The following is a 57,671-nucleotide window of genomic DNA, read 5'->3' as shown; positions in this document are numbered from 1 at the left end:
AAAGCAGGCGCCCGGTCTATCACCGCATGCGTATTACCAATCCCGATTCAACATTTGCCAACCAGATCGTAAACCCTGGTGAAAGTGAGCGCCGTGTAATCGATGATATCAGGGCACACCTGCAGGCCATAGCCAACGGCGGTGATTTTAACCGCCATTATTATTACCTCGTTAGGAGATATTTCTGCGGAGACGAGAAAGTTACCGTAAACCTTGAAGATAACGGCGAAAGCAAACGGACTGATTTTTACTCCTACTGTATGCGGTTAACTTTTGGAGGAGGCATCAGTGTTGACGAAGCACAGGTTACCCTAAAGCCAAAATCAAACTGTTCAAGCATGCTTTCGGTAAGGCAGCATGCAACCACTGCCGCTCCCGAAAGGAGGCCCAGATAATCCATTTTAAAACCTATTTGCATCAACCAACATGAAAAATATATTAAGCTTCGTTTTTTTAACCTGTATAGTAATTGCGGCCCGGGCGCAATCGCCGGTATCGCTTGGCAAAACAGTGGTAACACTGCCCAAAGCTTTTGAAAAACCTGATGAGCGTACCAGCATTTACAATACCGACGACCGTACTTCTCTGCCATGGATCGTATTTTCGGACAGGGCCGAAAATTATACATATACCTCGCCGGGCGGAACGCTGGTAATGAAAAAAATAAGTTTCATGGAACCTTTTTATGTAAGTGAACAAAAAAACGGGTTTATAAAACTGATTAAGTACCAGGCAGGCATGGTACAAGGTAAAAAGCTTACCAATAAAAAAGGCTCGCAAAGTTACGGATGGATCAGCATTTCAAAGGTGTTGCCCTGGCAGTCTGCTTTTACCAGCACAAATGGTTATCCCGAAAAATATATCACCATTATAAGTGGTGCCGGTCCGCTCACTATGCCCGATTATTATTATGACAAAACTGATTCGGCATACATTTTTGCCGGGCCCGATCAAAGCCAGAAAAAAACCAAAGTGGCACTGCACAACGTGGTTTATGTATACAAAAAATCTGACGACGGGAAAAAAGTATTGGTAGGGTCCGATCCGCAGTTAATTGCCGATAATGCAGCTGGCAGTGTTTATGGCTGGATAGCCGCCGACGCCGTTCATAGCTGGGGCGATAGGCTATATATCGGGTCGGCAAGGGAAAACCAGCCATTGATCAATGATTCTATTGCAAGATATATCAACAGTTCCCTCAAAACCAATAATAGCAAGGGAGGTACGGGCTATTTTGCTTTTGACCCCTTACTGGCCGATAATGCTCCCTTGTTATTGAGCATGCCGGTAAGCTCATCTGCTTCGGGTAATCTTAGCCTCGGCTTCGCAACCGATGTTTATGATAAAAGCCATAACAGTGTGCTCAATATCAAAGGCGGGCATTTAGCATATAAGGATTATCTCAAGATCCGCAACAATGTTCACCACGTTAACATTGTGTTTGTGGTTGATGGCGGTAGCCCTATGCGCAATTATTTTTCGGGTATTACCAGTACTATTCAATCATTTGAAGATATTTTTGATGCGCATGCCAGGAGTAACCAGGTTAGATACGGGGCTGTAGTTTACCGTAACGCGTCCGGCTGTCAAACAGGGGGCATCCAGTCAACCCCGCTTAGTGCCGATTATCGTAACCTGGTAAAATACCTCGAATCGCAGTCAACAGTAACAGGTAACTGTGCCCCGGTGATAAGTTCCCAACCAGTTTTTGACGGTATCCGCACGGGGTTAAGCCTGTTTGGCAATCATCCGGACGAAACCAACCTGGTCATCCTGATTGGTGCCACCGGCGCTTTAGATCGTAATTCGGTAGGGGTTAATACGGTGGCCAGTCAGATAGCGGCCGCCAACGCCCGCTTGTTGGCTATCCAGGTATTTAGCGATTACAACCCTATCTACAATGATTTTGTAATCCAGGCAAGACAAATTGTATCACAATCTGCGGTAAAGCTGGCCGATTATAAAAAACAGCGCATGGTGAATGGAGAAGGCCTTACCAACGTGCAGCAATTCAATACATCACTGTCCGATTCGGTTTCTTTTTACCTCGATTACCCCAAAAAGAGCCTGATCCAGGGCGCTGTGGTGTTTCCGCCCAAGAGAGTGGTAAAATCAAACCAGGCCATGAGTTTGGCAGTTGAACGCCTGATGCGCGAAACAGACTATGATATCCGTAACCAGATCCATACGCTCGACAGCGCATTCAGGCTTACCGGGCGCGAAAAACGTTATGTACAGCCGCTGGTTATGCAGCAGCAGGGCCAGCCGTCAACCGATTTGGGAAACAATATGCCACATAACGCTTTCAAATATTACCTCAGCGCCGAAGCGCCCAGAAACCTGGTAAATGAAAGCAAGGGGCAGCTGCAATACCTGCTGATATTGAACGAGCAGGATTATAAGCAGCTGACAGATCTGCTGTCGCTCATGATAGGCGAAAACCTGCAGCGGGACGCGTCCGATTACCGCTCAAAGCTGGTTGATAACTATGTTGACATCGCTGCCAAGCATTTAGGGCTTAACTTATCTGGCGGTGATATTAAAGACATGACCCTGGCCGATTATTTTCTGCGGGTTACCAGTTTACCCTTACCCGGCAAAAAAGATTTCTATAATAAAAAGGTGAATGATCTTAAACATAACGATGATATGCCGCAGGCACAATTTGAGGCATATATCCAATATTTGATCCATATCAGTGATGTTATTAAACAGGCTGCTATTACCAACCAACACTTTACGTCAAACGGCAAAACCTATTATTATATAACCCAGGCTAACCTGCAATAGCATATGAACATAGTTAATTTAAGCGAGTCGGTGAAAACGGCGGTGCGGGTAGCGCAGTCATTAGCCAAAGAATATCACCATAAGGAATTCGGTCCGGCGCACCTTTTAAAAGGCTTGATGCACCAGGAAGTGGGGTTGAAGAACCTGCTTCAATCCATCGGGAAGGACACGGCTTACATAAGCGATTGGGCCGAAGTGCGCATTGAAGATTATTCGGCCGCGTTAACCGTGCCCGACGAAATGTTAGGTAACGACCAGGTAAAGCAGGTATTTGAAGAAGCCGATAATGTGCGCATAAAATTAGGCCAGGATTTGATTACGCCCGTTTGTGTGTTGATTGCGTTAATAAAGCCCAATGTGGGTTTTGATGCTAACCAGCTAAAATCCTTCCCGGTAAAAGAACGCGAGTTACTGGATATTTATTTGAGTAATGAGGATGTTAACCATGCGGTAAATCCCTCTGCGCAGGCCACAAACGGCAGCGATGCACCCAAACAAACAACGGCATTACTCAAATACTGTGTAGACCGCACAAGCCTGGCCAAACAGGGTAAGGTAGATCCTATCATAGGCCGGGAGCGCGAAACACGGATGGTGATGGAGATCCTGAGCCGGCGCACCAAGCCCAATGTAATGATCACCGGCGATGCGGGCGTTGGCAAAACAGCCCTGGTTGACGGGTTCGCGCTTAGCATTGTAAACGGACAGGTACCGGCGTCGCTTAAAAATGTACAGCTTTTTGAACTTGATCTGGGTTCATTGATCGCAGGGGCATCTTACAAAGGAGAAATTGAAGACCGGTTAAAAAACATCCTGCGCGAGATAAAGCAGTTTGAAAAAGCTATACTGTTTATTGATGAGATCCATACACTGCTTGATAATAAAGGGCCGATAGGCGGCGGTGTTGGCAACCTGCTGAAACCGGAACTTGCCCGCGGCGAAATAACGGTGATTGGTGCCACTACCATCGACGAATACCGCAAAGTGATTGAGCCCGAACAGGCATTTAGCCGCCGGTTTGAGGTGCTGCAGGTAAATGAGCCCGATACGCCTACAGCTATTAAAATGCTTAAAAAACTGGTGCCCCAATATGAGGAGCACCACAACTTAAAGATAGATGATAATACTGCCGAAGAATGCGTAAGACTGGCACAACGCTACATGAAAGACCGTCGCCTGCCCGACTCTGCTTTTGATCTGCTCGACCGTACCATGGCTGCTATCCGTTTAATGAACGATACCACCGATACAGCCCTTTCCGAACTCCGCACCGAACTGAACGAATTAAAAGCTCAGGATGATGCAGGCGATTTGATCGGAGCATACAAATGGCTTTACACCCTGTATCGCAATAAAATAAGCGCGGTATTGTTAGGGCAGCTGGAAGATGAAACCCAGGTTGATACTTTTGAAACGCCCGATGAATACATCGCTTACTTTGAACGCAATTTGAGCCGGCTTGAGGAATTGGCTCAAAATAAAACCGAGGTGGTGAATAACCATGATATTGCTGCTATTATTTCCTACAAAACAGGCATCCCCTTAGGCAAGATCCAGGCGCAGGAGAAAGAAAGGCTTTTGGGCATGGAAAGTTTCCTAAAAAAACGGGTTGTTGGGCAGGACCAGGCGTTGAAAGCCGTATCTGATGCCATACTCGAATCGCGGAGCGGACTGAACAAAAAAGGGCAGCCCATCGGCTCATTCTTTTTGCTTGGCCCAACAGGCACCGGTAAAACGGAGCTGGCCAAATCAATAGCCGAGTTTTTATTTAATGACGAAAAAGCGATGATCCGCTTTGATATGTCGGAGTTTAAGGAGGAACATTCGGCCGCATTGCTGTATGGCGCGCCGCCGGGCTATGTAGGGTATGAAGAGGGCGGCTTGCTCGTAAACAAAATAAGGCAGCAACCTTACTCGGTTGTGCTGTTTGATGAAATTGAAAAGGCACACCCATCGGTATTTGATATCTTTTTACAGATCCTGGATGAAGGGCATATGCACGACAGGCTGGGCAAGCAAGGCGATTTTTCAAACGCGCTGGTGCTATTTACCTCAAACATTGGCAGCGAGTGGGTATCTGAGCAAATTAGCCGGGGGTATATGCCTGCATCAAACCAATTGATGGAGGTGATGGCTAATAAATTCAGGCCGGAGTTTTTGGCGCGGTTATCAGAAATTGTACCCTTTGCACCTATACATGAAGAAAATGTAGTACGCATCTTTGAGATCCAGCTCAAAAGCCTTACGCAGGCGCTCGATAAAATGGGCATAAACATGCAGTTAAGTGCCGAAGCAAAAAATATGCTGGCCTTAAGCGGTTTTACACCCAAATATGGTGCCCGGCAGCTATCGGCGGTGATCCGTAACCAATTGCGCAGGCCAATATCACGGTATATTATTTCGGGCGAACTGAAAAAAGGAAATACTATCGCCATAGATAAAAAAAGTGATGATACTGAATTATTATGGAGCATTAGTTAAGTAATTTAACTGAAATACATACTGTTAAAAACAATTTTATAGTTATTGCATTATAACATAAACACTTTCATACTTATCATTTATTAAATAAAGCTATGTTTAATTACGAAATAGGGGGAAACGAAACAAAAGTTGATTCCTCAGAAGCATTTGGTGAGATAGCTCCCAATAAAACTTTGTTTATTCAAAAATTAACTGATAATGAGCCGCTGAGACCGGAGAAGGTTGAAGGACTTAAAAATGTTGAAGAGGTTTTTGCTCATTACAAGCCAAAAGTAAGTGTTGAGCTTGAAAGAGAAAACGGGTCAAATGTTACCGAAACCCTGTACTTTAATAATCTTGGCGATTTTGCACCAAAAAACCTGGTACAACAAAGCAAATACCTGCATAAGCTTAATATTCAGCGCGAGATGTACCTCAATATCATGAAGCAGCTGAAAACCAACAAAACGCTGAAGTCAACCCTTGATAACGCCGAAACCAAACAGGCCTTTATTGAGGCGTTAAAAAATATAGTAACCGAGCTTGACCAATAATTAGCTAATCCTAAACATTTAACAACACGATCATGGCAACACCAAACGAGCAGATCCTGAATGAAAATTCAACAGACCAGGCTCTTAAAATAAAAGAAAGAAGCGGCGCGGCATCCTTATCAACCAGTTTAGATAAACTATCAAAAGTTGGTGGTTTTGATTTGCTGGAAGCTACTATTGATGGCCTTCAAAACCTGAACCCCGAACGCAAAGCCCGTAAACAGATCTTTTTAACTGATGATGAGAAGAAAGGGGAGCGCGAAGAGCTTAAGCTGAAGCTTAATCAATGGATAGAAGCTTTGGAAAGCGGCGAATCGGTTAGCGATACTATTCAGAAAAGCGCCGAAAAACTGCAAAGCGTTGAAGAAAACCTGAACAAAAATTTACTCAATGTATTGGAAAGCACCTGCGAGCTGGAACAGGCTTACCGCACAGTGCATTTGTTTTATAAAAACACCGAACAGGATAAGCTGAAGAATGTGGTATTAATGAATGCCACGATCGATCAGTTGAAAGAGCTTGATAACCCACGCTTTATTGAATATGCTGCAAATGAACTTAAGCAAAATTATGACAGGCTGGATCTTCGTCAAAATTATTCAATCCTGGTTGTACCCGGCTACCTTGGCTCAAACAAGGTAGTTGAACGCTGGTCAAAAATAGCTTATGATAATAAAGTAATGCTGGTGACCGATTTTGCGGATCTTGAACAACCGGATGATGTGATAGACCTGTTTACATCAGCCAATTTAACCGGCGGCGATGCCTTTAAATCGAACACCATCATGACCTGTAACTGGCTGGTAGGCCGCGGCAAAGTTGCCGAAGCGGGTGAAGAGGATGACCTGTATATCCCGGGCTCGGCAGCATTGGCCGGTAAAATGTATTACACGCTGATGTCGCAGGTTACCGCCGGTAAAAAACATGGCGCGGTTAACGAGGTGGATGGTGTACGCTTTGACCTTAAAAAGAGCGAGATCTCGCACCTGGAGCGCATTGGCCTGGTACCTATGGTGAATGAGTATGGCAAGGTAATGGCATTCTCGGCCAAAACTTTGTTTAACGGCGATAATATCGGTTTGCAAACCTATTCGGTAGTGAGGGTATTTGATTATATCACCAAAGTATTATTCGACTTTTTGAACCGCCGGGCTTTTGAAAACTGGACATCAAAAACAGAGCAGGATTTGCGCTCGCAAATTGTGAAGTTTTTGGATAACATCCAGGGGCCCGACAGGCTTATCGAACGCTTTAAAATAATCAGGTTTGAGCGCGATGAACAGCAAAAGGACCGCATTCACCTTGATATTAATATCACGCCATATTTCCCGGCTAAAAGCTTTGTGGTGAAGCTTGACGGACAAAAAGGTGAGGATGCAAGCCCAACCTGGAACAGCGAATATAAACAGCAGTAATATCGCGGTACACAACGTTGTGAAGTGGTAATGAATCCCTTTTAAAATAAGGAAGCACCTACAGGAGTGATATCGGATATGTGCAAAACAATATATTGGCTCCGTAGGTGCCTCCTGTTAGGACGCGGGTTTTAAAAGCGAGATTCAACCGTTAAACCAGCGCTGTGTGCATTTTAGGTTAATTTAACCGGAGGCCTAACTTTATTTATTGTTAAATATGGTTTATGTTTGCATTGATGAGGCAGCTATTGATCATTAATGCAGATATTGACAAAACACCAACCACAGCGGCATTGATCAACGCCTATAAAGACGGGGCCCAGGCCGCCGAAGCTGTAGTAAAGGAGATAGCCATCGCCGACCTTAAATTTAATCCCAATAAGCAGTTCACGCTAAGCAATAACGAGCCCGAACCCGACCTTGTGCAGGCCGTAAACGCAATAAAATGGGCATCGCACGTGGTGATATTTTGCCCGGTTTATAAAGATTCGATCAACTCGAAAATTAAAGGTTTTTTTGATCGCGTTTTCATGCCCGACCAGGTTTTTATCAGCTGCTCGTCGGTTAATTTCAATGGCCGGTCAGGACGTGTGGTTTCTATATTGGATGAAGCTGCCTGGCAGGACTGGCAGGTTGATATGAAGCCAACCTACCTGGCAGTAAAAAAACTAACCCTCGAAAAGCGCGGCATCAAGCCCGTACACACCAGTACCATCGGGCATCTCTACAACCTCGATAATGAGTACAGCAAAAAGTGGATCCAAAAATTATATTCTTTTGGGTTAAAACTTATTTAAATAAATATTTAATATTTTCTCCAAACAATAAATTAATTACATTGTAGTTATTAAAGTAATGCGCAAAGCATCTACTTTAAATTATTAACCTCTTAAAATTTATCATTATGGCTTTCAAAGCAAGATTAAATTTTTCGGGCAAGGACTACGATGTGCTCACTTGCTCCTATGCATTAAACCGCGATGTAGACTCAAAAGGACGCCCGTCCTCAGGTATTTACGGCGGTACTATCGATATCGAGATCGAGTCGACTGAAGACACCTCCATTATCGAATCAATGGTTAACAACCAGTACAAACCGATTGCCGGCACTTTGCTGATCAAAAAATCTGAGGAAGACGCTAAAATGAAAGAGCTGTCTTTTGAAGATGGCTACATCGTAAAGTATTCTGAAGGTATCGACATTACAGGCGCAACTCCCATGAGTTTGAAGTTTGTGATCTCGGCCCGCAAGTTGAAACTGGGAAGCGCCGAGCACGTGAACGATTGGCCAGGTAGAAACTAAGCCCGGCCGATTTTGTTATCAGTTTGTGCCGAAGGGGCACTTAATTTATTTATCTACTTAAAACTTTATTGATCATGGCTTTCAAAGCAAGAATTAGTTTAGGATCGAAAGAATTCGACGTGCTGCAATGCAGCTATTCATTAAACAGGGACGTTGACTCAAAAGGCCGTCCGTCATCAGGTGTATATGGTGGTACTATCCAGGTTGAGGTTGAATCAACCGAAGATACTTCGGTTATCGAATCGATGGTGAACAGCCAGTACAAACCAATTCACGGCACTATCACCTTCAAAAAATCTGAAGAAGATGCCAAAATGAAGGAGCTTAATTTTGAGGATGGTTATATAATTCAATATAACGAGGGGATATCGATTATCGGTAACAACCCAATGTCGTTAAGCTTTGTGATATCGGCGCGTAAGCTGAAAATAGGCAACGCCGAGCACGAAAACGACTGGCCTAAATAATATCTCAGTACAATTGATTTGTACTGTCTTTTTAAAAAGATACGGAGGAGATAGTAACATATTTTCCTCCGTATCTTTTTACAGCTTTTGTTTAGGTTCAGTTATAAACCTTATGAAAAGAAAGAAGAGAATAATAAACCCAGCCTTACCCACTACAAAGAAAAAGGTGAAAAAATCGTCGGTTCCAACCCCCATGGAATACGTGCAGCTTTTTAATAACTGTGTTATTAAAAAGGAAAAAATCGCTGCTGTCGATAAGATCATCGATGAAAAGGTAACCGTAAACCGCCCCCGTTACGAAAGTATTTCAAACCTGGTACGCCTTGGTACTAATGCGCCGTCGGCTGCCGGAAATAAAAATCTTTTCGCATCGGTGTATACCCCTTTTTTTGATCGTTATAACACCACACCGCTATCATTAAACCCAACCGCGGCCAATGCCAAACCCGAAAGCGTTTTGGATATCATGACCAAACCGCAGATGACAACCGGCCTTTTGGGAGCTAATTTTTTTGACACCGGGAGGTTTACCCCAAATGATCCGTTTTCGTTTATGAACCTTTTTGGCGGCGGCGGAGCTATCCCCTGGTATTTTATAGCTTGTGTACATTATATGGAGTGCTCGTTCAGTTTCAAAAAACACCTGCACAACGGCGATCCGCTTACCGGTTACACGGTACAGGTGCCGGCCAATCGCCCAAAGGTAGGTCACGGCCCTCCGTTTACTTTTGAGGAGAGTGCTGTTGATGCTATTAAACTGATGAAGTATGATAAGGTAACCAATTGGAGCCTGCCGTTTATTTTGCAAAAGCTGGAGGGATATAACGGTTTCGGTTATAATAAAAAGGGCATTCACACACCTTACCTCTGGAGTTTTTCGAACCAGTATGTTAAGGGCAAATATGTCAAAGACGGTGTTTTTGATGCCGAGGCGGTATCCCAGCAAATGGGCGCGGCAGTTATCCTTAAACGGATGGAAGACAGGGCACTGATCAGTATTCCCAGAAATTAACCAATGAACAGGATTAATAAACATATGGTATTATTACTGCTTGCTACCGGGTTGGCAGGTTCGGCTGTTGGCTGCAGCGGTAGCCCTAAAGCTCCGGTTGCTGATACTGTCAAGACCATAGCTAAGTCGGCCTCCCGAACTGTGCATAAGTCGGCCCTTACGGATGAGCAGTTGTTCAGGGCCTGCCTGAAACAGTTTAAAGCTGCTGCCCTGCAAAAAAATAAAAAGCAGCTGGCCGCCATGTTTTACTTTCCGTTGCAAACAACACCCCAATGGTCGAACGAAGATTTACGATCTGCTACGATTAACCCTGCTGAGGGACTGGTGAGCGGGGCAGAATATCCACAGTATGAGCCTGCTATATTGAGTGCTGACGTGCTTCGTCTTATACCCAAAAGTACCGAAGACGATCTGTCGGAAATTGACGCCGCTACCGACGAAAATTATTATAAAGTTATTGCAAAAGTTACAGATAAAGGCAGTAAGCTTTACGAGTTGCAGCAACAATATGAGCAAAAAAATGGCAGGGAAACATCGTACGGGTTTGTTTTTGGAAAAGTTAACGGGCAATATAAAATTATAAGTTACTACAGCCCATGGCCTGTTAAAGGTTAATGGATTTTATAGCCGAATTATGGAAAAGAAACTAAAAGTAGATATCAATATTGAAGGTACCCAGATCACCCATTTCTCTACCTTTAACCTTGACCAGCGTTTTAATGAGCATCATACTTTTCAGCTCAGGTTTAACCATGATATGGTTGAAGAGTACAACGCTGTTACGCTCGAAAACTCAAAGGACTTTATTGGCAAAAACATTACCGTGCAATTTGGCACAGCCGATAGCGGCGAAAATAAATTTAGCGGTATTGTTACCAAGGTAGAGCTTTCGCAAAGCCATGGGTTTCATGGCGATATCCTGGTGAGCGGCTTTAGTCCGACCATCCTGATTGACCGGGGTCCCGACCTCGGCTCGTATCTTAACAAAAGCCTGAGCAGCATTATTCAGTTAGCTACCCAGGATGCACCAGCAAACGATCTGAACCTCAATATCAAGCCAACCAATACTTCGCCTATTGATTATATCATTCAATATCGTGAAAGCGATTTTGAGTTTATCAACCGTCTTTCGGCCGAGTATTATGAATGGTTTTATTACGATGGTGCTAAACTGAATTTTGGCAAGCCCGATAAACTGGAGGAGGTTGCTCTAATTTACGGTCGTGATCTGCACAGCCTGCAATATGCAATGCAGATAGCGCCTTTAAAGCATAATAAATTTGCTTACAACCCCAGGCAGGATGAACTGCTTTCGTCAGAGCCGCAAGGCTCTTCGGGCAGCACGCCGGACCTTTCGCATGCCATCAGCGCGTCAAACAAAGTTTTCAGCAAAGTTTATAATGAACCATTGGCTGTTAGGGTAAATAACAAAAAAGAAATAGATGATTTTGTTAATAACCAGCAAAAAGCGCTGATATCCGAATTGGTTACCATAGTAGGCAATTGCGACAACCCCATGGTGGGCCTGGGCAAAATACTTAATGTAAGCATGAGTGTAAGGGGTACAGGGGCTTTTGAATTGCAGGATTTTGGCAAGTTCCTGGTTACGGCGGTTTATCACCAGATCGACGGTATTGGCCATTACCAAAATACGTTTGAAGGCGTTACTGCCGATACGGAGCGTATCCCGGTTGCTGAAGCCGAAAAGCCAAACCCGGATATGCAGCTGGCCGATGTTACCGACAATGCCGACCCGGATGGGCATGGCCGCGTTAAAGTAAAATTTAAATGGCAATGTACCGCGAATGATGTTACCGAGTGGCTCAGGGTAGTTTCTCCTGATGCCGGCAGCTCGGATAAAGTAAGCAAGAACCGAGGCTTTGTTTTTATCCCCGAAGTTGGCGACCAGGTGCTGGTGGCATTTGAGGAGGGTAATATTGCCCGCCCGGTTATTATTGGCAGCATGTTTAGTGGTAAAACAGGCACAGGCGGCAGTCAAACCAATAAAACCAAAGCGCTTACTACCCGAAGCGGCAACACCGTGATACTGGACGATAGCAATGGCAGCATTAACGTTAAAGATCCCAGCGGTAACGTGGTAACCCTTAATGGCGACGGTACGGTAACCATTTATGCGCCAAACACCTTAACGCTGGTATCAAAAGATATAAACATTAATGCGGGCAATAGCATTAATATAACATCATCACCGGCTAAAGAAGGCGGGGGGGATGGTGTTATCAATGTTACAGCCAAAAAATCGATAGCGGTAGCGGCACAGGATGAAGGTATCACTACAAATGCGAAAAAAGATATCGCCTTTACCAGCGAAACCGAAAGCATCAAACTCTCTGCATCAGCCAAAGACATCACTTTTGATGCTGCGGCCGGCAAACTTTCATCAAGTAGCAAATCGGCCGAGATCAGCTCGACCGACAAAATGCATCTCAACGGCGGCAGTCTGGCGCATATTATAGCAGGCGATGTTGAAATTAACCAATCATGATCATGAATATATTACCGGTAAATACAGCTCAAAGTTCATGGTACCAGCTTAGCTCATCCAACCGTACCATAATTGGCACAAAAGTACTTGAGTTTGTGCAGGACAGGTGGATTGAAATAAAACTCATTAGCCATGACGATAAGCAACGGGTTTATGAATATACCCTGCTTGATCAAAATATGGATGGTTCGGCGCTGATCCATGAATGGGCAGCAGATATGGAATGGTTCCAGTCGCCGGTACAGATCATAACAGATCTGGAAGGGAAATTTATCGGCATCAATAATTTTAATAGTATCGCTAATTGCTGGCAGCAGGGCTTCCGGTCAAAAATTGCCAAAAAATATCGTCAGCAGGATGGTATCGATGTAATGCTGTCCGAAACAGATAAATTGCTGCAGGATCCTAAACGCTTTCTGCAATCATTTATGGGATACAGCCATTACCGGTGCTTTTTTCAACCTTTTTACAGGGAATGGCAAGCCAATGAAAGCTCTTCCCTGATACTGAAAGGTTTTTTCGGCACAATTGACCTGCCGCTCGTCATCTACAGTTTTACCGAACAACATGGCAACACCGTAACCATAACTAACGAAGCCGAGGTTGACGAAGAAAGGTTTGAAAGACCTGTTTTAGTGAGGATGCTAAAGGACCTTACAAATACCTATAACCTGAAGGTTGACCTGCAGACCGAGATGGAAGAGATTTACAAATTTGAAAACAACATACTACAGGAGGCCGATTTGTTTTTGCAATTACATGTGCCCTCATTTTATACTGTTGTAACGGCACATCAATGCAGGCGGATTGAACAGCATGAGCTTCCGAAGGAACGCGTTGATAAGAACGAGTTGAGCAACAGTGTACTGCATGTATAAGGCTGAAGGTTTAGTACTCACAAAAAGTAATATCCGATGTCAAAAAAATATATTCCAAACAATAGCTGCCTTAAGTGCGATAAAGGGTCGGCTCCTGTGCGGTTAAAGGTAACGCATCATAACAACACGAAAATTTATGGTGAGTTCCTGGCCAGTGAGGCCGACATGGTGCCGGGTGAAAATATTTTGCCCATGGGCAGGTGTTCGGTAACGGGTGGCAGCTGCAAATTTGATCCTATTTACTGGGACAAGACCAATAAAGGTGTTAAGGTTAACGGCTACAAATTATTATTTGAAGATGCGAACCTGTTATGCAAACAAGGCGGCAAAATAAGTGTTGACTTTAATGCGCCAGGCGGTATGAGCACAGCCGGGGCGCTTGTTACGGGTGCTGGCGCCGGAACGTTCAACTATGGTTCGTACACCAACACCCTTGATATATTACAGCGCGGTACCATTTATGATGTTGAAAACGGCAAGATAAGCCTGGTACGGAGCAACAGCGAAAGTGATTACCGCAGGCATGGTAATTACGGGGAGATGAAGGACAACGTTTATCATCGGCAGGAAGGTTTTCGAGATGTAAGAAGTGAGCACCCTGTAATTGACATTGATAAACCTACGGCTTCGGGTATTGATGGGGCTTACGCCAAAGATAATGGGTATAAAATTACAGACGGTAAATACAATACAGCATCGATACAAAATACGACAACCGGCCGCGAGTTAAGTGAGCGATGGACGCGAAATCACATCGACAATAACGGGGCGATAAACCCGGCAGACGAAGCAGGGGTTAGACTGGCAAATACAGATGGCAGCCTGAACCGCGAGGTGATCAGAGTTAAGCCCGACGGATCCATGCAGTCAGAAACTATAAACTCCAACGGCTTTAAAGCTACCCGCGGGCAAAGTGAGGCCCTGGAGATAAAAACCAGCAGGGCCGGCAATTTTATGAATGGTGTAAGGTCGTCCATGCTCAATTCAAAACCTCTTACAGCCTTGTCCGAATCTAATTTTTCGCAGGCGGTACGTAATAGCAGAATTGCCACTGGCGCAAATGACGGCCTGTTTAAGGCAAGCCAGGCAATTGCACGTTCTCCTGCTTTAAGTGTGGCTGGCAAAGTTGCCGGCCGGGGGCTTATAGTTGTTGGTATCGCCCTTGATGCAGTAAGTATCTATTCGGCGTATGAAGAAGAGGGCGGTTTTGGCAAAAAAACAAAAGAAGCGGTAGGCGGTGCTGCCGGTGGCCTTGCCGGAGGTATAGCAGGTGCCGAAATAGGTGCAATGATAGGTACTGCTATATGCCCCGGGGTTGGTACGGTAGTTGGTGGTATTGTTGGCGGGGTTATAGGAGGCCTGGCCGGAAGCGGCATTGGTAAATCAATTGCAGGATGGTTCTCATAAATTTAAACAGCTTATAAAATGGGTTTTTTTGATAAATTATTTGGCGGAGGTGGAACCACGGCAACACCCGAAACGCAGTTAAGAGCAGAATATAAAGACGTTGCTTTCTTTAAAAAAATGTTTGATAAGAAGCAGTCGATAATAAAAATGTACCAGGAACAAAATGTCACCTTAAAACAACAGGAAAAGTTTCGCCCGATAAACAACTGGGTGCTTGCTATGGAACATCTTGACCTGGTTTATTTAAACTATTCTTTCGGGAATGATATCAGCCTGTGTTATAATGAATATATAGCAGCTGCCGGATACTATGGCGAAGGCTGGGATGCCGACGCGTTTTATGCCGATATGATTGATATGGTAGCCTTAGGCAGCTTACTGAATGTACCTGATGAGGTATACGAGCCGGTTATTAATTATATCCGCCAGTCGGATAGTGGTTCCAGTTACCCAACCTGGACACCGGATGCCTTATTATGGTATATCATTAACACCAAAAAGCCGGGGAGCGGCCCGCAGCCGGATACGCTTATCACCGAAGCTTACAGGGATATTTATGATTTAACAAAAATGCCTAAAGCCGATGCGGAGCGCGAAATGAAACTTTACCTCGACAAATGGTACAGGTTGCATAAAGACGATTCATGGTATGAAAACCACAAAAAAGAAAGCTCATATAAAGGTTACTGGAGCTGGGAGGCGGGAGCGGTAACTAAGATAATGGGACTTGATGATAGCGGTTACGCTAACCATCCGAATTATCCTTATGATATGGTGCACTGGTCGGCTTCGTAATTGCGCGGTATCAAATAAAATCACCATAAACCGGCGTTGCTTTGAGTTTAACTGACGAAATCCGGTCTCTCTTTTTAGCCGCTAAAACTTACGCAAACGTTTCTGGGAACGTTTGCGCGGTTTTTGTTGGGCAAATCCTTTTTTTTATTGCCGTCAGCCTTTAATCTTGTTTAGGATTTAATGTTCCCTCACCAATTATAGGGCGATAAATAGCTGTTTTAAAATAAAAACATGTCGGTAGTAAAAACAAGGATAGGGATAGCGGTTTTGCTTTTGGCGGGTTGCTTCACATCGCGGGTACAGTGTCAGCAGTATTCCTGGCAACATTTGCCGCAGGTAAATAAACCTGTATTTAAAAAGGATACCATCAACATTTTAAAATATGGCGCCAAAGCTGATGGCATTACGTTAAATACAACAAGTATCAATAAAGCAATAAGCGCCTGCAGCGCCAAAGGGGGCGGGGTAGTGCTTATTCCACAAGGCTTGTGGCTAACCGGGCCGCTGGTGATGAAGAGTAATGTAAACCTCCATGTAAGCCGGGCGGCGCTGCTCCAGTTTACTGATGATAAAACGCAATATAAACTGGTTGAAGGTAATTATGAAGGCCATGCCGCTGTGCGTAATGAATCGCCGATATCCGGCACCAACCTTACCAATATCGCCATCACCGGCGAAGGGATCATTGATGGGCACGGCGAGGTTTGGCGGGCCATCAGCAAAGACAGGCTTACTGAAGCTGAATGGAAAAAACTGGTAGCATCGGGAGGCGTAGTGAGCGAAAATGGCAGGTCATGGTACCCTTCTGAAAGTTATGTTAACGGACTTAAAGCAGCTGGGGCAGGTGTTGTTGGCAATGGAAAAACCATAAAGGATAACGAACCTTTTAAGGACTTTTTCAGGCCAAATATGCTGGTACTTACCAATTGTAAAAAAGTATTGCTACAGGGCGTTACCCTTCAAAATTCGCCCGCATGGAATATTCATACTTTACTATGCGAAGACCTTACCGTACAGAACGCAAGGGTCAGGAATCCCTGGAATGCCCAGAACGGTGACGGAATCGACGTAGAATCATGCCGGAATGTGTTAATTGAAGGCAGCACTTTTGACGCCGGCGATGATGGCATCTGTATTAAATCGGGCCGGGATGAAGAAGGCCGCAAACGCGGTAAGCCCACTGAAAATGTAATTGTACGGAATAACGTGGTTTACCGTGCCCATGGCGGTTTTGTGATAGGAAGTGAAATGTCGGGAGGGGCGCGTAATATTTTCGTATCAAACTGTACATTCATCGGTACGGATATTGGTTTGCGTTTTAAAACTACACGCGGCAGGGGCGGCGTAGTTGAAAATATCTTTATTAAGGATATTGCCATGAAAGATATCCTTCATGAGGCTATTCTTTTTGATATGTACTACGGAGGCAAATCGCCCGGCGAAGCGGATGATATAAATGACCGGGCTGTTGTGCCGGTAACCGAAGCCACACCTTCATTTCGCAAGTTTTATGTAAACAATGTAGTGTGTAACGGCGCCGAAAAAGCGCTCATGATCCGGGGGCTACCCGAGATGGGGATTAAGGACATCCATATAGAAAACAGTACTTTCAAAACTGTTAAAGGAGCAGATGTAATAGAAGCACAGAACATCTTCCTGAAAAATATCCATCTCGAAAGTAAAGAAACCAACCCACTTATCAATGTTCAAAACAGCAGCAGCCTTACGTTTGATCATATTACCTATGGCAATACAGAGTTGTTGTTTAAGGTCAGCGGTAAAAAGTCGCAGCAAATAAAATTACTGAATACCGATGCCGCCAAGGCTAAGAACAAAGCTGAGTTTGCTTCAGGAGCAACCAAAAATGCAATAACCGGTTCAAATTAATGAAGAGAGCGGCGCTATTGATATGGATTGTTTTTGCTCCGGCACTATTGCTGGCGCAGGCGGTTGTATATCCAAAGCGTTTTACCGTAGCACTGGATGGTAGTGGCGATTTCAAAACCATTCAGCAGGCCGTAAACGCTGTTCGTGACCTGTCGCAGCAAAGGGTTAGCATTTACATAAAAGCCGGAGTATACCACGAAAAACTGGTAATCCCCTCCTGGAAATGTAATATAGAACTGATAGGTGACGATCAAAATAAAACCATCATCACCAACAGCGATTTCTCGGGCAAAGCAAACCCGCAGGGTAAGGATGCCTTCGGAAAAGCCGAGTTTACAACCTATACTTCGTACACGGTTTTGGTGCAGGGTAACGATTTTATCTCCCGGAATTTAACCATAGCAAATGCCGCAGGCCCCGTAGGACAGGCCGTGGCTTTACATGTTGAGGGCGACAGGTGTGCCATAATCAATTGCCGGCTGCTTGGCAACCAGGATACGCTTTATGCCGGTACCGAAAACAGCCGCCAGTTTTATAAAGACTGTTATATGGAAGGTACAACCGATTTTATTTTCGGCGAAGCCACTGCGGTTTTCCAAAACTGTGTGATCAAAAGTCTCCGAAACTCTTTTATTACAGCTCCCGCAACTACACCGCGACAGCGATTTGGTTTTGTGTTTTTAAACTGCCGGCTTGAAGCAGCTGATACCTCTGTAACAAAGGTTTACCTGGGCAGGCCCTGGCGGCCATACGCCAGATCTGTTTTTATCAATACAACAATGGGAAGCTACATCTGCGCCCAGGGCTGGGATAACTGGCGTAACCCGGAAAATGAAAAGACCGCCTTTTTTGCCGAATATAAAAGCAGCGGCACCAATATCAGCAAACGTGCGCCATGGTCGCACCAATTAACTGAGGCCGAAATGAAAAAATATACATTGAATAATGTTCTTGCCGGGAGTGATAACTGGGATGTAATGTCAATAAAATGAGCTGTATAATGAAGAAAATATTATTGTTATGTGCTTCCCTGTTCGCGGGCCTGGGGCTCAGGGCGCAAACGCTGCCATGGTCACAGCGGATGGCTAACACGGTTATGCATATCTGGGCAGATTCGCTGCCGGGCACTAACTGGTCGTACGACCAGGGGATTGTGTTACAAGGGCTGCAAAGCGTTTGGCAGCAATCGGCCCGGAGTGAATATTTTACTTACATCCAGAAATCGATGGACAGGTATGTGGGGGCAGATGGATCCATCCGTACCTATAAAGCCAAAGATTATACGTTGGATAATATTTTATCAGGCCGGAGCCTGTTATTTCTACACCAGGTATTAGGTACTGAAAAATACTACAAAGCTGCTTCATTACTTCGCAGACAGCTGGACGAACAGCCAAAAACTCCTGAAGGCGGTTTCTGGCATAAAAAAAGATACACTAACCAAATGTGGCTCGATGGCTTATACATGGCCGAGCCTTTTTATGCCGAATATGCTTCCCTTTACCATGAGGATGCGGATTTTGACCAGATAGCCGATCAGTTTATTTGGATGGAGCAGCATGCGCGCGATGCTAAAACAGGTTTGTTGTATCATGCCTGGGATCAGAGCAAAAAAGAACGCTGGGCTAACCCGCAAACCGGTCTTTCGGCCAGTTTATGGGCCCGTGCCGATGGTTGGTATGCTATGGCACTGGTTGATGTGTTACCCTATTTCCCGGCCAATCATCCTAAACGTGCAGCGCTCGTTGCCATTTTAAAACGCCGTGCTGTAGCTATACAAGGCAGTCAGGATGAAGGCTCTGGTTTGTGGTACCAGGTGCTTGATAAAGGCAGCAAGAAGGGTAATTACCTGGAAGCATCGGCTTCGTGCATGTTTGTGTATACGTTGGCTAAAGGTGTAAGGGAAGGCTATCTGCCTCAAAAATATTTGCCTGCTGCCCGAAAAGCTTATGATGGCATCATCAAAAACTTTATTGAAACCGATGCCGATGGACATGTAAACCTGAAAGGCACGGCAGGTGCTGTAGGCGTAGGCGGCGAACCTTATCGCGATGGCAGTTACGAATACTATACCGGTGTAAAGACTGTCTCCAACGAAACCAAAGGTGTTGGTTCATTTATGCTGGCCAGTGTAGAGATGGAACGTTTAGCCAATCTGAATGCAGGTAAAGGCAAAACCGTACTTTTAGATAGTTATTTTAATAACGAATACCATAAGGATATTACCGGTAAAAGTATCCCGTTCCACTACAAGTGGGAGGAACAGGATAATAACGGATTTTCGCTTTTTGGACGGATCTTTAATAATTACGGATTACATACCAAAACTTTAAGTGAGGCGCCTGATGATGTCAATCTGAAAAAAGCGGCAGCTTATATTATTGTTGATCCTGATATTCCTAAAGAAAACCTGGACGCTAAATATATCGAAGAACCACATATTAAAGCCATCAGTAATTGGGTGAAAAATGGCGGCGTACTGGTGGTTTTAAATAACGATACCGGTAATGCCGAATTTGTACATCTGAACAAGCTAATGGCCAAGTTTGGTATCAGCTTTAACCTAAATAGTGTTAACAGGGTGGTCGGCCGCAATTTTGAGCAGGGAGCTATAAACATCCCTTCGGATAATTCCATCTTTAAAACAGCGCGTAAGATTTATATCAAAGAGTTGAGTACCCTGCAGCTAATCAAGCCCGCTGTACCGCGGTTAACTAACGGCAAAGACATCATCGTAGCTACCGCCAAATATGGTAAAGGCACTGTGTTTGCCGTTGGCGACCCCTGGTTTTATAACGAATATACAGATGGCCGAAAGCTGCCGGCCGACTATGACAACTTTAAAGCAGCCAACGATTTGGTAGGCTGGTTGGTGAAGCAAATTCCTCAAACAAAAAAATAGTAACTTATTACAATTCAAAAGAACATGATATTATCAAGATATAACCTGAACAAAACAACAGTGCCGGCAGCAGAATTACCTCCTGTCAATGTATTTGACCTGCCCGAAAAGGTGCTGCAATTTGGTACCGGCGTACTGTTGCGTGGCTTGCCCGATTACTTTATCGACAAGGCTAACCGTGCCGGAATCTTCAACGGCAGGGTTGCGGTTGTTAAATCCACCGACAAAGGTTCGACAACGGATTTCGATATGCAGGATGGTTTGTACACCATTTATTCAAAAGGCATTGAAAACGGCGAAGAAGTTAATGAGCAGGTAATCTGTTCGGCGATCAGCCGGGTGCTTTCGGCCTCAAGCGAGTGGGAAGAGATCCTGGAGATAGCACGAAGCAAAAATTTACAGGTGGTGATTTCAAACACCACAGAAGTTGGGATCCAGTTGGTAAAGGAAGATGTACGTAAACATCCGCCGGCATCATTCCCAGGCAAACTGCTGGCTATTTTATATGAGCGTTACAGGGCTTTCAACGGCAGAGCGGATACCGGTTTGGTGATTATCCCAACGGAACTGATTATTGATAACGGTAAAAAACTGGAAGCCATTGTTTTAGAGCTTGCCCATTTAAATAAACTGGAGCCAGCTTTTATGGACTGGCTGGAGAGCAGCAATAGTTTCTGCAATTCGCTGGTGGACAGGATTGTGCCCGGCAGGCCGGATCAGCAATTAAGTGACGCCATGGAAACCGAGCGCGGTTATACCGATAACCTCAGCATCATGTCCGAAACCTATAGTCTTTGGGCTATCCAGTGCGATGAGAAAATAGCCGAAGTGCTATCTTTTGCCCAGGCTGATAACGGTGTTGTAATTACGCCTGATATTGAACTGTTCAGGGAATTGAAACTCCGCCTGCTTAATGGTACGCACACCTTGAGTTGCGCCGTAGCTTATCTTTCAGGCTTTAAAACAGTTAAGGAAGCCATGGACGATGCGCATTTCACAAAATTCATCACCCAACTGATGTTTACTGAAATCATGCCATCTATCCCATACCAGATTGATGAAGATGTAGCCCGTGATTTTGGTAACAAGGTGCTCGACAGGTTCCGCAACCCCAACATCAGGCACGAGTGGCTGAGCATTTCGGTGCAGTACGCTACTAAAATTAAAATGCGGGTTATTCCGTTATTATTGAACTATTACAAACAAAATAATAAGGCGCCTCAAATGATGGCTCTTGGTTTTGCAGCTTTTATCCGCTTTATGCAGATTACCGAGACGGCTGATGGTAAATATACCGGAACAGCACATTCGGATAATTACGCGGTAACCGACGACCAGGCACCTAATTTAAGCAAAGCATGGAACGGCGCTGATGCAGAAACAGCGATTGCAGCTATCCTTAAAAATAAAAGCCTTTGGGATACCGATCTGACAACGTTACCAGGCTTTACAGAAGCAGTGACAGCACAGTTTAAGCTTATTAACGAACAGGGAAAACTGGAAATAAGCGATATTTAAATAGGAGGACAGATGAAACAGAATATATTAAAAGTGCACCCTGCCGATAATGTGCTTGTAGCACTAACCGATTTGCAGGCTAACGAGCAGGTTACTTACAAAGGTGAAACTTATATAGTAAAAGAGTTGATCCCGGCAAAGCATAAATTCGCTATGGTCGAGATTCCCGAAGGTGGCGAAATCATCATGTATGGCGTATTGGTAGGCAAAGCGCAAAGCCTGATCCCGGTAGGCGGGCTGCTTAGTACCGCCAATGCAAAACATGCGGCAAACAGCTTTTTAACAGGCCAAAGCCATACTGATTGGCACAGGCCTGATATCAGTAAATGGGAAGGCAAAACATTCAACGGCTATCACCGCGGAGATGGCAGCGTGGGCACAGCGAATTATTGGCTGGTTGTACCGATGGTTTTTTGCGAAAACCGTAACATTGAAGTATTGCAGGAGGCCCTGGTAAAACCTTTGGGTTATGGCCGCAAAAAAACATATGAGATCAAAGCGCAGGAGTTGATCGGTAAGATCAAAGCAGGCGCCGAGATAGATGAGGTTTTATACACCGAAATAGGTAGCGACACCGCTCAAAACGCCGGTAATAAAGTTTTCCCTAATGTTGATGGGATTAAATTTCTAACGCATACAGGCGGTTGCGGGGGTACCCGACAGGATTCAACTGCGCTTTGCGGTTTGCTGGCCGGGTATATTACGCACCCTAACGTTGCAGGTGCAACAGTGTTAAGTCTTGGCTGTCAGAATGCCGAAGTAAAAACACTACAGGAGGAGATCAATAAACGCTCGCCGGAGTTTAACAAACCACTTTACATTTTAGATCAGCAGAAAACAGGTAAAGAAGCCGATTTAATGGAGCTGGCTATCAGGCAAACACTTGCCGGTTTGATGCAGGCTAACCAATATACCCGTAAACCGGCTCCTTTAAGTAAACTGACCATCGGTTTGGAGTGCGGGGGGTCGGATGGCTTCTCCGGTATTTCGGCAAACCCGGCTATTGGTTATACTTCTGATTTGTTGGTGGCCATGGGCGGTTCGGTTATTTTAGCCGAGTTCCCTGAGCTTTGCGGGGTTGAACAAAACCTGATTGATCGTTGTTTGGAGAAAACTAAAGCCGAGCGCTTTGCCGATCTGGTACGTACCTACAGCCAACGGGCCGAAGAGGCCGGTTCTGGTTTTTACATGAACCCGTCGCCGGGTAATATTAAGGATGGCCTGATCACTGACGCCATCAAATCTGCCGGGGCAGCCAAAAAAGGAGGTACATCACCGGTAGCTGATGTATTGGATTATCCCGAAAAAGTAACACAGCCGGGGCTAAACCTGTTGTGTACCCCGGGTAACGACGTGGAATCGACCACGGCCGAGGTTGGGTCGGGCGCTAATATCGTATTGTTTACTACCGGTTTGGGTACGCCAACCGGCAATCCAATAGCTCCGGTTGTAAAAATCGCCACTAATACTGCATTATTTAACCGAATGAGCGATATTATTGATATCAATACCGGTACTATTGTAGAAGGTGACGAAACCATTGAGCAGGCGGGCGAACGCATCCTGGATTATGTGGTAAAAGTAGCCAGCGGCGAAATTGAAGTTCACGCTGTACGCCACGGTCAGGATGATTTTATCCCATGGAAAAGAGGAGTTTCACTTTAATTTGATATTTATTTCTCCGTGTTCGTGGAGACACGAACACCCGGTAGATGAGCATAAATAAAACTTCATTGCCGTTGGTTTTAACCAACGGAATAATGAGCCGCGAAAAGAGGGCTTCAGCCCAAATTCGCTTATAGAGTTGGGCTAAAGCAAGAATATTTTAGTTTTTTTTACTGTTGGTTAAAACCAACGGCAATGAATATTTTGCATTTTAAACAGATTCTAAGCATAAAAAAGAGAAAAGCCTGAATTTGAGTTCAGACTTAGTACTACTAACTTAACACTAATGAAAATACTAACCTGTACAACACCCGGTCAATTGGATTATGGCACTGCTGATGTACCCCAATTAAAACCGGGTAATGCACTGCTTAAAATAAAACGAATAGGGATTTGCGGTACCGATCTGCATGCCTTTGAAGGTACTCAACCCTTTTTTAGCTATCCACGAATTTTAGGCCACGAACTTGCGGCCGAACTGATTGAAGCCGGCGATGCCAAAGGTTTTGAAAAAGGTGAGGCTGTTACTTTTATCCCATATTTCAATTGCGGGCATTGTATCGCTTGTCGCTCGGGCAAACCAAACTGTTGTGTAAATATCCAGGTTTGCGGTGTACATACTGATGGCGGTATGGCCGAATACCTGCAGGTCCCATCACACCTATTGGTTCATGGCGAGGGCTTAAGTTTTGATGAACTGGCATTGGTTGAACCATTGGCCATAGGTGCACATGGGGTGCGGCGGGCGGATGTAAAACCGGATGAATTTGTACTGGTTATTGGCGCCGGCCCTATAGGTTTAGGTATTATGGAATTTGCCCGCATTGCCGGAGCAAAAGTCATTGCTGCCGATGTGAACGAACAGCGTCTTAATTTTTGCAGAGAAAATTTGAAGGTTGATTATACCATCAACGTAAAAAACGAAGATGTGAGTGAGCGCCTGAAAGAGATCACCAACGGTGATATGCCTACCGTGGTGATTGATGCTACCGGCAATCAAAAGGCTATAAACGGCGCGTTTTTGTACCTGGCGCATGGCGGCAGGTATGTGTTGGTTGGTTTACAACGAGACGAACTTATTGTAAGTCATCCCGAGTTTCATAAACGTGAAAGCACCTTGATGAGCAGTCGCAACGCCACCCGCGAGGATTTTGAACACGTAATCCGTTCCATGAAAAATGGTTTGGTAAACCCGCAGACCTATATCACCCACCGGGTAACTTTTGATGAAGTAAAAGATCAGTTTGAAAGTTGGCTTAACCCGGCGAAAGGTGTTATAAAAGCAATTGTGGAAGTATAGGAAGTTGTTTAAATAAATGTAGAGACGCATAATTGCGTCTCCCGCGGGACAAGCGGCTTTGTTGGAGACGCTTTTGCAATCGGGTCGTCCTCCGGGAGACGCAATTATGCGTCTCTACAGAAGAAAATTAAATGATGATAAAGAAGACGTTTTTTACCGGGTTCTTTTTTTGCGTGATAGGAAGTGCTTTTGCGCAACAAAAGCATGTGTTGGGTTTTGATAAACTGAAAACCTATGTGAACAGCTTTAATAAAACCGATACCGAAACGGTAAAGAACTACGTCACCAATGACCATGCTTACGAATGGCTGACCAAAAATGTACCTTTATTTGATTGCCCGGACTCGGCTATTCAAAAAATCTATTATTACCGCTGGTGGACATTCAGGAAACACCTGAAACAAACACCCGATGGCTTCATTTTCACCGAATTTATAACGCCGGTTAGCTTTACCGGCGTTTATAATAGTTCAAGCAGTGCCCTTGGTCACCAAATTTATGAGGGGCGCTGGCTGCATGATCCGCAATACCTCAACCAGTACATCAATTTTTGGCTTTATGTTGATCCCAAACAAAAGAAACCGCATTTGCACGCATTCAGCAGTTGGATTGATGATGCGGTTTATAATTACTACCTCGTAAACCCTGATAAAAAATTTGTTCAACAGGCTTTGCCTTTACTCAATACTGATTATCACGTTTGGGAAACGGAGAAACAACTGCCATCCAAGTTATTCTGGCAGTTTGACGTGCGCGACGCGATGGAAGAAAGCATTAGCGGCGGCCGTAAAGTCAAAAACATCCGTCCTACTATTAACAGTTACATGTACGGCAATGCTGTGGCGTTATCAAAAATGGCGGCCCTAACCGGCAATGATTCACTGAAAACAAAATACACTCAAAAAGCTATCGACCTTAAAAAACTGGTGCAGGACAGCTTGTGGAACGATAGCGCGTCCTTTTTTGAAGTACGTAAACCCGACGGGCATTTTGCCAATGCCCGCGAAGAATTGGGTTTTATCCCCTGGTATTTTAAGCTACCCGATGATAAACCAGCTTATGCCAAACAATGGGATCAGCTAACCGACACCAAAGGTTTTAACGCCCCATGGGGAATTACTACTGCCGAGCGCAGGCATCCGCTATTCCGTACTCATGGTACCGGGCATGGCTGCGAGTGGGACGGCGCTGTATGGCCTTTCGCCACTACGCAAACATTGAAAGGATTGGCTACCCTGCTTACCGGCTATCAAAGCAAAGGGACAATGACACCCGGTATTTTTTATAATGAACTGCATAAATACGCCCTTTCGCACATTAAACGGGGACAGCCTTACCTTGGCGAGTACCAGGACGAAAAAACAGGTTACTGGCTTAAAGGGGATAACCCAAGAAGCAGCTATTACAACCACTCCGGTTTTTGCGATTTGATCATCAGCGATCTCGTTGGCCTGAAACCTCGTGAAGATAATCTACTCGAAATCTTCCCGCTTATCCCTAAAAATCAATGGAAATGGTTTGCGTTAGACAACGTGCTTTATCACGGGCATACTATCAGCGTGGTATGGGATAAAAACGGCACTAAATATCACAAAGGCAAAGGTTTTATCATTTATGCCGATGGAAAGATGATATCCCGGAGTACGCAACTGAAACATGTGCTGGTGAAACTCCCGGTGTAAATCCTGACTCATTTTCTCTCTTTTTATAAGCTTGCGGACTTTAATGATGATAATATCGTATAGTAGATAGAGAAAATATCAGATGAAATTGCAGCAGTGTACTGATATTTTTGAATACTATACAACCAATTAAGTTCAAAACCCGAGAGCTGGTTTCAGAAGCTAATTCGCTTCAAGCGTTGAAAACCGGCTCTGCGTATGCCTGTCTAAATACCAATGAAAATGAAGCTGTTTAATCGTTGCCTGCTACTGTTGCTCATATTGATCTCTTGTTTTCATTCTCCCTTACAAGCACAAGTTCAATCAAAAAAAATAACCATTGTTACTTTACCCAAGCACCATGCAAGGATAAGTTATGGTGTGCAAAAGTTAACGTTTGCTTTAAAAAACGCAGGTTATTTGGTTACTGAACGACCCTACAAAGGGGCGCTTCCTTCCGGTAACACCATAATTGTTGGTCTGCTTACCGATGCTTCGATTAAGAAATTGGCGGGTAGTCCAAATAATCAACCTGGAAAAGAGGGTTTTATCATCAGTGATAACGGTCTTAAAAATAAATTGCTGATAGCAGGTGCCGATAATTCCGGTGCGCTTTATGGCTGTCTTGAACTGGCAGATAGGATCGACTTAAATAAAAAACTCCCTGTAAATATAAACCTGCATGATCAGCCCGAAATGGTTTTGCGGGGGACTTGCATCGGTGTGCAAAAGCCTGCGTTACTTCCCGCTCGCGGCACTTATGAGTACTCTTACACGCCGCAAAATTTCCCATGGTTTTATGATAAGGTTTTATGGATCCGTTACCTGGATTCGCTGGCGCATAACCGCATGAACTCACTGTATTTGTGGAACGGGCACCCTTTTGCTTCGCTGGTAAGAGTTAAAGAATATCCTTATGCTGTTGAGGTTGATGATGCTACTTTTAAGAAAAACGAAGAGATCTATAGTTTTTTAGCCGAAGAGGCTGATAAGCGTGGGATTTGGCTTATCCAGGGTTTTTACAATATCATCGTCTCCAAGCCCTTCGCCGAAAAAAATAACCTAAAAACGCAGGATAGGAACCGGCACATTGTACCCGTCATCGCCGATTATACCCGTAAATCAATAGCTGCTTTTGTTGAAAAATACCCTCATGTTGGATTGTTGATTACGCTGGGCGAAGCCATGGAAGGTGTAGGTCAGGATGATATCGACTGGTTTACGCAAACCATTATTCCGGGCGTAAAAGACGGATTAAAAGCCCTGGGGCGCACAGATGAGCCGCCGATTGTGCTCCGTGCGCATGATACCGACGCACCTGCGGTGATGAAATACGCCAAACCTTTATATCACAACCTGTACACCATGGCCAAATACAATGGTGAGGCACTTACTACGTATGAACCACATGGTCCCTGGGCTGATCTTCATCGCACTTTGAGTAATATCGGTACCGTACAAATAGAAAACGTCCATATCCTTGCCAACCTGGAGCCTTTCCGCTATGGATCGGCCGATTTTATTCAGAAATGTGTGCAGGCCATGCATACCGTTTATGGGGCAAATGCCCTGCACCTGTATCCGCAGGCATCCTACTGGGATTGGCCTTATACAGCAGATAAAACTGATGGTAAGCGTCTGCTGCAGTTGGACAGGGATTGGATCTGGTACAAGGCATGGTCGCGCTATGCCTGGGATAGCAAGAGGGACAGGGCTAGCGAAATAAACTATTGGTCAAAACAACTGGCCGATAAATATGGATGCGACCAGGCTCATGGCGAAGCCATCTTAAAAGCTTATGAACAATCAGGCAATATCTCACCCGAGTTGTTGCGTCGTTTCGGGATCACCGATGGTAACCGCCAAACCATGACTTTGGGGATGCTGATGAGCCAGCTGGTTAATCCTGAAAAGTACGGTTTGTTTTCTTTGCTCTATAACTCCGAAGGTCCGGTTGGTGAAATGATGAGCGAGTACGCCGAGAAGGAGTGGAAACAACAATCACATATTGGCGAAACACCGGTTAAAGTTATCGATAGTGTAATAGTGCAAGGGGAAAAAGCTGTTGAGGCTATCGACGAAGCATCTGCACAAGTAACTAAAGATAAAGTCGAGTTTGCCCGCTTAAAAAATGATATGTATTGCTATAACGCAATGGCCAATAATTATGCTTACAAGGCAAAAGCGGCTTTATGGGTGTTGCGCTATAAATATTCAGATAATGTTGCCGATCTGGAAAAGGCTTTACCCGAGTTGCAAACCAGTCTGGATTACTATAAACAGCTGGTAAAGCTGACTGAAAATACCTACCTGTATGCTAATAGCATGCAAACCAAGCAACGCAAAATTCCAGTTGGAGGTAACGATGCCAAAATGAAAACCTGGGCCGAGCTTTTGCCGGTTTACCAAAAGGAACTGGACAATTTTAAACGCAATATTGATTCGCTGAAATCGCCTCAAACACAGCAAAAGCAAAAGGAGGTTGTAGTTTTGAAAGATGCGCTTGTGAGGTTTGAAAATAGTGGAAGTAGCAGTTATCAGGTCAAAGCTGGCGAAGTGGTATTTTCCGATACAGCAGCAGCCATCAAAAATATCGCAAAAGAACTGGCGGCTTTAAAAGGGATAAAGCTATCTAAAGGAGATCAGCAGAAGAACGGTACAACAATCAGTTTTAAAAATGATAGACCGGTAAAGGTGCTGGTTGGCTTTTTCAATAGCAAAATGCCTCAATACCTGCCCGAGCCGCAATTGGAAACGGATGCCAGCGCCAATGATTTTGGCCAGGCCGATATTAAGATTGCCAATGCCATTCAAATTGATGGCTTGCCGCCTGTAAATATTCATACCTATACCTTCAAAGCGGGGTCAAATAAGCTTACTTTAGGTAAAGGCGTCGCCTTGATTTTAGGTATTGTTGATGCAGATGCAAATGTACCTGTATATGACGCCGGCTTGAGCAACGAAGGTAATATTAAGGATTTACGCTGGCTTTTTAACTGATATTTATGAATAGCAGGAAGGGTTTTTGTATTGCGATTTTATTGTTTGGAGTTGTACAGGTTTTTGCCCAGCAGCCCCTGAAACTTTGGTATAAGCAACCCGCCGAAAAATGGACTGATGCCTTGCCCATTGGCAACGGCAGGATAGGAGGGATGATTTACGGCGGCGTTAATGAAGACCATATCCAATACAACGAACAAAGTCTATGGACAGGCGGCCCCCGCGATTATAACCGTAAAGGTGCCGTGAAATATCTGGAGCCTATACGCAAACTCCTCGCCGAAGGTAAGCAGGCCGAAGCAGAAGCCATGGCCCAGCAGCATTTTATGGGGATGAAGAGCAATGAAGCCACTTATGCGGTTGATTCGGCGAAATGGTTCAATATGATGAGCTCATACCATTTACCGCAGGACGTGCTATTTCATGATAATAACCTTAGAACTATCAATTTGCCAATTGAACAGGGCTGGGAAATAACACCCGGTTTTGAAGGTTTGGATGGAGCAGTTTGGTTTATTAAGCATTTTAATATTCCTTCCGGTTGGAAAGGGAAAAATATCTTGATTAGTTTAGGCAGGATACGTGATATAGACCGGACCTGGCTTAACGGAAATTACATCGGCACAACATCGGGTAACGCTTACAGGAAATACATTATCCCTTCTGATAAGGTACATATCGGCGAAAACAGGATCGCTGTACAGGTAGTTAATTTTTACGATAAAGGTGGACTTACAAGCAACGCTAAAACTTTATCTGTTTATCCTGAAGGGGAAGAGAAAAATATGGTTAGTCTTGCGGGTGCCTGGCGGTATCAGGTGCAGGATGATAACCCTCCGGCTTGCCCCCGTTACAATGCCGATTACCAGCCCTTTGCTGATTTGTACCTGCAATTTCGCAAACAGGATGTAACTGATTATAAACGCGATATGGACCTTACAAACGCCACGGCTCATGTAAGCTACAAAGCCGATGGCGTTACCTACACCCGCGAATATTTCAGTAGTGCGCCTGATCAAGTAATGGCCGTACATCTTACTGCTGATAAACCCGGCAAAGTTACACTGAAGGTTTTATTAAGCACTCTGCATAAAAACTACATTACCCGTAAAATCGATGATCACACGCTTGCGTTGTCTTTAAAAGTAAAAGACGGCGTTTTACGTGGTGTAAGCTATCTGCATATACAGGCAGCAGGTGGAAAGGTTGTAGTCGATTCAAAAAATATATCGGTTACCGGAGCTAATGAGGCTACATTTTACCTTACAGCGGCAACCAATTTTAAAAACTATCATGATGTATCGGGTAACCCGGAGGCTATCTGCAGAAAACAAATTACAGCGATAGCCACTAAGAGTTATGCAAGTATCAAAGCTGCTCACATCAGGAATTATCAACAGTATTTCAATACTTTTTCCATTGATTTAGGTAAAGGAGAAAACGCCGAACTACCGACGGATGAGCGGATCCTGAAGTTTAGCCAGTCGCCCGATCCTTCGTTTATTAGTCTGTACGCGCAATATGGCAGGTATTTACTGATCTCCTCATCCCGACCGGGCGGTGGCCCGGCGAATTTGCAGGGTTTGTGGAATAACCTGCTTACACCACCATGGGGTAGTAAGTTCACCACCAATATTAACCTCGAAATGAATTATTGGCCTGCCGAAGGACTTAACTTATCGGCTTGCAGTCAGCCGTTTTTTAGTATCGTTGATGACCTTTCCAAAACCGGGCATGAAACGGCGGTTGAACACTATGGTGCACCGGGCTGGGTATTGCACCATAATACGGATTTATGGCGCGGCACTGCACCTGTTAACGCATCCAATCATGGCATTTGGGTTAGCGGCGCTGCCTGGCTTTGCCATCAGTTATGGGAGCATTATTTATACACAGGTGATCAGGATTTTTTGCAAAAGCGGGCTTATCCCGAAATGAAAGGTGCCGCGGAGTTTTTCGCCCACTTTTTAGTGAAAGATCCTAAAACCGGCTATCTCATCAGCACGCCATCTAACTCGCCGGAGCATAGGGGTTTGGTTGCGGGGCCAACGATGGATCACCAGATCATCCGCGACCTGTTCAAAAACTGCATGGAAGCTGCCAAAGTGTTGAATATCGATAAGGCTTTTGCCGATACATTAAAACTCAAATACAGCCGGATAGCACCGAATAAAATTGGCAGATACGGCCAGTTACAGGAATGGCTTGAAGATAAGGACGATACCACGGATACCCACCGGCATGTTTCGCATATGTGGGGTGTCTATCCCGGCACTGAGATCTCGCTTAAAACTCCCGAACTGTTAAAGGCCGCCGAACAATCTATGAAATACCGTGGCGATGAAGGCACTGGCTGGAGTATCGCCTGGAAAGTAAACATCTGGGCGCGGATGCACGAGGGAGATCACGCTTATTTGATGTTAACTAAACTACTGTCGCCCGCGGATGTAACCTCGGGTAAGGAGAAAGGCGGCGTTTACCATAACCTGTTCGATGCGCACCCACCGTTTCAGATTGATGGCAATTTTGGCGGCGCCGCAGGTTTGGCCGAAATGCTTTTACAAAGTCAGGGTGATGTTATTGAACTGCTCCCGGCTTTACCAACTGCCTTACCGCAGGGCAGCATTAAAGGTATTTGCGCAAGAGGTGGTTTTGTACTTGATTTTGAATGGCAAAATGGTCGGTTGAAAAGCCTGCAGGTAATCTCCAAGCTGGGTAAAACTTGCCGGTTAAACTACGCCGGAAAGATCATCAATATTGAAACTCAAAAAGGTAAAAACTATCGCTTTAATGCCGATCTGAAACAATTATAAAAGATGGCGGCGACGAAAATCTATCATACGCAAAATTATAGGCTGATCTGCCGGGTCGCTTTTCTATTATTGCTTTGTCTGGTTAATCTGAAGGTTATCGCCCAACAAAATATCCGCAGGGATATCGCGCTAAACACCAACTGGAAAAGCATTGCCGATGATAATAACCCAAAAGCTAATGCCGGTTTTGAGCAAACCGGTTTTAATGATGCTAAATGGGAAACGGTAAATGTTCCTCATAACTGGGATACCTACGGTGGCTATCGCCGACTGAAACATGGCAACAGGCATGGCACCGCATGGTACCGCAAAATATTCCCGCTTGAAAGTAAACAAAACGATAAACGTTATTTCCTTTGTTTTGAGGGCGTTAGTTCTTATGCTACAGTCTGGCTCAACGGTAAACAGGTTGGCTATCATACGGGCGGGCGCACGTCATTTACCATTGATGTAACGGATGCTATCAAAGCAGGCAAACAAAATCTGTTATGCGTTAAGGCTGATCACCCTTCGTTTATCAAAGATTTGCCATGGGTTTGTGGGGCCTGTTCGGATGACCCCGGTTTTTCGGAAGGTTCGCAGCCGATGGGTATTTTCAGACCGGTGCATTTGATGGTTACCAATGCTGTCAGGGTGGAACCTTTTGGCGTACACATCTGGAACGATACCACCGTCCGTGAAAAATCGGCTACGCTTTATCTCGAAACTGAAGTTAAAAACTACAGTGGTAAGCCATCTGCAATAACCGTGACAAACAACCTGGTTGATGCCGCTGGCAAAACTATCGCGCAAGCAAAAGCAAAAAAAATATTAAAAGCCGGTGAGGTTAATACGGTAAGTCAACAATTTTCCGATGTTAAAAACGTGCAACTATGGACATTAGAGAAACCTTACCTGTATCATGTAGTAACGGAAATTTGGGCCGATGGAAAATTGATTGACAGAACTCAAACCTCTTACGGTATCCGGTGGATTAGCTGGCCCATCGGCAGAAATAATAACGACAATCGTTTTTATCTCAATGGCAAACCTGTTTTTATCAATGGCATTGCCGAGTACGAACACCTGATGGGTAAAAGCCAGGCTTTTGAAGCGCAGGAAATCAAAGCCAGGGTAATGCAGGTAAAAGCAGCTGGTTTTAATGCTTTTCGGGATGCTCATCAGCCTCATAACCTCGCCTATCAGCAGTATTGGGATAAGCTGGGCATTTTATGGTGGCCACAGTATTCGGCACATATCTGGTATGATTCGCCGGAGTTCAGGGCCAATTACAAAGCTTTACTGGTTGATTGGGTAAAGGAACGGCGCAACAGTCCTTCGGTGATATTATGGGGATTACAGAACGAAAGCAAGTTACCGACTGATTTTGCCCGCGAATGCAGCGATCTCATCCGTAAGCTTGACCCCACAGCCTCATCGCAACGCAAAATAACAACCTGCAACGGCGGAGAAGGCACCGATTGGGACGTGCCCCAAAACTGGACAGGCACTTACGGAGGTAATCCGCTCACCTACGGCGATGACTTGAAAAAACAAATTTTAGTAGGTGAGTACGGCGCATGGCGAAGCCTTGGTTTACATACCGAAGGCCCTTTCAATGCAAATGGGCCGCTGAGTGAAGACCGCATGACCCAATTGATGGAAACCAAAGTCCGCCTGGCCGAGTCTGTAAAAGATCAGGTTGCGGGGCATTTTCAATGGCTGCTCTATTCGCATGAAAACCCTGGTCGCACACAAGGCGGCGAAGGGCAGCGGGAACTGGATAGGGTTGGCCCTGTTAACTATAAAGGTTTGTTTACACCTTGGGGGCAGCCAACCGATGCGTTTTACATGTACAGGGCCAATTATGCGCCTAAAGGTAGCGAGCCGATGGTTTACATTGTATCGCACACCTGGCCCAACCGCTGGCTTACTCCGGGGAAAAAGGATAGTATAATTGTTTACTCCAATTGCGATGAGGTTGAGCTTTTTAATGATCTCAACCATGAATCATTAGGCATACGAAAACGACAGGGGATCGGCACACATTTTCAATGGGATGGCGCGGATATTAAATATAATGTGCTGTATGCTGTGGGATATATTAATGGTAAGCAGGTAGCGCATGATGAGATCATGCTGAACCATCTGCCACAAGCACCCCATTTGCCAAAAGAGGATCCCGCTATCCTGAAGCCCGAAGCAGGTTATAACTATTTGTATCGCCTCAATTGCGGAGGACCGGATTACAACGATACCTACGGCAATACCTGGATGGCCGACAAACACCAGGATAATAAACACCAACCCGGCTCCACATCATGGACGGATGATTATCCGGGTATGCCCCAGTTTTTTGCCAGTCAGCAACGCACTTTCGATAGAATTGGTAATACGGCTGATGATGCCTTGTTCCAAACATTCAGGTATGGTTTGAATAAATTGAAATTCAACTTCCCGGTGCCGGACGGTGATTATCATATCGAACTATATTTTACCGAACCCTGGTATGGCACAGGCGGCGGGATGGATTGTTCAGGTTGGCGTTTATTTGATATAGCTGTGAACGGCAAAACCATGATCCGTAATCTGGATATCTGGAAAGAAGGTGGGTATGACAAGGCACTTAAAAAAAGTATCACTGCGCATGTTACAGGCGGGATGCTAAGCATATCTTTTCCAAACGCAGCAGCAGGCGAGGCGATCATATCCGCCATCGCCATCAGTACTTCAAATAAGACGGTAAAGCCACAACAAGGAAGCAAAGGAATAATCTACCAATTACAGGGCAACAATAAATGGGTAATAAAAAGCTGGATGGATATCGGCCAAAAACAATATACTGATGCCGGGGTAACTTTTAATGATCTGCCTCCAATATTTTATGGTGCGGATTGGATAAGTTGCCTCTTCCAACCCTCCCCGGAAGGGAGGGTTTTAAAAGTCTCCCCTTCCGGGGGCGATTTAGAGGGGGCTTTTGGTTCATTTACTCTGAATGCTGATGCCGATGTATATGTTGCTATGGATGTACAGGCATCTCAAAGGACAGATTGGGTTGCCGATTATGAAAACACCGGTTTATTTGTAAAAAATGATGCCAATGGAGGGAGTCGACTGGCTGTTTACAGGAAGCGTTTTAAAAGGGCTGATGTAGTTAAGTTAGGTGAAAATAAAAGCAGGTTCATGTACACTGTGGTGGTGCTGCCTGTTACTTCGCTGCAACCTGCTACCGATCTTCGTAAAACCATAAGTTATAAGGCGGAGACGGCTGAGATAAAAGGCGATGGTTTAAAAGCCGACACCCTGAACGGAAAAAAAGTAATTAAATTTAACAGCGGTGCGGGCGGCAGTGTGGCATTCGCGTTAACGCCGGGTGTTGCCGATCTGTATGCCTTGCGCATAAAATATTATAATCAGAGCAATCAAACTTTTACGGCAAAAATGCAATTACTGGCCGCCGATGGTACGGTGATGAAGGAGGAAGAACTGGGTTTTAAACCGGTTGCCAAAAATAAATCGGGCACGGTTGCAACCAATACGGGCACAAGTATCAACGCGGGGAATTATAAGCTGGTAATCACGGGCATAAAAGCTGATGGTTTGGCTGTTTCGGGTATCGAAATGCAATAAATTATTAACATGAAAAAAAGGATCAGCCTGTTGTTTTTGTTACTGCCCCTCGGCCTTTTTGCGCAAAGCCTGAAGGTGTTAAACCTGCAATGCGAGTACAAAACCAATCCGTTGGGTATCGAATCGCTTAAGCCAAAGCTGAGCTGGCAAATGCAAAGCGATGCCCACAGCACCCTGCAAACCGCTTACCGGGTTTTGGTTGCCGGTGACGCTGCTAAACTCAAAAGTAATATTGCCGATATATGGGATTCGGGAAAGGTATCATCCGGTGCATCGCTGCAGGTTTCATGTAATGGTAAGCCTATGCAAGCCGCAAAAACATATTACTGGAAGGTAATGGTTTGGGACAACCATGGCAAAGCATCGGCATGGAGTAATACTGCCAGCTGGCAAATGGGCCTGCTTACAAAAAAAGACTGGCATGGTGCCGATTGGATAGCTTATGATAAATTACATGATTCATCGGTCATTGTTCCCTTTTATCATGGTAAAGGGCCTAAAAAGCTGGGTGCAGCCAATGATGTTTTGCCTTTAATACGCAAGAATTTTAATGTTGATGGCAAGCTTAAAAAAGCCACGCTTTATATATGCGGGTTAGGTCATTTTGAGCTAAGCCTGAATGGTAAAAAAGTTAGCGATCATTTCCTTGATCCCGGGTGGACAAAATATGATAAGCAGGCACTATATGTGCCTTTTGATGTAACCAGTCAACTTCTTTCGGGAAAAAATACTATTGGCGTAATGCTTGGCAATGGATTTTATTACATTCCGCGGGATAAACGTTATCGCAAGCTCACCGGTGCCTTTGGTTATCCTAAAATGATTTGCCGTTTGATGCTGGAATATGATAACGGCAAGGTAGAAAATGTTGTTAGTGATGGCTCATGGAAAACGGCACCTTCGCCGGTTACTTTCAGCAGCATTTATGGTGGCGAGGATTATAACGCCAACTTTGAGCAATCGGGTTGGAATACAAACAATTTTGACGACTTAAAATGGCGAAATGTTGTTAAAGTAGATGGCATACCCGAATTGAGCGCGCAAATGGCGGAGCCTTTGAAGATCATGCAGGTGTTGAAGCCTCGAAGTAAAAAGCAACTGGCTAATGGCGCATGGATCTATGATTTGGGTCAAAATTTTTCAGGAATCCCACAGATTAGTCTTCTGGGTAAAAAAGGGGATACTGTGCGCATTATCCCCGCCGAACTGGTAAATGAGGATGGCAGCGCCAATCAAAAAGCCTCGGGCAGTCCGCATTATTATGATTATGTGTTGAAGGGTGATGGTATTGAAACCTGGCATCCCCTGTTTACTTATTACGGTTTCAGGTATTTGCAGGTGCAGGGTGCCGCGCCTCAAGGGGAAACCAATGTATCGAAGCGCCCCGTGATTGTTGATATTAAAGGATTGCACATGCGCAACTCAGCAGAAACCGTGGGCAGTTTTGCCTGCTCAAATGAACTGTTTAACAAAACGTTTAAGCTGATTGACTGGGCCATGAAAAGCAACATGGCCAGCGTATTTACCGATTGTCCTCACCGCGAAAAATTGGGCTGGCTGGAAGAAGCGCATCTGGTGGGCAGTTCCCTGCATTACAATTATGATATCGTGGGCCTGGCACGCAAGTGTATTAATGATATGCGCATTTCCCAAACAGAGGATGGATTGATCCCCGAAATTTCGCCTGAATATGTAAAGTTTGACGAGCCTTTTCGCGATTCGCCTGAGTGGGGGAGCAACGCGGTGATTTTGACGTGGTATGTATACCAGTGGTATGGTGATAAGGAAGTGCTTGCTCAAAACTATGATATGATCAAGCGTTACCTGGCCTATCTCGATAAAAAATCAAAAAATCATTTGCTGTATCAGGGGTTGGGCGATTGGTATGATCTTGGTCCAAATCCTCCCGGCGTTTCGCAGTTAACACCACAAGGAATTACGGCAACTTCGCTGTATTATTATGACCTTGATATAGCCGGAAAAATAGCTACGCTGCTTGGCAAAAACGATGATGCCGCATCTTACAAGAAACTGGCTGATGAAGTAAAACAGGCCTATAACAAAACGTTTTTTAATACTGACACTAAACAATACGGCACAGGCAGTCAGGCGGCCAACGCTATGTCGGTTTATGCCGGTTTGGTTGAGCCACAATATAAAGCAGCTGTAGTGAATAATATCGTAAAAGATATCCGCGGCAGAGGGAATGCCCTTACCGCAGGGGACATCGGTTATCGCTACCTGTTACGGGTTTTGGATGATGAAGGCCTTTCGGATGTGATCTATGATATGAACAGTCGTGCCGATGTGCCGGGCTATGGTTATCAACTGGCTCACGGTGCCACTGCCTTAACCGAATCGTGGGCGGCATTGCCTTCGGTATCCAACAACCATTTTATGTTGGGGCACCTGATGGAGTGGTTTTACAGCGGCCTGGCCGGGATCCGTCCGGCAGATGATGCCATCGCATTTAATAAAATCGAGATCAGGCCCGAAACTGTGGGTAATGTAACCTGGGCTAAGGCTAATTATAAATCGCCTTATGGCAATATTTCAAGCAGTTGGGCGAAGGGGCAGGGGCAGTTTAAACTGGAGGTGAACATCCCGGCAAATACTACCGCGAGTATCTTTCTGCCCGTGAAAAATAATGCAGCTATTATGGTCGATGGGCAAAATATTAAAACTCGCCACGATATCAAATTTATCGGTTATCACAATGGGAAGGCTGAAATCGAGGCAGGTTCAGGCAACTATACATTCATCGCCAAATAAATACTAAACAAACTATGAAACACATTTTCAAATCATCTGCATTCTTCGTTTGTACTTTTTTAATACTGAAGGTACATGCCCAGGAGGTACCCGAAAAGGTGATGAAAGATATTTACGAGCAGGTTAAAACGCCTTACAAATATGGCCTGGTGATAGCGCCCGAAGACAACAGTCAGAAAGCTGATTGCCCTACGGTTTTTCGCCAGGGTGACGGCTGGTATATGAGCTACATCATTTTCAATGGACGCGGTTATGAAACCTGGCTGGCTGATAGTAAGGACCTGCTGCACTGGAAAACCCGTGGCCGCATCCTGTCATTTTCGGATGATACTACCAAATGGGACAATAATCAAAAAGCTGGTTATGTAGGTTTGCAGGATTATAAATGGGGAGGTTCGTACAAATTGCAGCAGTATAATGGCAAATATTGGTTATCGTACTTCGGCGGGCAAAGCAAAGGCTATGAGAAAGGTTTGCTATCCGTAAGTGTGGCTTCTACCGATAAAGATCCGGGTACGGTTCACGAGTGGCAGGGATTAGATCATCCGGTATTGTCAAGTATTGATAAAGATGTAAGCTGGTGGGATAACCATACCCAATATAAGCAAACCGTAATCTGGGATAAAAAGAAGCTTACCGGTCACCCTTTCATTATGTACTATAATGCGAATGGCGATAGCGTAAACAAAAAGCGTGGTGCCGAGCGGATTGGCATGGCCGTATCGGATGATATGCTACACTGGAGGCGTTTTGGTAAAGACCCGGTATTGAATCACGGCGACGGGATAACAGGTGATCCATATATTCAACAGATAGGCAACGTATATGTAATGTTCTATTTTGGTGCTTTCTGGAAAACCGGCGACTCAGGCGTGTTTAATCGCTTTGCCTGCTCATACGACCTGGTACACTGGACAGATTGGACAGGGGAGAAACTCATTCAATCGTCTGAACCTTATGATAATATGTTTGCCCATAAATCGTGTGTGGTGAAGCATAAAGGCTTGGTTTATCATTTTTATTGCGCTGTAAACAAAGCCGATCAGCGCGGTATAGCGGTAGCTGTGTCGAAAGATCTGGGTAAAAGCGAGCTCAACTTTGTTGCGCCGCCTGTTAAAAAAAGCAAATCCAAATAATGAGGCTACGTTGTCTATATACACTGTGTTTAGTGTTTTTCGCGGCTGGTTTTGTATCTGCCCAAAAGGTGCGCAAAACCGAGAGTTTTAACGCCGGCTGGAAGTTTTTTCTGGGCGATGATGCCGCAGCAAACGCCATAAAGTATGACGATCGCCGCTGGCGGAAACTCGATCTTCCGCATGATTGGAGCATCGAAGGTAAATTCGACAGTAAAAATCCTACTACACAGGCCGAAGGTGGATTGCCAGCCGGCATTGGTTGGTATCGCAAAAGTTTCCTGATCTCTGCATCGTCAAAAACAAAAACTATTTTGATTGATTTTGATGGTGTTTTTCATAACAGCGAGGTTTGGATAAATGGCCATTATTTAGGTAAACGGCCTAACGGCTATATTTCGTTCAGGTATGATTTAACGCCTTACCTTAAATTCGGTACACAGGAAAATGTGATAGCCGTGAGGGCTGATAACAGCGATCAGCCTAATTCTCGCTGGTATACCGGTTCAGGTATTTACCGTAATGTGTGGCTAACAACCGTTAATAAAACGCATCTGCCGCAATGGTCTTCATTTATAACTACGCCGCAGGTCGATCGGCAAAAAACAGAAATCCATATTCGCACAGTTTTACCGGTTTTCGTTAATTCAAAGTTTAAGCTCAAAGCTTCTGTTTTGGATGATAATGGCAAGATTGTTGGATCTGTCACTACTACCGTAAAGGACACTGTAATTCAACAAAACGTTCAGGTAAACAATCCTCAATTATGGTCGATAAATCACCCCTATCTGTATAAAGTAAAACTGCAGTTGTTTGCTGCTGATAAGGTTATCGATGATTACACAACTACCACAGGTATACGTTATTTCAACTTTGATGCAGATAAAGGATTTAGCCTAAATGGTGAGTCGATGAAGATTCTTGGCGTATGCCTGCACCACGATCAGGGGGCTTTGGGTACGGCTGTTAATACCCGCGCTATTGAGCGGCAATTGCAGATCTTAAAGGATATGGGTTGCAATGCTATCCGTACATCTCATAATCCTCCCGCGCCCGAATTACTCGACCTATGTGATAAAATGGGTTTCCTGGTGATGGACGAGGCTTTTGATATGTGGAAGAAGAAAAAAAGCAAGCATGATTACCACGAAGATTGGGATAAATGGCATGTGAAAGACCTGCAAGACCAGGTTTTACGCGATCGTAACCATCCATCTGTTTTTGCATGGAGTATTGGTAACGAAATAAGGGAACAGTTTGATAGTACAGGTGTAAGTATTGGTCGCGAGCTGGTAAAAATTGTAAAGCAACTGGATAACACCAGGCCGGTTACATCGGCTTTGAGCGATGCTGATCCTAAAAAGAACTTTATTTACCAGTCGGGTGCGCTTGACCTGGTTGGTTTAAATTACCACCAGGAAGTATATGCCGATTTTCAGAAAAACTATCCCGGTCAAAAGTTTATCGGCACCGAAAATATGTCGGCCCTGGCAACACGGGGGCATTATGATATGCCGTCGGATAGTATCAGGCGCTGGCCAAAGGACGGTAAAACCCCGTTGAAGGATGGTAACGCCGACTTCACCGTATCATCGTATGATAATGTGTCGGCCTATTGGGGCTCAACGCACGAAGAGACCTGGAAGATCATTAAAAAGCATGATTTCCTTTCTGGACTTTTCGTGTGGACAGGCTTTGATTACATCGGCGAACCAACCCCGTACCTATGGCCTGCCCGCAGTTCGTACTTTGGCATTGTTGATCTGGCCGGTTTTCCCAAAGATGTTTATTACATGTACCAAAGCGAGTGGACAAGCAGGCCCGTTTTACACCTGTTACCGCATTGGAACTGGAAGCCCGGCCAGTTGATTGATGTGTGGGCTTATTACAACAATGCCGATGAGGTTGAAGCATTTCTGAACGGTAAATCGATAGGCGTAAAGAAGAAAACCGGCGATGACCTGCATGTGATGTGGCGTGTGAAATATGAACCGGGAGTATTAAAAGCCATATCGCGCCGTAATGGAAAAGTAGTGTTGACTACGCAGGTAGTCACAGCAGGCGAACCTTACAAAATACAGCTTAAGGCCGATCGGGATAAAATTAAAGCCGATAGTAAAGATCTTTCTTACATTACCGTATCTGTTTTGGATAAAAACAATGTTCCGGTGCCCGATGCTAATCAATTGGTGAAATTTAAAGTAACCGGACAAGGCATATTGAAAGGGGTGGATAATGGCTCACAAACAGATCTGGAACCTTTTGTATCTGATCAGCATCACCTGTTTAATGGTTTGGGATTGGCTATTATCCAATCTAAAGCTGTTGCCGGGAAAATTACCATTACTGCTACGGCTGATGGGTTGCAGGCGGCCCGGCTAATTATTGAAAGCGCACGTTGAGAAGCTGTTTCCAGCCGCCGCTTGGCTCCAGCCGAGTGGCAGCTATCAAGCGGCCTCTGGCCGCCGTAAACAAGTGTGGTGTATACCGGCCGGAGGCCGGAGAATAGTTGCCACTCGGCTGGAGCCAAGCGGCGGCGTTTTTTGTTTGTATATTTATTTGTTGGTGATAATATCATACAATAGCAGGCGAAAATATTACAGTAAAGGTTAACTGCAGGACGTTAAATTTGTTATACAATTTTAAACCACAATACTAATTTTTACTGTACTACCCGATTAACGCATGAAAGTGTTGCCCGTGTTAGATTTTACCATTATAGGTATTTACCTTATAGCTATGGTGCTGGTGGGTTTTTATTTTTCGCGTAAAAATAAAAATGCCGAGCAGTTCACCGTTGCATCTGGTTTAATACCAGGCTGGGCTATCGGGTTATCCATTTATGCTACTTTTTTAAGCAGTAATACATTTTTAGGAGTGCCCGGCAAGGCCTACGGCGGCAACTGGAACGCTTTTGTGTTTAGCTTATCGATGCCATTTGCAGCCTGGATAGCGGTTAAATATTTTATACCATTTTATCGTAATACCGGTAACATCTCGGCTTATACGCATTTCGAAAAACGCTTTGGTCCCTGGGCAAGGGTTTATGCGGTTATTTGCTTTTTGCTTACGCAGATAGCCCGCATGGGATCTGTATTTTTTGGCATAGCGTTAAGTCTGCAGGCGCTTACCGGTCTGTCTATGAAGTCCATTATGGTGGTAATGGGAATCTCTATTATCCTGTACACAGTATCAGGAGGGATCAAAGCTGTGATCTGGACAGAAGTTGTGCAGGCTATCATCAAAACTTTAGGAGCCCTACTGATCATTTATTTGGTGGTAAACAGCATCCCCGGCGGCTTTGATAAGATCGTAGAAATTGGTAAAGCTGATCACAAATTCAGCCTGGGCAGTTTTTCATTGAACCTTACCGAACCAACTTTTTGGGTGATCCTGTTCTACGGTTTCTTCATCAATCTAAATAATTTTGGGATGGATCAAAATTATATCCAGCGTTATCATGCGGCTACATCTACTAAGCAGGCTGCCAAATCAGTTTGGCTTTGTGTTGGTATTTATGTGCCCGCTTCTTTCCTGTTTTTTGTAATAGGCTCATGCTTATACGCTTACTATAGGCAGCATCCCGATCTGATCTTAAGCCTTAAGCACCAGGTAGCTATTGAGCGCCTGCCTGCAACGGCTTCGGCAACAGATGTTTCGGTATTTATGAACAAATTAACCCCTGCCGATTACGGTGATAAGATCATGCCGCATTTTATGGTTACCAAAATCCCGGCAGGATTGGTTGGTATTATTGTAGCTGCTATTTTATCAGCTGCCATGAGCACCATCAGTTCGGGTATGAACTCATCGGCCACGGTTTTTACCATCGATATCTACAAAAGATATTTTAAACCACAACTTAATGATAAAAATACATTGAATGCATTGCATATCGGTACTGTGCTTTTTGGGTTTGCGGGTATGGCCGCCGGGATAGCCATGATAGGGGTAAAAAGCATTCTTGATTTATGGTGGCAGCTTTCGGGGATTTTTGCAGCAGGTATGCTCGGTTTGTTTTTGCTGGGCATTATCAGCAGGCAAACCCGTAACCATGAGGCCATCATTGCCAGTATCATAGGTGTTTTGGTGATCCTTTGGCTTACTTTTCCGTCACTCATTCCCGAGCAATACGCCGTTCTTCGCAGTACGCTCAATACCAACATGATCATTGTTGCGGGTACCCTCGCTATATTTTTAACGGGAATATTTTTAACCAAAACAAGGCAGTTAACAGTTTAATAATCATCAAATGGAACAATCAAAAAAGGGTTTTATCCCGGTAATGTTAACGCCTTTTAAAGATAACGGTGCTATTGATTATGCAGCGCTGACCCGCTTAACCGAAATGTACCTGCGCGCGGGTGCGGCTGGTGTGTTTGCCAATTGCCTGTCGAGCGAAATGTTTGAATTGAGTGGTGAGGAGCGGTTAGCAATTATCAAACACGTGGTTGAAACTGTTGACGGCGCTGTTCCTGTCGTGGCCACCGGTACCTTTGGCGGGCCAATTGAAAAACAAGCCGATTTTATAAAAAAGGTATATGATACAGGTACTTCGGCGGTGATTGCCATTACCAGTTTGCTGGCTGATGCCGATGAACCGGATGCTGTACTTAATGACCGTGTTTTTGAACTGTTCAATCATACTGAAAATATCCCTTTAGGCTTTTACGAATGCCCGGTGCCATACAAAAGGTTATTATCGGCAGAACAGCTTCATCATTTTGCAGCAACAGGCAGGGTAATATATCATAAAGATACCTGCCTTAAAATTGACGTGGTAAAACAGAAATTGGAGGCAAGCAAAGTTAATCCGGCGTTTGGGCTGTATGACGCTTACATGGTTCACGCGGTTGAATCGCTTAAAGCAGGTTCGGCGGGATTGTCATGTATTCAGGGGAATTTCTTCCCTGAGCTTATTGTATGGTTATGCAATCATTATGCCGATGCATCGTGCCAGCATGAGGTTGCCATGGTACAGGAATTTCTAACCGAAAATATGGATGTGATGCACAATGTTTACCCTGTTATTGCTAAATATTATCTTACTAAACGTGGGCTTAAAATTACAACCACCACCCGGCGCGATGTTGGTTATTTCTCGCCGGCCATCCGCAATAAAATAGAAGATCTTTACGCTAACTACACTACACTTCAAAGTGAGATCGGTATCTATTAGTCTTAAGTCGAAAGTCCTGTTTAATTCTGTTGTGAAGTTTTTACGTAGAGACGCATCACATACGTCTTCCATAGGACAAGCCGTTTTGTAATTCATTAAACCCTGGATTTGCATGCGTGAGACGCATGTGATGCGTCTCTACATTTTAAAACAGCCTGTTGGAACTTTTGGCTAACGACTTAATACTTAACCAAACTAAGCAGAAATTGCCTGCTTTTGTCCTTTAATATAACGGCGTTTATACTCAAGCGGGGTCATGCCGGTAACCCGTTTAAAGTGTCGGTAAAAATTAGAGATGTTGTTGTAACCGCATTCAAAGCACAAAACCTCGGTGGGTAATTTGTCCTCAATCAAAAAACGGCAGGCATGACTGATCCTGATCTCGGTTAAAAAATCAAAATACGTTTTCTTGGTCATCAGTTTAAAATACCGGCAAAAGGAGGTGACACTGAGGTTGCCGATGGCTGCTATTTTTTCCAGGCTGATCTCCTGTTTATAGTTGGCCAATGTATAGGAGCATACTTTATTGAGGCGGATAGTATCCGATTCGTTGGATTGATGAAAGTCACTGTGCGATAGCGTTATCGGTTCAAAGTCCTCGTTTTCGGCCAGCACTTTAAGTATCGATAGCAGGATAATGATCCTGTCGAGGTTGGTAGCTTCAGCCGCCTGCCGCATCAGTTTGGCCAGCTCGGTTCTTGCTTCACCCTTAATTACCATACCACTTTTGGCCTTTTCAAAAAGCTTGGGCAACATGAACGCTTCAGGTAAGTTTAACAAATAACGACCAAGGCAGTCGGGCAAAAAGTGGATCACGATCACCTCAACATTCAATCCGGATTCGGGCAAAAAATATTCGTCCTTGCAGCGCCAGCAGTGTGGTAGGGCCTCTCCCAGCAATGTGATTTCGCCTGGCGAAAAATTGCTGATATTATCACCAATAAACCTAACCCCTTCGCCCTTTATTACGTAGTGTAATTCAAGCTCGGGATGGTAGTGCCAGATACCCCGGAAGGTGGGCAAAATATCATGCCTGATACTGAATGAATTTTGCGGTTTAACCGCAACCTTGAGAAAATGGGGCTTCATTTTGTAAAAATCAATAAAGATTAGCAGGTGAGCGGACAATTAAGTATGCGTCGCGCTGGTTTATATTTTAAAAGTAGTAATTTTTAATCAAACCCAATTTGCACGAATGTAATTTTCTTTTGACAAAAAATTACGTTAACACGAAAAGCGGGTTATGATAAGATTGTATAATAAATAGATAAATACAAATAGGAAAGGCAAAGGCTAACCATTGATATTTGTTAAAGCAACTTGTAAATCAGGCTGCAGGATACCAGGAAATATAAACCAATAAAATTAATTATACTTTTTATCAGGCTTTTAGAACTGACAAGATTTTAACAGTTAATTAATTGTGATATGAACAATTAATTGCGTAAAAAACGGCAGGGTACTATATACTTTTTTTAAGGGCTTTATAAAAACTGTAAAGAATTTAACCAATTGAAACAACCATGAAGCACTTTAAATACATAGTGATATTGTTATTATCAGTTGCAGTCAGTGAGGCTTTCGCGCAGGCACCAGTGGATAACAACTACATAAAAGTTATAACCGAACGTTCAAACAAAATTGTTACAGGAGCAGGCATCACCGACTCGGTAAAATTTAAGAAAGTGCGTGATATTGTAGTTGCCCAGTACAGTGATTTGAACACCATTTATGATGCGCGTAAAGCAAAAGTAAATGATATTAAAACCCAGATGCCCGATGATAAAGCAGGTGCCAATGCCAAAATCGCCCTTGTAGATAGTAATGTGGCTAAGCAGGTTAAGGTTTTACATACCTTATATATCAATAAGCTGAATAAGGAATTAAGCGCTGATGAGGTTGATAAAATAAAAGACGGCATGACCTACCGCATTTATCCCATCACTTATACCGCTTACCAGGATGAAATACCTACCCTTACCGGGGAGCAAAAAGACAAAATTAAAGGATGGCTGCTGGAAGCGAGGGAGAATGCTATAGATGCCGAATCGGCAGAGAAAAAACATGCCTGGTTTGGGAAGTTTAAGGGCCGCATTAATAATTACCTATCCGCACAGGGCTACGATATGAAAAAGGAGGGTGAAGAGTGGCAAAAACGGATCAAAGAGCGGCAGGCAGCAAAACAATAATTTTTGAACTAACCTAAATATCCCGGTATCATGAAATAAGCTTTAGCCGGGCAAACCAATTATACTAATTAATTAACCTGATCATGAAAATTAAATTATCAAGTTTATGAGAAAACTTTTCCTCTTACTTTCGGTGTTGCTGTGCTTAGGCAGCGCGCTAAAAGCCCAGGACCGTAATATAACAGGTACGGTTACGGACGAAAAAGGTGCTCCCCTGCCAGGGGTTGCCATCCAGGTAAAGGGCAGTACAACAGGTACTATCACCAATGCCGATGGTAAATATTCAATTAAGGCTACTAACCTACAGGCCATTGTGGTTGGGGCTAAATTTCTTGGATACAACTACCAGGAAAAAACACTGAAGATTGGCGAAATGAATGCCGACTTTAAAATGGTACCATCACAAAATGCCCTCGATGAGGTTGTGGTAGTAGGTTACGGTACTCAAAAGAAGGTCCACTTAACAGGTGCTGTTGCCGCGGTGGATATGAAAACCATCCAGGATATCCCTACCACTAACCTTGCCGCCGCACTTCGCGGTACCAATGCCGCGGTAAGTGTTACCGGTGGTATTGCAAGACCGGGCCAAAGCGGAACCATCACTATCCGTAACCCAGTCTTTCTGGCAAAGAATGGTGGAAGTACAACACCATTGTACATTATTGATGGTGTACAACGTAGTGAAGCAGATTTCAACTTGCTTGATCAAAGTGAGGTGGAGAACATTTCGATATTGAAAGATGCTGCCGCTGCCATATACGGTATTTTAGGCGCGAATGGCGTTATCGTTGTAACAACCAAACGCGGCCAGGCCGGCGGGCCAAAGGTAAGCTTCAGTTCATCAGTAGGTATTGCCGATGCAATTCAGCTTCCTAAAATGATGTCGGGCTTTCAGATGGCTACTTATTTGAATGATATTGAGCAAACCAGGTATAACCACACCATAACACCCGAAGGTTATATCAACGGCGATTTAAGCAATAAAGACTTAAAATATTATACGCCGGATGAGCTTGAGTACTTTAAAAATAATAACCAAAATTTCCTGGAGCAGGCATTTAAACCGGCAGTAACCAGCAGGAACGCGTTGAGCATAACCGGTGGCAACGATAAGGTTACTTATTTCGCAGGCGCAAATTATGTAAACCAAAACTCCAACTTTAAAGGCGTAAACACTAACCGCTTTGGCTTCAGGGCCAGTGTCGACGCAAAAGTGGCGAAAGGTTTAAAACTGTCATTGTCATTGAGCGAAGATCTTGCCAAAAGCAAAATTTACTGGTATAAACTATCAAGTACCAGCGAAAGCCCGGATAACGACTTTCTGTCGCTTAACCAGGCACCACCATGGCAAAAATATTTTATCGACGGGCATCCTGTATATTTAGGAACTAGCAATAACGATAACCTTAACTTTTTTGCTGTTCAAAATTCTAACAACTACACAGGTAACAATAACACTGTATTTAATGGTTTAGCCAATTTGAGTTACGAAATTCCGGGTATTAGCGGCTTAACTGCCAATGTTAGCTACAACCGTAATCTTAATAATGCCTTTAACAAGCAATATGGCTCAACGTTTTATTACAACCAATATTCGGGCGAAGGCGACAATAACCATATTCCGGGAGGAACTGTGGTAGGCGTAAAAGCTATTAAAAATGGCGATAGGGTGCGCCTTACCCCTACAATGGCAGATAATTACCAGTTCAACGCCAACCTTACTTACCATAAACGTTTTGGGGCGCATGAAATTACTGCACTGGCTTTGTATGAGCAATATGAGTCATATAGTGAAGGTGTAGCTGCCGAAGCCGACGGTGTAATTGTAGGCGGAAAAGATAACCAAACGTTCACCATCGGCGATCAATCGTCAAACCAGGCTACATTGGTAAAAGAATATGGCCGTAAAGCTGTGGCAGGTAGGGTAAATTATGCCTACGCCGATAAATACCTGGTTGAATTGGCCATGAGGGCGGATGCCAATACCAACTTTGCACCGGGCCACCAGTGGGGATATTTCCCTTCGGCTTCAGCAGGCTGGGTGGTTTCAAAAGAAAACTTCTTTAAATCAGTAAGCTTTGTTGATCTTTTGAAATTCAGAGGTTCGGTAGGTTTGTTGGGTTCTGATAATACACCTTCATTCTTATACGCGGTTAACTACCAGTTTGGTACCGGCAACAAAGGCGGTGCTGTTTTCGGCGGCAATAGCGACAGGGGCCTCGGCGCACTGCTAAATATCGCTATCCCGAACGCTAATTTAACCTGGGACCATGACCTGAAAACAAACTACGGTTTAGATGCCGCTTTCCTGGGTAACCGCTTATCAGTTTCGGCCGATTATTTCTGGGAGCACCGCTATGATATGCTTGCATCGCTGAACACTTCAGTTCCTGTAACTATAGGCGCAGCGCCATCTGCCGAAAATTATGGTATTGTCAATACTTTCGGATACGAGATCTCTGTAAGCTGGAAAGACAAAATCGGTTCTAATTTTAGCTATAATTTTAGCCCGTTCTTTTCCTGGAGTGATAATAAATACATTAAATACGATATCGCTGCAGCGCAGGTGGGTACCATTCAGGATTTGACCGGTAAATCAAGCGATCAGGGAACACTGGGATACAAATCACTCGGTATTATCCGTACACAAGCCGATGCCGACGCGATCATTGCAGAAAGGGCCGCAGCAGCCGGTGGCGCGCAAAACGTTAAGATTTTTGGTTACGTACCTTCACCTGGTATGATCAATTACGTTGACAAAAACGGCGACGGTATTATCAAACAAAACGATCTCAACGACCAGTTTTATTTAGGTAAGAAATCATCAAACCACTACAATCTTGGTCTGAACTTTGGCGGTGCATATAAAACATTAAGCTTAAATGTGGTTATGGGAATGAGCTGGGGTGGTAACCAATCAATTGAGAGCGCGGCCATTAAACAAGCTACTGCCAACCAGAACAGGCCTGTATTCTGGGCCGATCACTGGACCCCATCTAATCCAAATGCCAAATATCCCGACCCTTATTACTCGGACGATGTGAGTGCTACAAGTGATTTTTGGTTTGTTAGCCCCTTCACCTGGAATATCTCCAGTGCTAACTTAAGCTATACCCTGCCCGCTTCCATCACAAAAAGGCTTGGAATGTCAAGCATAAGGGCGTATGTGGTAGCTACAAACCCAATCAACTTTGTAAACCCGTTCCCCGAACATTATCGTGATATTTCATCACCATTTGGGGCATATCCCAACTTACGCACAGTATCTTTTGGTTTAAACTTAGGCTTCTAAACTTTGAAAGACATGAAATTATTTAAAACCATATTTGCAGCTTTGATCGTATCAGCCCTGTTTACAAACTGTAAAAAAGTGCTTGATAAGGAAGATCTTACACACAGCACCCCCGGTCAGATTTTTAATGACTCAACGGTGGCTATTTTAAACATCAATTACCTGTATACAGCAAACCAGCCTGGCTGGTTTGGCGATACCGGCGGCGCTATTGGCAGCGGGGGCGACAAATGCGACGAATTTTACAGCGATAACGCATACGTAAAAGGCACGGTTACCATCGAAACTGTTGGTGACATCGGTACCTCGGTGAATATCAGCAATAACTACGGCCGGATCCGTAACATTAACCAAACCCTGCAGGACCTCGACGCCAGCACCTTGCCTGCCTCTACCAAAAACAGGTATAAAGCACAGGCTTATTTTTGGAGGGCTTTCAGGTATTTTGACCTGGTAAGGTTATATGGAGGTGTTCCATTGGTATTAAAACCGCTTGATGCTATTGGTCAGGACGCCAAAAACGCGGCGCTTTTGCCTCGTAACAAAACCTCAGAATGTTTTAAACAAATTGTGAGCGATCTGGACAGCTGTATAAAATATCTGCCCGCCAAATGGAGTGGCAGCGATTACGGTCGTATTTCATCGGCTGCTGCTGCTGCGTTTAAAGGAAGGGTGTTGCTAACGTATGCAAGTCCTCAGTTTAACCCCAGCAATGATGCGGCCCGCTGGCAAACAGCTGCTGATGCCAATGATAAGGCAATGCAGATATTGTCCGCTAATAACTACGGTTTAAACCCTTCGTATGACAATATGTGGTTTACCGAAAACAGCAGCAATCCGGAAGCAATTTTGATAACAGGTTTTAACACATCATCAACCGATCAAAACCAGAATAACAATACCTATGATAACGCGACTCGTCCGGCCTATTTAGGTACTAAAGGCGGTTCCAATCAACCTACATGGGATATTGTAAAATCATACCCGATGCTTGACGGAAAAGCACCAGGTACCTCCTTAAAGTATACATATGATGATGCAAAGTTTTTTGATAACCGCGATCCAAGGTTTAACAAAACTATTGCCTACAACGGTTGTAACTGGCCTATAAACGGCAATAGCTCTTATCGTCTGTGGACTTACTTTTATTACAATAAAGCGGATGGTTCCGGTGTTAAAACCACTGAACCGGCATCAGCAACAGGCTCAGGTTTCTACCTGCGCAAAGCTATTGACCCTAATGTCAGTGTGGCAAATACACCATATGTTGGTACAGATTGGATGGAGATCCGTTATGCCGAAGTTTTATTGAACCAGGCCGAATGTGCTGCCGCCTTAGGCAACGTAACTACCGGTTATACCAATATTGCCGCCATCAGGAAACGCGCGGGTATTGAAGCTGGTGCTGATAACCTTTACGGTTTAGATGCAGGCATGAGCCCTGATCAGATGATCAACGCTATCATGAATGAACGTAAAATTGAGTTTGCGTTTGAAGGTAAACGCTATTGGGACCTTCGCCGCCGTAAACTGCTCGAAAGCACATTGAATGGCTCAAAAAGAACAGGTTTGACAGTTACCCTTAATAACAACGCAAGCGGTAAAGATTATCTTACCGGTACAAGAGATGCTTTAGCAGCTGCATCATTGGATGCCTTGTACAGCTCATCTTTCACCGTTAAAACTAAAACCATGGATTCTTATAACATTGCGGTTCAGTCGGGCGATTACTTTTTCGGCATCCCTTCGGCGGCATTGTTAAATAATATCAATTTACAGCAAAATAACACCTGGGGTGGGCCGTTTGATCCGCTTCAATAATAAATTAATTGAACGATGGGTGCCTGCTAACCATTTAACAAAAGAATATTACGAATACAAATATGAAAAAACACACAGCTTTATTTTTAGTAGCAGCGGCATTGGGTTTAGCTAAACCGGCTTTTGCCCAATACCCTGAAGTGCCGGAGAAGGTTAAAGCAGAGAGTGAAGCTTTGATGAAAGAGGCTACCCGTCGTTCAGATTCAGCATGGGCGGTTGCCCTGCCCATTATCCAGGCCGATCAGCGCCGTGGCAAAGTATACGTACCATGGGCTGCACGCCCGACCGATTTGCCGCAGGCCAAGATCCCGGCTTTTCCGGGTGCCGAAGGTGGTGGTAAGTTTACCTTTGGCGGCCGTGGCGGTAAGGTGTATGTAGTTACCAGTTTGGCAGATAATGGCCCTGGTACTTTGCGTGAAGCTTGCGAAAAAGGCGGCGCGCGTATCGTGGTATTTAATGTTGCGGGCATTATCCGCATCAAAACACCAATTATCGTGAGGGCTCCGTATATTACTATTGAAGGCCAAACTGCTCCGGGTGATGGCGTTTGTATTGCAGGCGAATCATTTTGGGTTAATACACATGATGTTGTGATCCGTTATATGCGTTTCCGCCGCGGCGAAACCAATGTTGGCCGCCGTGATGATGCTTTGGGTGGCAACCCGGTGGGTAACATCATTGCCGATCACGTATCTGCAAGCTGGGGACTGGACGAAAACTTTTCGATGTACCGCCATATGTTTGATCCGGGTGATGGCTCGAAAGAAGAGAAGCTGGGTACCGTGAACATCACTATCCAAAACTGTATCTATTCAGAATCATTGGATTACTGGAACCACGCTTTCGGTTCAACAACAGGCGGCGAAAACAGCTCATTAATGCGTAACCTTTGGGCAGATAATACCGGTCGTAACCCATCTGTTGGCTGGAATGGCGTATACAACTTTGTAAACAATGTGGTATTTAACTGGCACCACCGCTCAATGGATGGCGGCGATTATACTACCAATTACAATGTGATCAATAACTACTTTAAACCTGGTCCTGTTACACCAAAAGATGAGCCCGTTGGTCACCGCATCCTGAAACCGGAATCGGGCAGGAGCAAGCTGAAAGAAAAAGTATTCGGTCGCGTTTATGCATCAGGTAACATTATGGAAGGTTATCCCGAAGTTACCAAAGATGCGTGGAACGGTGGCATCCAGGTTGAAGGCCCTGGTGGCAAAGAATTGCCTGACGCCGGTCAGTACAAGGATTACATGAAATCGGATGTTCCGTTCCCTATGCCTCCGATGACTATCCTATCGGCAAAGGATGCCTTTAAATTTGTTATCGCTAATGCCGGGGCAACATTGCCAAAACGCGATCCGGTTGATGTGCGCATCACCGAGCAGGTACGTACCGGTAAAATAACTTATAAAGAAATGAACACCGATACTGCTTACCAGTTTAAAGTGCGTAAATTACCTAAAGACTCGTACAAACTGGGCATCATCACTGCTCCATGGCAGGTTGGTGGCTATCCTGAATATAAAGGCACGCCTTACAAAGATTCGGACAATGACGGTTTGCCCGATAGTTGGGAAACAGCTCATGGCCTAAACCCTAAAGATGGTAACGACTCGGCCCTGCCTGCAAAAAATGGCGGTGGTTATACCAATATCGAAGTATATTTAAATACAGTAGCCGCTAAAGGCGAAAAGAAATTGGCTTCGTTAAAATAATAAAGACAGTATAATGCGGGGACTGAGGTTTACAAGGATTTATATTTGGGTTGGTTTAATGACTGGGGGGATGCTTTTGCATACCCCCTTATTTGCACAGGATAAGAAAAAAGCCCCTAAACCACAACCACCTGTTGCAGCCGATAAAAACGGCAAACTAAACTACATTGCAGCGCCAAATGGCGACCGTATTCCTGATTACTCGTACTGCGGATATATGGCTTCTGAAAAGCCAATTCCATTTATACCTGTTAAAGTTGTAGTGCCCGTAAAAGTAGGCGATGCTACATTAAGGATCCAGGCCGCTTTAGATTATGTAGCCGGATTACCTGCCGATAAAGATGGTTTTCGTGGCGCAGTATTGCTTAACAAGGGTACATACCAGGTTAATGGTAGTCTCAAAATTAACGCATCCGGCGTTGTTTTGCGCGGTAGCGGCATGGGCGCCAACGGCACCACATTATTTGCAGCCGGTACCGACAGGGAAACCTTTATTCATGTTACCGGTAAAAATGACCGGCAAACATCCAAAGAACTTAAAATTACCGACGCCTATGTACCGGTAAATGCCAACACTTTGCACATTGCTGAAGGTGCAGGCCTAAAAATCGGCGACCTAGTGTTGATCCACCGCCCGAGCACACAGGCCTGGATCAGTACCATCAAAACCGATCACTTTGGTGGCGATTTAACAGCCCTGGCCTGGAAACCCGGCGAACGGGATATTTACTGGGACCGTAAGGTAACAGCAGTAGATGGCAATGCCATAACCCTTGACGCACCTTTAACAACAGCATTGGATACTGCATACGGCGGTGGTTTGATAGCCTCTTACCAATGGTCCGGCAGAATTGTGCAAGTGGGGATCGAAAACTTAAAACTGCAATCAGCTTACGATGCTTCAAACGCAAAAGATGAAGCCCACCGCTGGATGGCTATCACAATGGAAAATGTTAGCGATGCCTGGGTACGCCAGGTAACCTTTGAGCATTTTGCAGGTTCGGCAGTATTTGTTGGTGTTACCGGAAACCGGGTAACGGTTGAGGATTGTAAATCGCTCGCGCCTGTTTCAGAAATAGGGGGGCAGCGCCGTAACACATTCCTGACTATGGGCGGGCAAAACCTTTTTCAGCGTTTATATTCCGAACAGGGCTTTCATGATTTTGCTACCGGGTATTGCGCGCCGGGGCCAAACGCTTTTGTTCAATGTATGGCGGTAGGTTCGCTGGGCTTTAGCGGTGGCATCGACAGTTGGGCCTCAGGCGTTTTGTTTGATATCGCCAATATCGATGGGCAGCCCTTAAGTTATATGAACCGGGGGCAGGACGGACAAGGTGCCGGATGGAGTGCGGCTAACAGTTTGTTTTGGAATTGTACCGCAGCCCGTGTGGATTGCTATCAGCCGCCAACTGCCCAAAACTGGGCTTTTGGTACCTGGGCACAATTCGCCGGCGACGGTTACTGGAGCACCTCCAACAGTACTATCAGCCCAAGAAGTTTTTATTATACACAGCTGGCTAACAGGTTGAATAAGGATGTAAGCAAACAAGCCGATATCCTGTATCCTGCCACCGAACCTTCAAGCAGCCCAACGGTTGAACAGGCAGCCGAATTAATGGCCGCCGCCCGCAAACCTGCTGTTACAATCAGTAACTGGATAGATCAATCGTCTAAAAGAAATGTTATCAATACAGAATCGGCTGGTGCCAAGACTATTGATGAAATAGGATATAAAAATGCTGCACCTACAGTATTAGCACCCAAAATGGTGGTTACCAACGGATGGTTAACCCGTGGTAATGTGGTATTAGCAGGCAGGCATTTTGAAACCCCATGGTGGAACGGTACTGTTCATCCCGATTATACAGAAACGGTGGCCAAACCAGCAATTTCCCGTTGGGTACCCGGCCAAACCGGCACCGGTTTAACGGATGATCTGAACGCGGTAACCGACTGGATGCAGAAAGGTAATATGGTAGTTTTTGAACATAACTACGGCTTGTGGTATGATCGCCGCCGCGATGATCACGAGCGTATCCGCCGGATGGACGGCGATGTTTGGGCTCCGTTTTATGAACTGCCTTTTGCCCGGAGCGGAAAAGAACTGGCCTACGACGGCTTAAGCAAATACGACCTGACCAAATACAATACCTGGTACTGGAATCGCCTGAAACAATTTGCTGACTTGGCCGATGAGAAAGGTTTGGTATTGGTTCACCAAAATTATTTTCAGCACAATATTATTGAGGCTGGGGCGCACTATACCGATTTTCCATGGCGCACGGCAAATAATATTAACGGCACCGGTTTCCCGGAGCCTGTACCTTATGCCGGCGACAAACGCCAGTTTATGGCTGAGCAGTTTTATGACGAAACCGACCCGGCAAGGCGTAAGCTTCACATTGCCTACATCAATAAATGTATGGACAACTTTGCAGGTAATACCGGGGTGATCCAACAGATTGGATCGGAATTTACCGGTCCGCTGCATTTCATGAAGTTTTGGGTAGAAACCATTAAGCAATGGGAAGCCACGCATAAAAAGAAACAGATTATCGCTTTAAGCGCTACAAAAGATGTGCAGGATGCTATCCTTGCCAACCCGGCAACGGCTACGGTTATTAACGTGATCGATATCCGTTACTGGTACTACCAGGCTAATGGAACGGCTTATGAACCCATCGGAGGTCAAAGCCTGGCCCCACGCCAGCAAGCACGGATCTTTAAACCAAAGGCGGCATCATTTGAGCAGGTTTACCGTGCGGTACATGAGTATCGTACCAAATACCCGGATAAAGCAGTATTATTTTCTGCCGATGATTACGACCGTTTTGGTTGGGCGGTATTTATTGCAGGCGGATCATTGCCGGTCCTTCCTGCCAATACCAATAAAGCTTTTTTAGCCGATGCAAGCGGTATGAAACCTGCCGAGCTGCCGGGTTCGCCTAAAGATCAATGGGGCTTAGTCTCATCAAAAGGATATATCGTTTATAGTAATGGCGGTGATATTCACCTTAATTTATCGGCTGGTGTCAATTACAAAGCACAATGGATCGACCCTAAAACTGGTGAGCTTTTGCCGGGTGAAGAAACGGTGAAAGGTGCTGGTAATACAGAAATAAAAGGACATGGGAACGGGGCTGCCATTTTGTGGTTGAACCGTAATTAAATAAAGGAATAAAAAGGGGGCTTGCGCGATTCCCCTCTTGAGAGGGGCGGAGGGGTGTGTTTACAAAGCGGCAATGAATATTGACGAAACACACCTCTGCCAACGCTCAGCCCAACGCGCCCCCTCTCAAGAGTAATAGCCCATGAAAAGGCAGGAATAATTTGTATATTTATGATAATGAATATCATAGAGACGATTAAGCGTTTTCCAGATCAGTCCAGTTGCATAGACTATCTTGAAGGATTAAGATGGCAAGGATTGCCAGAATGCCCGTATTGCAACAGCAAACGGAGCAGCAAGCGCCAGGAAAGCCAACGGCATATTTGCAATAGCTGTAACCGCAGCTATAGCGTTTTGGTCGGCACTGTTTTCGAGGGCACCAAACTTCCTTTGCCGCAATGGTTTTTGGCTATTTCATTAATGCTGAATGCGAAAAAGGGGTTATCT

36 protein-coding genes (1 of these 36 running past the window's edge) are annotated in these 57,671 nt (G+C 44.7%); 35 read left to right on the top strand and 1 reads right to left on the bottom strand.

All coding sequences use genetic code 11. The features are described from left to right. The 29 genes from BLS28_RS21925 to BLS28_RS21785 form a co-directional block, all read left to right on the top strand. Positions 1-395, top strand: the 3' portion of a protein-coding gene (locus tag BLS28_RS21925) for a PKD domain-containing protein (protein ID WP_091172384.1). It extends 568 nt beyond the left edge of the window; 395 of the gene's 963 nt are visible here — the last part of the coding sequence; its start codon lies beyond the left edge, outside the window; its stop codon occupies positions 393-395. Between the two features lie 31 nt (positions 396-426). Next, a complete protein-coding gene (gene tssR / locus BLS28_RS21920; RefSeq protein ID WP_091172382.1) occupies positions 427-2,790 on the top strand; it encodes a type VI secretion system protein TssR domain-containing protein in 2,364 nt (787 codons plus the stop codon). A gap of 3 nt (positions 2,791-2,793) precedes the next feature. Continuing rightward, a complete protein-coding gene (locus BLS28_RS21915; protein WP_091172380.1) occupies positions 2,794-5,271 on the top strand; it encodes an ATP-dependent Clp protease ATP-binding subunit in 2,478 nt (825 codons plus the stop codon). A 95-nt stretch (positions 5,272-5,366) separates the two neighbouring features. After that, positions 5,367-5,807 (top strand): type VI secretion system contractile sheath small subunit, encoded by a 441-nt coding sequence (locus BLS28_RS21910; protein ID WP_091172377.1) that lies wholly within the window; start codon positions 5,367-5,369, stop codon positions 5,805-5,807. A gap of 32 nt (positions 5,808-5,839) precedes the next feature. Next, a complete protein-coding gene (locus BLS28_RS21905) occupies positions 5,840-7,222 on the top strand; it encodes a DUF5458 family protein (RefSeq protein ID WP_091172375.1) in 1,383 nt (460 codons plus the stop codon). Between the two features lie 224 nt (positions 7,223-7,446). Continuing rightward, complete coding sequence (locus BLS28_RS21900; protein WP_091172373.1) at positions 7,447-8,019, top strand: NAD(P)H-dependent oxidoreductase; 573 nt, start codon at positions 7,447-7,449, stop codon at positions 8,017-8,019. 107 nt (positions 8,020-8,126) lie between these two features. Continuing rightward, positions 8,127-8,525, top strand: coding sequence for a type VI secretion system tube protein TssD (tssD, locus tag BLS28_RS21895; RefSeq protein ID WP_091172372.1), 399 nt, complete (start codon positions 8,127-8,129; stop codon positions 8,523-8,525). 74 nt (positions 8,526-8,599) lie between these two features. Beyond that, entirely contained in the window at positions 8,600-8,992 is a 393-nt protein-coding gene (gene tssD, locus BLS28_RS21890) for a type VI secretion system tube protein TssD (protein WP_090531686.1), read from the top strand. Between the two features lie 112 nt (positions 8,993-9,104). Further along, a complete protein-coding gene (locus BLS28_RS21885) occupies positions 9,105-10,004 on the top strand; it encodes a hypothetical protein (RefSeq protein WP_091172370.1) in 900 nt (299 codons plus the stop codon). Positions 10,005-10,007: 3 nt separating this feature from the next. After that, positions 10,008-10,619: a hypothetical protein gene (locus BLS28_RS21880; RefSeq protein ID WP_091172368.1), complete on the top strand. Its 612-nt coding sequence runs from the start codon at positions 10,008-10,010 to the stop codon at positions 10,617-10,619. A gap of 19 nt (positions 10,620-10,638) precedes the next feature. Beyond that, complete coding sequence (locus BLS28_RS21875) at positions 10,639-12,510, top strand: type VI secretion system Vgr family protein (protein ID WP_091172365.1); 1,872 nt, start codon at positions 10,639-10,641, stop codon at positions 12,508-12,510. 2 nt (positions 12,511-12,512) lie between these two features. After that, positions 12,513-13,388: a hypothetical protein gene (locus BLS28_RS21870; protein WP_143020842.1), complete on the top strand. Its 876-nt coding sequence runs from the start codon at positions 12,513-12,515 to the stop codon at positions 13,386-13,388. Positions 13,389-13,424: 36 nt separating this feature from the next. After that, complete coding sequence (locus BLS28_RS21865; protein ID WP_091172361.1) at positions 13,425-14,795, top strand: PAAR-like protein; 1,371 nt, start codon at positions 13,425-13,427, stop codon at positions 14,793-14,795. 18 nt (positions 14,796-14,813) lie between these two features. Continuing rightward, complete coding sequence (locus BLS28_RS21860; protein WP_091172358.1) at positions 14,814-15,590, top strand: PoNe immunity protein domain-containing protein; 777 nt, start codon at positions 14,814-14,816, stop codon at positions 15,588-15,590. A gap of 231 nt (positions 15,591-15,821) precedes the next feature. Beyond that, positions 15,822-17,477, top strand: a complete 1,656-nt coding sequence (locus tag BLS28_RS21855) for a glycoside hydrolase family 28 protein (protein WP_091172356.1) — start codon at positions 15,822-15,824, stop codon at positions 17,475-17,477. Next, positions 17,477-18,469, top strand: a complete 993-nt coding sequence (locus BLS28_RS21850) for a pectinesterase family protein (protein ID WP_091172354.1) — start codon at positions 17,477-17,479, stop codon at positions 18,467-18,469. The genes BLS28_RS21855 and BLS28_RS21850 overlap by 1 nt, the downstream gene beginning before the upstream one ends. A gap of 8 nt (positions 18,470-18,477) precedes the next feature. Then, positions 18,478-20,379 (top strand): glycoside hydrolase family 88 protein, encoded by a 1,902-nt coding sequence (locus tag BLS28_RS21845; protein WP_091172664.1) that lies wholly within the window; start codon positions 18,478-18,480, stop codon positions 20,377-20,379. 24 nt (positions 20,380-20,403) lie between these two features. Continuing rightward, a complete protein-coding gene (locus BLS28_RS21840; protein ID WP_091172352.1) occupies positions 20,404-21,897 on the top strand; it encodes a tagaturonate reductase in 1,494 nt (497 codons plus the stop codon). Positions 21,898-21,909: 12 nt separating this feature from the next. Beyond that, positions 21,910-23,562, top strand: coding sequence for a UxaA family hydrolase (locus BLS28_RS21835; RefSeq protein WP_091172350.1), 1,653 nt, complete (start codon positions 21,910-21,912; stop codon positions 23,560-23,562). 286 nt (positions 23,563-23,848) lie between these two features. Further along, on the top strand, positions 23,849-24,862 hold the full coding sequence (locus BLS28_RS21830; RefSeq protein ID WP_091172348.1) for a zinc-binding alcohol dehydrogenase family protein: 1,014 nt from the start codon (positions 23,849-23,851) through the stop codon (positions 24,860-24,862). 131 nt (positions 24,863-24,993) lie between these two features. Further along, complete coding sequence (locus BLS28_RS21825; protein WP_091172346.1) at positions 24,994-26,544, top strand: MGH1-like glycoside hydrolase domain-containing protein; 1,551 nt, start codon at positions 24,994-24,996, stop codon at positions 26,542-26,544. 222 nt (positions 26,545-26,766) lie between these two features. Beyond that, on the top strand, positions 26,767-29,523 hold the full coding sequence (locus BLS28_RS21820; protein ID WP_256337508.1) for an alpha-d-galacturonidase: 2,757 nt from the start codon (positions 26,767-26,769) through the stop codon (positions 29,521-29,523). Between the two features lie 5 nt (positions 29,524-29,528). Further along, a complete protein-coding gene (locus BLS28_RS21815; protein ID WP_091172343.1) occupies positions 29,529-32,336 on the top strand; it encodes a glycoside hydrolase family 95 protein in 2,808 nt (935 codons plus the stop codon). A 3-nt stretch (positions 32,337-32,339) separates the two neighbouring features. Further along, a complete protein-coding gene (locus BLS28_RS21810; RefSeq protein ID WP_091172340.1) occupies positions 32,340-35,945 on the top strand; it encodes a malectin domain-containing carbohydrate-binding protein in 3,606 nt (1,201 codons plus the stop codon). Positions 35,946-35,954: 9 nt separating this feature from the next. Continuing rightward, positions 35,955-38,717 carry a family 78 glycoside hydrolase catalytic domain gene (locus BLS28_RS21805; protein WP_091172338.1) on the top strand — a complete coding sequence of 921 codons (2,763 nt, stop codon included), beginning with the start codon at positions 35,955-35,957 and terminating at the stop codon, positions 38,715-38,717. A gap of 14 nt (positions 38,718-38,731) precedes the next feature. Continuing rightward, a complete protein-coding gene (locus tag BLS28_RS21800; RefSeq protein ID WP_091172336.1) occupies positions 38,732-39,853 on the top strand; it encodes a glycoside hydrolase family protein in 1,122 nt (373 codons plus the stop codon). Then, entirely contained in the window at positions 39,853-42,252 is a 2,400-nt protein-coding gene (galB, locus tag BLS28_RS21795) for a beta-galactosidase GalB (protein WP_091172334.1), read from the top strand. The genes BLS28_RS21800 and galB overlap by 1 nt, the downstream gene beginning before the upstream one ends. A gap of 283 nt (positions 42,253-42,535) precedes the next feature. Next, on the top strand, positions 42,536-44,092 hold the full coding sequence (locus BLS28_RS21790) for a sodium:solute symporter family protein (protein ID WP_091172333.1): 1,557 nt from the start codon (positions 42,536-42,538) through the stop codon (positions 44,090-44,092). Between the two features lie 10 nt (positions 44,093-44,102). After that, complete coding sequence (locus BLS28_RS21785; protein ID WP_091172331.1) at positions 44,103-45,029, top strand: dihydrodipicolinate synthase family protein; 927 nt, start codon at positions 44,103-44,105, stop codon at positions 45,027-45,029. A 195-nt stretch (positions 45,030-45,224) separates the two neighbouring features. Here BLS28_RS21785 and BLS28_RS21780 read toward each other — a convergent pair whose 3' ends face one another. Beyond that, positions 45,225-46,118, bottom strand: coding sequence for an AraC family transcriptional regulator (locus tag BLS28_RS21780; RefSeq protein WP_090531643.1), 894 nt, complete (start codon positions 46,116-46,118; stop codon positions 45,225-45,227). Positions 46,119-46,552: 434 nt separating this feature from the next. Between BLS28_RS21780 and BLS28_RS21775 the strand changes: the two genes are divergently transcribed. The 6 genes from BLS28_RS21775 to BLS28_RS30600 all read left to right on the top strand — a co-directional run. Continuing rightward, the gene (locus tag BLS28_RS21775) at positions 46,553-47,218 is read left to right on the top strand and encodes a DUF3826 domain-containing protein (protein ID WP_091172329.1); all 666 of its coding nucleotides are present in this window, start codon (positions 46,553-46,555) and stop codon (positions 47,216-47,218) included. A gap of 106 nt (positions 47,219-47,324) precedes the next feature. Further along, positions 47,325-50,510, top strand: coding sequence for a SusC/RagA family TonB-linked outer membrane protein (locus tag BLS28_RS21770; protein WP_091172327.1), 3,186 nt, complete (start codon positions 47,325-47,327; stop codon positions 50,508-50,510). A 12-nt stretch (positions 50,511-50,522) separates the two neighbouring features. Beyond that, positions 50,523-52,331, top strand: a complete 1,809-nt coding sequence (locus BLS28_RS21765; RefSeq protein WP_091172325.1) for a RagB/SusD family nutrient uptake outer membrane protein — start codon at positions 50,523-50,525, stop codon at positions 52,329-52,331. A 62-nt stretch (positions 52,332-52,393) separates the two neighbouring features. Continuing rightward, the gene (locus tag BLS28_RS21760) at positions 52,394-54,055 is read left to right on the top strand and encodes a polysaccharide lyase (RefSeq protein ID WP_091172323.1); all 1,662 of its coding nucleotides are present in this window, start codon (positions 52,394-52,396) and stop codon (positions 54,053-54,055) included. Positions 54,056-54,125: 70 nt separating this feature from the next. Further along, on the top strand, positions 54,126-57,224 hold the full coding sequence (locus BLS28_RS21755) for a DUF6298 domain-containing protein (protein ID WP_143020841.1): 3,099 nt from the start codon (positions 54,126-54,128) through the stop codon (positions 57,222-57,224). Between the two features lie 177 nt (positions 57,225-57,401). Next, a partial coding sequence (locus BLS28_RS30600) for a transposase (protein ID WP_176844536.1) occupies positions 57,402-57,671 on the top strand: 270 nt, incomplete at its 3' end.

It is taken from the genome of Mucilaginibacter gossypii, from assembly GCF_900100945.1.
Taxonomy (GTDB): domain Bacteria; phylum Bacteroidota; class Bacteroidia; order Sphingobacteriales; family Sphingobacteriaceae; genus Mucilaginibacter; species Mucilaginibacter gossypii.
Note: the sequence above shows the minus strand (reverse complement) of the source record. Positions and strands in the feature narration are given on the sequence as shown.

Excerpts from the sequence above, each read along its gene's own strand:
- galB (WP_091172334.1), top strand. The coding sequence starts at position 39,853 with ATGAGGCTACGTTGTCTATATACACTGTGTTTAGTGTTTTTCGCGGCT.
- BLS28_RS21905 (WP_091172375.1), top strand. The coding sequence starts at position 5,840 with ATGGCAACACCAAACGAGCAGATCCTGAATGAAAATTCAACAGACCAG.
- BLS28_RS21880 (WP_091172368.1), top strand. The coding sequence starts at position 10,008 with ATGAACAGGATTAATAAACATATGGTATTATTACTGCTTGCTACCGGG.
- BLS28_RS21855 (WP_091172356.1), top strand. The coding sequence starts at position 15,822 with ATGTCGGTAGTAAAAACAAGGATAGGGATAGCGGTTTTGCTTTTGGCG.
- BLS28_RS21815 (WP_091172343.1), top strand. The coding sequence starts at position 29,529 with ATGAATAGCAGGAAGGGTTTTTGTATTGCGATTTTATTGTTTGGAGTT.
- BLS28_RS21810 (WP_091172340.1), top strand. The coding sequence starts at position 32,340 with ATGGCGGCGACGAAAATCTATCATACGCAAAATTATAGGCTGATCTGC.
- BLS28_RS21870 (WP_143020842.1), top strand. The coding sequence starts at position 12,513 with ATGAATATATTACCGGTAAATACAGCTCAAAGTTCATGGTACCAGCTT.
- BLS28_RS21800 (WP_091172336.1), top strand. The coding sequence starts at position 38,732 with ATGAAACACATTTTCAAATCATCTGCATTCTTCGTTTGTACTTTTTTA.
- BLS28_RS21900 (WP_091172373.1), top strand. The coding sequence starts at position 7,447 with ATGTTTGCATTGATGAGGCAGCTATTGATCATTAATGCAGATATTGAC.
- BLS28_RS21830 (WP_091172348.1), top strand. The coding sequence starts at position 23,849 with ATGAAAATACTAACCTGTACAACACCCGGTCAATTGGATTATGGCACT.
- BLS28_RS21780 (WP_090531643.1), bottom strand. The coding sequence starts at position 46,118 with ATGAAGCCCCATTTTCTCAAGGTTGCGGTTAAACCGCAAAATTCATTC.
- BLS28_RS21755 (WP_143020841.1), top strand. The coding sequence starts at position 54,126 with ATGCTTTTGCATACCCCCTTATTTGCACAGGATAAGAAAAAAGCCCCT.
- BLS28_RS21845 (WP_091172664.1), top strand. The coding sequence starts at position 18,478 with ATGAAGAAAATATTATTGTTATGTGCTTCCCTGTTCGCGGGCCTGGGG.
- BLS28_RS21875 (WP_091172365.1), top strand. The coding sequence starts at position 10,639 with ATGGAAAAGAAACTAAAAGTAGATATCAATATTGAAGGTACCCAGATC.
- BLS28_RS21820 (WP_256337508.1), top strand. The coding sequence starts at position 26,767 with ATGAAGCTGTTTAATCGTTGCCTGCTACTGTTGCTCATATTGATCTCT.
- BLS28_RS21790 (WP_091172333.1), top strand. The coding sequence starts at position 42,536 with ATGAAAGTGTTGCCCGTGTTAGATTTTACCATTATAGGTATTTACCTT.
- BLS28_RS21805 (WP_091172338.1), top strand. The coding sequence starts at position 35,955 with ATGAAAAAAAGGATCAGCCTGTTGTTTTTGTTACTGCCCCTCGGCCTT.
- BLS28_RS21770 (WP_091172327.1), top strand. The coding sequence starts at position 47,325 with ATGAGAAAACTTTTCCTCTTACTTTCGGTGTTGCTGTGCTTAGGCAGC.
- BLS28_RS21885 (WP_091172370.1), top strand. The coding sequence starts at position 9,105 with ATGAAAAGAAAGAAGAGAATAATAAACCCAGCCTTACCCACTACAAAG.
- BLS28_RS21860 (WP_091172358.1), top strand. The coding sequence starts at position 14,814 with ATGGGTTTTTTTGATAAATTATTTGGCGGAGGTGGAACCACGGCAACA.
- BLS28_RS21835 (WP_091172350.1), top strand. The coding sequence starts at position 21,910 with ATGAAACAGAATATATTAAAAGTGCACCCTGCCGATAATGTGCTTGTA.
- BLS28_RS21865 (WP_091172361.1), top strand. The coding sequence starts at position 13,425 with ATGTCAAAAAAATATATTCCAAACAATAGCTGCCTTAAGTGCGATAAA.
- BLS28_RS21785 (WP_091172331.1), top strand. The coding sequence starts at position 44,103 with ATGGAACAATCAAAAAAGGGTTTTATCCCGGTAATGTTAACGCCTTTT.
- BLS28_RS21850 (WP_091172354.1), top strand. The coding sequence starts at position 17,477 with ATGAAGAGAGCGGCGCTATTGATATGGATTGTTTTTGCTCCGGCACTA.
- BLS28_RS21775 (WP_091172329.1), top strand. The coding sequence starts at position 46,553 with ATGAAGCACTTTAAATACATAGTGATATTGTTATTATCAGTTGCAGTC.
- BLS28_RS21765 (WP_091172325.1), top strand. The coding sequence starts at position 50,523 with ATGAAATTATTTAAAACCATATTTGCAGCTTTGATCGTATCAGCCCTG.
- BLS28_RS21910 (WP_091172377.1), top strand. The coding sequence starts at position 5,367 with ATGTTTAATTACGAAATAGGGGGAAACGAAACAAAAGTTGATTCCTCA.
- BLS28_RS21840 (WP_091172352.1), top strand. The coding sequence starts at position 20,404 with ATGATATTATCAAGATATAACCTGAACAAAACAACAGTGCCGGCAGCA.
- tssD (WP_090531686.1), top strand. The coding sequence starts at position 8,600 with ATGGCTTTCAAAGCAAGAATTAGTTTAGGATCGAAAGAATTCGACGTG.
- BLS28_RS21915 (WP_091172380.1), top strand. The coding sequence starts at position 2,794 with ATGAACATAGTTAATTTAAGCGAGTCGGTGAAAACGGCGGTGCGGGTA.
- tssR (WP_091172382.1), top strand. The coding sequence starts at position 427 with ATGAAAAATATATTAAGCTTCGTTTTTTTAACCTGTATAGTAATTGCG.
- BLS28_RS21825 (WP_091172346.1), top strand. The coding sequence starts at position 24,994 with ATGATGATAAAGAAGACGTTTTTTACCGGGTTCTTTTTTTGCGTGATA.
- tssD (WP_091172372.1), top strand. The coding sequence starts at position 8,127 with ATGGCTTTCAAAGCAAGATTAAATTTTTCGGGCAAGGACTACGATGTG.
- BLS28_RS21760 (WP_091172323.1), top strand. The coding sequence starts at position 52,394 with ATGAAAAAACACACAGCTTTATTTTTAGTAGCAGCGGCATTGGGTTTA.